The sequence below is a fragment of the Clostridium sp. genome, from assembly GCF_050717515.1.
In the GTDB taxonomy this organism is placed as follows: Bacteria; Bacillota; Clostridia; order Clostridiales; family Clostridiaceae; genus Clostridium_AD.
Genome location: NZ_JBOITL010000024.1, coordinates 115,344 through 173,014, shown reverse-complemented (window position 1 = coordinate 173,014; position 57,671 = coordinate 115,344). Strand labels below are relative to the sequence as shown.

51 protein-coding genes and 1 riboswitch (2 of these 52 cut by a window edge) are annotated in these 57,671 nt (G+C 31.1%); of the genes, 22 read left to right on the top strand and 29 right to left on the bottom strand.

The genetic code is table 11. From position 1 onward, the window contains the following. A protein-coding gene (locus ACREV6_RS09500; protein WP_431577775.1) for an NAD(+) synthase crosses the window boundary here: on the top strand, positions 1-482 show its end. It extends 1,429 nt beyond the left edge of the window; the window shows 482 of its 1,911 coding nt (coding positions 1,430-1,911); the start codon falls outside the window, past its left edge; the stop codon is at positions 480-482. Between the two features lie 103 nt (positions 483-585). On the opposite strand, the gene ACREV6_RS09495 is transcribed toward ACREV6_RS09500, so the two are convergent. Continuing rightward, on the bottom strand, positions 586-1,008 hold the full coding sequence (locus tag ACREV6_RS09495) for a YaaR family protein (RefSeq protein WP_431577774.1): 423 nt from the start codon (positions 1,006-1,008) through the stop codon (positions 586-588). Between the two features lie 276 nt (positions 1,009-1,284). Here ACREV6_RS09495 and ACREV6_RS09490 point away from each other — a divergent pair, with 276 nt between their 5' ends. The 3 genes from ACREV6_RS09490 (at position 1,285) to ACREV6_RS09480 (ending at position 5,121) form a co-directional block, all read left to right on the top strand. Beyond that, positions 1,285-1,821, top strand: a complete 537-nt coding sequence (locus ACREV6_RS09490; protein ID WP_431577773.1) for a chromate transporter — start codon at positions 1,285-1,287, stop codon at positions 1,819-1,821. Further along, positions 1,822-2,358, top strand: coding sequence for a chromate transporter (locus tag ACREV6_RS09485; protein ID WP_431577772.1), 537 nt, complete (start codon positions 1,822-1,824; stop codon positions 2,356-2,358). Positions 2,359-2,457: 99 nt separating this feature from the next. Then, on the top strand, positions 2,458-5,121 hold the full coding sequence (locus tag ACREV6_RS09480; RefSeq protein WP_431577771.1) for a cation-translocating P-type ATPase: 2,664 nt from the start codon (positions 2,458-2,460) through the stop codon (positions 5,119-5,121). Positions 5,122-5,206: 85 nt separating this feature from the next. Here ACREV6_RS09480 and ACREV6_RS09475 read toward each other — a convergent pair whose 3' ends face one another. From ACREV6_RS09475 to ACREV6_RS09460, 4 genes are all read right to left on the bottom strand, one after another. Further along, positions 5,207-6,046 carry a CvfB family protein gene (locus ACREV6_RS09475; RefSeq protein ID WP_431577770.1) on the bottom strand — a complete coding sequence of 280 codons (840 nt, stop codon included), beginning with the start codon at positions 6,044-6,046 and terminating at the stop codon, positions 5,207-5,209. A 21-nt stretch (positions 6,047-6,067) separates the two neighbouring features. After that, a complete protein-coding gene (gene msrC, locus ACREV6_RS09470) occupies positions 6,068-6,565 on the bottom strand; it encodes a free L-methionine (R)-S-oxide reductase MsrC (protein WP_431577769.1) in 498 nt (165 codons plus the stop codon). A gap of 228 nt (positions 6,566-6,793) precedes the next feature. Then, complete coding sequence (locus ACREV6_RS09465) at positions 6,794-9,199, bottom strand: phosphodiester glycosidase family protein (RefSeq protein ID WP_431577768.1); 2,406 nt, start codon at positions 9,197-9,199, stop codon at positions 6,794-6,796. A 109-nt stretch (positions 9,200-9,308) separates the two neighbouring features. Continuing rightward, a complete protein-coding gene (locus tag ACREV6_RS09460; protein WP_431577767.1) occupies positions 9,309-9,815 on the bottom strand; it encodes a gamma carbonic anhydrase family protein in 507 nt (168 codons plus the stop codon). Positions 9,816-10,191: 376 nt separating this feature from the next. Here ACREV6_RS09460 and ACREV6_RS09455 point away from each other — a divergent pair, with 376 nt between their 5' ends. Next, a complete protein-coding gene (locus ACREV6_RS09455) occupies positions 10,192-13,218 on the top strand; it encodes a vitamin B12-dependent ribonucleotide reductase (protein ID WP_431577766.1) in 3,027 nt (1,008 codons plus the stop codon). A 114-nt stretch (positions 13,219-13,332) separates the two neighbouring features. On the opposite strand, the gene ACREV6_RS09450 is transcribed toward ACREV6_RS09455, so the two are convergent. Next, on the bottom strand, positions 13,333-13,704 hold the full coding sequence (locus ACREV6_RS09450) for a hypothetical protein (protein WP_431577765.1): 372 nt from the start codon (positions 13,702-13,704) through the stop codon (positions 13,333-13,335). Positions 13,705-14,008: 304 nt separating this feature from the next. On the opposite strand from ACREV6_RS09450, the gene ACREV6_RS09445 reads away from it, so the two are divergent. From ACREV6_RS09445 to ACREV6_RS09425, 5 genes are all read left to right on the top strand, one after another. Further along, positions 14,009-14,863, top strand: a complete 855-nt coding sequence (locus ACREV6_RS09445; protein ID WP_431577764.1) for a Rossmann-like and DUF2520 domain-containing protein — start codon at positions 14,009-14,011, stop codon at positions 14,861-14,863. Further along, entirely contained in the window at positions 14,864-15,691 is an 828-nt protein-coding gene (gene panB, locus ACREV6_RS09440; RefSeq protein WP_431577763.1) for a 3-methyl-2-oxobutanoate hydroxymethyltransferase, read from the top strand. It begins immediately after the preceding gene. Between the two features lie 71 nt (positions 15,692-15,762). Next, positions 15,763-16,611, top strand: a complete 849-nt coding sequence (gene panC, locus ACREV6_RS09435) for a pantoate--beta-alanine ligase (protein ID WP_431577762.1) — start codon at positions 15,763-15,765, stop codon at positions 16,609-16,611. A gap of 46 nt (positions 16,612-16,657) precedes the next feature. Beyond that, positions 16,658-17,041 carry an aspartate 1-decarboxylase gene (panD, locus tag ACREV6_RS09430; protein WP_431577761.1) on the top strand — a complete coding sequence of 128 codons (384 nt, stop codon included), beginning with the start codon at positions 16,658-16,660 and terminating at the stop codon, positions 17,039-17,041. Between the two features lie 80 nt (positions 17,042-17,121). After that, positions 17,122-17,343, top strand: coding sequence for a DUF378 domain-containing protein (locus ACREV6_RS09425; RefSeq protein ID WP_431577760.1), 222 nt, complete (start codon positions 17,122-17,124; stop codon positions 17,341-17,343). A gap of 112 nt (positions 17,344-17,455) precedes the next feature. Here ACREV6_RS09425 and ACREV6_RS09420 read toward each other — a convergent pair whose 3' ends face one another. Then, the gene (locus tag ACREV6_RS09420) at positions 17,456-17,896 is read right to left on the bottom strand and encodes a hypothetical protein (protein WP_431577759.1); all 441 of its coding nucleotides are present in this window, start codon (positions 17,894-17,896) and stop codon (positions 17,456-17,458) included. Between the two features lie 59 nt (positions 17,897-17,955). Between ACREV6_RS09420 and ACREV6_RS09415 the strand changes: the two genes are divergently transcribed. After that, positions 17,956-18,264 carry a hypothetical protein gene (locus tag ACREV6_RS09415; protein ID WP_431577758.1) on the top strand — a complete coding sequence of 103 codons (309 nt, stop codon included), beginning with the start codon at positions 17,956-17,958 and terminating at the stop codon, positions 18,262-18,264. 164 nt (positions 18,265-18,428) lie between these two features. Then, positions 18,429-19,877 (top strand): NADP-dependent glyceraldehyde-3-phosphate dehydrogenase, encoded by a 1,449-nt coding sequence (locus ACREV6_RS09410; protein ID WP_431577757.1) that lies wholly within the window; start codon positions 18,429-18,431, stop codon positions 19,875-19,877. Between the two features lie 57 nt (positions 19,878-19,934). On the opposite strand, the gene ACREV6_RS09405 is transcribed toward ACREV6_RS09410, so the two are convergent. After that, positions 19,935-20,663, bottom strand: coding sequence for a lysophospholipid acyltransferase family protein (locus ACREV6_RS09405; protein WP_431577756.1), 729 nt, complete (start codon positions 20,661-20,663; stop codon positions 19,935-19,937). Between the two features lie 194 nt (positions 20,664-20,857). Between ACREV6_RS09405 and ACREV6_RS09400 the strand changes: the two genes are divergently transcribed. Next, entirely contained in the window at positions 20,858-21,730 is an 873-nt protein-coding gene (locus ACREV6_RS09400) for a ComEC/Rec2 family competence protein (RefSeq protein ID WP_431577755.1), read from the top strand. Positions 21,731-21,764: 34 nt separating this feature from the next. Here ACREV6_RS09400 and ACREV6_RS09395 read toward each other — a convergent pair whose 3' ends face one another. The 7 genes from ACREV6_RS09395 to ACREV6_RS09365 form a co-directional block, all read right to left on the bottom strand. Next, positions 21,765-24,215, bottom strand: coding sequence for an ABC transporter substrate-binding protein (locus ACREV6_RS09395; RefSeq protein WP_431577754.1), 2,451 nt, complete (start codon positions 24,213-24,215; stop codon positions 21,765-21,767). 824 nt (positions 24,216-25,039) lie between these two features. After that, positions 25,040-25,822 (bottom strand): serine hydrolase, encoded by a 783-nt coding sequence (locus ACREV6_RS09390; RefSeq protein ID WP_431577753.1) that lies wholly within the window; start codon positions 25,820-25,822, stop codon positions 25,040-25,042. Between the two features lie 79 nt (positions 25,823-25,901). Next, on the bottom strand, positions 25,902-26,999 hold the full coding sequence (locus ACREV6_RS09385; RefSeq protein ID WP_431577752.1) for a 6-phosphofructokinase: 1,098 nt from the start codon (positions 26,997-26,999) through the stop codon (positions 25,902-25,904). Positions 27,000-27,282: 283 nt separating this feature from the next. Beyond that, complete coding sequence (locus tag ACREV6_RS09380) at positions 27,283-28,104, bottom strand: undecaprenyl-diphosphate phosphatase (RefSeq protein ID WP_431577751.1); 822 nt, start codon at positions 28,102-28,104, stop codon at positions 27,283-27,285. A gap of 100 nt (positions 28,105-28,204) precedes the next feature. Continuing rightward, positions 28,205-29,317, bottom strand: a complete 1,113-nt coding sequence (locus ACREV6_RS09375; protein WP_431577750.1) for a transglutaminase domain-containing protein — start codon at positions 29,315-29,317, stop codon at positions 28,205-28,207. 160 nt (positions 29,318-29,477) lie between these two features. Then, a complete protein-coding gene (pckA, locus tag ACREV6_RS09370; protein ID WP_431577749.1) occupies positions 29,478-31,055 on the bottom strand; it encodes a phosphoenolpyruvate carboxykinase (ATP) in 1,578 nt (525 codons plus the stop codon). A 475-nt stretch (positions 31,056-31,530) separates the two neighbouring features. Then, positions 31,531-33,234 carry a tetratricopeptide repeat protein gene (locus ACREV6_RS09365; RefSeq protein ID WP_431577748.1) on the bottom strand — a complete coding sequence of 568 codons (1,704 nt, stop codon included), beginning with the start codon at positions 33,232-33,234 and terminating at the stop codon, positions 31,531-31,533. A gap of 266 nt (positions 33,235-33,500) precedes the next feature. Here ACREV6_RS09365 and ACREV6_RS09360 point away from each other — a divergent pair, with 266 nt between their 5' ends. From ACREV6_RS09360 to ACREV6_RS09350, 3 genes are all read left to right on the top strand, one after another. After that, entirely contained in the window at positions 33,501-34,694 is a 1,194-nt protein-coding gene (locus ACREV6_RS09360; RefSeq protein ID WP_431577747.1) for a CapA family protein, read from the top strand. A 66-nt stretch (positions 34,695-34,760) separates the two neighbouring features. Further along, complete coding sequence (locus ACREV6_RS09355) at positions 34,761-36,119, top strand: DUF1727 domain-containing protein (RefSeq protein ID WP_431577746.1); 1,359 nt, start codon at positions 34,761-34,763, stop codon at positions 36,117-36,119. A 47-nt stretch (positions 36,120-36,166) separates the two neighbouring features. After that, complete coding sequence (locus ACREV6_RS09350; protein WP_431577745.1) at positions 36,167-36,895, top strand: type 1 glutamine amidotransferase; 729 nt, start codon at positions 36,167-36,169, stop codon at positions 36,893-36,895. Between the two features lie 91 nt (positions 36,896-36,986). On the opposite strand, the gene ACREV6_RS09345 is transcribed toward ACREV6_RS09350, so the two are convergent. From ACREV6_RS09345 to ACREV6_RS09330, 4 genes are all read right to left on the bottom strand, one after another. Further along, positions 36,987-38,264 carry a helix-turn-helix domain-containing protein gene (locus ACREV6_RS09345; RefSeq protein WP_431577744.1) on the bottom strand — a complete coding sequence of 426 codons (1,278 nt, stop codon included), beginning with the start codon at positions 38,262-38,264 and terminating at the stop codon, positions 36,987-36,989. A 67-nt stretch (positions 38,265-38,331) separates the two neighbouring features. Beyond that, a complete protein-coding gene (locus ACREV6_RS09340) occupies positions 38,332-39,630 on the bottom strand; it encodes a helix-turn-helix domain-containing protein (protein WP_431577743.1) in 1,299 nt (432 codons plus the stop codon). Between the two features lie 198 nt (positions 39,631-39,828). Then, positions 39,829-40,005 (bottom strand): YtxH domain-containing protein, encoded by a 177-nt coding sequence (locus ACREV6_RS09335; RefSeq protein WP_431577742.1) that lies wholly within the window; start codon positions 40,003-40,005, stop codon positions 39,829-39,831. Positions 40,006-40,065: 60 nt separating this feature from the next. After that, positions 40,066-40,986 carry a ribonuclease H1 domain-containing protein gene (locus tag ACREV6_RS09330; protein WP_431577741.1) on the bottom strand — a complete coding sequence of 307 codons (921 nt, stop codon included), beginning with the start codon at positions 40,984-40,986 and terminating at the stop codon, positions 40,066-40,068. 297 nt (positions 40,987-41,283) lie between these two features. Here ACREV6_RS09330 and ACREV6_RS09325 point away from each other — a divergent pair, with 297 nt between their 5' ends. Then, positions 41,284-43,047 carry an ATP-dependent metallopeptidase FtsH/Yme1/Tma family protein gene (locus ACREV6_RS09325; protein ID WP_431577740.1) on the top strand — a complete coding sequence of 588 codons (1,764 nt, stop codon included), beginning with the start codon at positions 41,284-41,286 and terminating at the stop codon, positions 43,045-43,047. A gap of 49 nt (positions 43,048-43,096) precedes the next feature. Here ACREV6_RS09325 and ACREV6_RS09320 read toward each other — a convergent pair whose 3' ends face one another. From ACREV6_RS09320 to ACREV6_RS09295, 6 genes are all read right to left on the bottom strand, one after another. Next, the gene (locus ACREV6_RS09320; RefSeq protein WP_431577739.1) at positions 43,097-44,101 is read right to left on the bottom strand and encodes a rhomboid family intramembrane serine protease; all 1,005 of its coding nucleotides are present in this window, start codon (positions 44,099-44,101) and stop codon (positions 43,097-43,099) included. A gap of 50 nt (positions 44,102-44,151) precedes the next feature. Next, on the bottom strand, positions 44,152-45,210 hold the full coding sequence (locus ACREV6_RS09315) for an HD-GYP domain-containing protein (RefSeq protein ID WP_431577738.1): 1,059 nt from the start codon (positions 45,208-45,210) through the stop codon (positions 44,152-44,154). A gap of 15 nt (positions 45,211-45,225) precedes the next feature. After that, positions 45,226-45,624 (bottom strand): DUF6762 family protein, encoded by a 399-nt coding sequence (locus ACREV6_RS09310; protein ID WP_431577737.1) that lies wholly within the window; start codon positions 45,622-45,624, stop codon positions 45,226-45,228. A gap of 15 nt (positions 45,625-45,639) precedes the next feature. Continuing rightward, positions 45,640-46,065 carry a Fur family transcriptional regulator gene (locus ACREV6_RS09305; RefSeq protein WP_431577736.1) on the bottom strand — a complete coding sequence of 142 codons (426 nt, stop codon included), beginning with the start codon at positions 46,063-46,065 and terminating at the stop codon, positions 45,640-45,642. A gap of 245 nt (positions 46,066-46,310) precedes the next feature. Continuing rightward, on the bottom strand, positions 46,311-47,771 hold the full coding sequence (locus tag ACREV6_RS09300) for an aminoacyl-histidine dipeptidase (protein WP_431577735.1): 1,461 nt from the start codon (positions 47,769-47,771) through the stop codon (positions 46,311-46,313). A gap of 17 nt (positions 47,772-47,788) precedes the next feature. Beyond that, positions 47,789-48,337, bottom strand: a complete 549-nt coding sequence (locus tag ACREV6_RS09295; RefSeq protein WP_431577734.1) for a manganese efflux pump MntP — start codon at positions 48,335-48,337, stop codon at positions 47,789-47,791. 233 nt (positions 48,338-48,570) lie between these two features. Between ACREV6_RS09295 and ACREV6_RS09290 the strand changes: the two genes are divergently transcribed. Together ACREV6_RS09290 and ACREV6_RS09285 are read left to right on the top strand one after the other, a co-directional pair. Continuing rightward, entirely contained in the window at positions 48,571-49,506 is a 936-nt protein-coding gene (locus ACREV6_RS09290) for a magnesium transporter CorA family protein (protein WP_431577733.1), read from the top strand. Between the two features lie 120 nt (positions 49,507-49,626). Continuing rightward, positions 49,627-50,001, top strand: a complete 375-nt coding sequence (locus ACREV6_RS09285; protein ID WP_431577732.1) for a hypothetical protein — start codon at positions 49,627-49,629, stop codon at positions 49,999-50,001. Positions 50,002-50,106: 105 nt separating this feature from the next. Here ACREV6_RS09285 and ACREV6_RS09280 read toward each other — a convergent pair whose 3' ends face one another. The 4 genes from ACREV6_RS09280 to ACREV6_RS09265 all read right to left on the bottom strand — a co-directional run bounded on the left by ACREV6_RS09280 (position 50,107) and on the right by ACREV6_RS09265 (position 54,080). Next, complete coding sequence (locus ACREV6_RS09280) at positions 50,107-50,529, bottom strand: hypothetical protein (RefSeq protein WP_431577731.1); 423 nt, start codon at positions 50,527-50,529, stop codon at positions 50,107-50,109. 38 nt (positions 50,530-50,567) lie between these two features. After that, positions 50,568-51,161 (bottom strand): hypothetical protein, encoded by a 594-nt coding sequence (locus ACREV6_RS09275; protein WP_431577730.1) that lies wholly within the window; start codon positions 51,159-51,161, stop codon positions 50,568-50,570. A gap of 16 nt (positions 51,162-51,177) precedes the next feature. Then, positions 51,178-52,008, bottom strand: coding sequence for an SLAP domain-containing protein (locus ACREV6_RS09270; RefSeq protein ID WP_431577729.1), 831 nt, complete (start codon positions 52,006-52,008; stop codon positions 51,178-51,180). 215 nt (positions 52,009-52,223) lie between these two features. Beyond that, positions 52,224-54,080 (bottom strand): DL-endopeptidase inhibitor IseA family protein, encoded by a 1,857-nt coding sequence (locus tag ACREV6_RS09265; protein ID WP_431577728.1) that lies wholly within the window; start codon positions 54,078-54,080, stop codon positions 52,224-52,226. A 246-nt stretch (positions 54,081-54,326) separates the two neighbouring features. Between ACREV6_RS09265 and ACREV6_RS09260 the strand changes: the two genes are divergently transcribed. The 3 genes from ACREV6_RS09260 to ACREV6_RS09250 form a co-directional block, all read left to right on the top strand. Further along, positions 54,327-55,211: a zinc ribbon domain-containing protein gene (locus ACREV6_RS09260; RefSeq protein ID WP_431577727.1), complete on the top strand. Its 885-nt coding sequence runs from the start codon at positions 54,327-54,329 to the stop codon at positions 55,209-55,211. A 46-nt stretch (positions 55,212-55,257) separates the two neighbouring features. Continuing rightward, positions 55,258-56,667 carry a zinc ribbon domain-containing protein gene (locus ACREV6_RS09255; RefSeq protein WP_431577726.1) on the top strand — a complete coding sequence of 470 codons (1,410 nt, stop codon included), beginning with the start codon at positions 55,258-55,260 and terminating at the stop codon, positions 56,665-56,667. A 219-nt stretch (positions 56,668-56,886) separates the two neighbouring features. Next, positions 56,887-56,969: riboswitch (cyclic di-GMP riboswitch) on the top strand. Positions 56,970-57,136: 167 nt separating this feature from the next. Then, positions 57,137-57,671 carry the 5' portion of a TasA family protein gene (locus ACREV6_RS09250; RefSeq protein WP_431577725.1) on the top strand. Its footprint extends 62 nt past the window's final position, so 535 of the gene's 597 nt are visible here — the first part of the coding sequence; it begins with the start codon at positions 57,137-57,139; its stop codon lies off the right edge, out of view.

Genomic DNA, 57,671 nt, shown 5'->3' with positions numbered 1-57,671 from the left:
CATATAATGGAGACCATATGTCCATGTATTCCGTAAACTGCTCGATTCCTAAGACACTGGTTCGATATTTAGTTAAGTATGTGGCCGATAAAGAGGCCTCAAAGGAAGCTTCCGATATACTTTTAGATATCCTTGACACTCCTGTAAGTCCAGAACTTCTACCTAAAGATGTGAATGGTGAAATCACTCAAAAAACTGAAGACATAGTAGGACCTTATGAACTACATGACTTTTTCCTTTACTATTTTATGAAGCAAGGAGCCACCAAAAGTAAAATATTATTCTTAGCTAAAGAGGCCTTCAAAGCCGATTATGACGAAGATGAAATTATCAAATGGTTAGATAAATTTTTAAAAAGATTCTTTACTCAACAATTTAAACGTTCAGCCTTGCCAGATGGTCCAAAAGTAGGAACTATAAGTTTATCCCCAAGAGGAGATCTTCGAATGCCATCTGATGCTAGTTTTAATTCTTTCCTTTAAATCATAATTTGCTATGCTACAATATTAGCTCAAAAAAGTACATATATTGCATTATGTTGTGTAGAGTTTATTTATCAAGCTTTACGCAATATGTGTACTTTTTCTACTTATAAACATCCACAATAAGTCCCGCAATTTCATCAATAGTGTTTGCTACATCAAGATTTTCTTTTTCTCCACTCAATAGCATTTGTGTAAGTTCTTCTAGTTTCAAATCCACAGTCTCCACTGTTATAAAATATTGCGTTTGCCAAAAACTAATATCCTTTTTAACCTCGTACATATGTTTTAAAACAGAGTCTAAGTATTCTCTAATTAAATTTTTATATGCCCTCACATCTGCAAAGCATTTTGTAATACTTAATCTATTCCCTTTCTTTTTTATGTCATCCATCATATCTTTAAGTTGTTGTTCTGATTTCTGCTGCCTAGCAAAACTAAAATTCTGAGAAAAATCTTTTTTACTAGATACAGTTTTCTTATCTGGTACAACAGATGAATTTCTTCTAGCTCTTGATATTTCCATGTTTTCCCACCTCCTGTTTTTCAAAATTAGTTGTTCTTAATGTTCTCATACCATTATATACATTATATCTAATTTTCCAAAAAAAAATATACACAATATGAAATTAATTCTTGCCATAATGTAAAATTAATTCTTTACTCATAAATTTGCCAATTATTTTTTATATTAGTATAATAATATGGTAAATACTATAGATTATAGATATAGGTTTTTGCTTTTAACTTACGCTAGAACACTATTTTTATCCATAAAATTAAAATTCTTAGGGGTGGACAAATGAAAAAATTACTGAATATGTTTTGGACTTTCTTTAAAATAGGAGCTTTTACCTTTGGTGGAGGGTATGCCATGATACCGCTAATAGAAATTGAAGTTGTCAACAAAAAAAAGTGGATATCTAAAGAAGATTTCTTAGATATAATTGTTATTTCTCAAACTTTTCCTGGAGCCTTAGCCGTTAATAGTAGCGTATTTATAGGCTATAGAATTAGTGGACTAACTGGAGCTATCATTGGGCTGCTAGGCGTTGTTTTACCCTCCTTTTTTATAATACTACTAATTGCAGTTTTTTTTATGAAATTCAGGGATTATTATTATGTGGATTTGGTTTTCAAGGGTATTTCTGCTGCAGTACCAATGCTTATACTCATAGCCGTAGTAAGTTTATCCAAATCTTTAAAGAAAAGCTATGCAAATCTTATTATAATTTTACTTTCCATGGGGAGTATATTATTCTTAAACATACACCCTGTTATAGTTATACTTTTATCTGGTTTATATGGGGTTATATTTCTCGGAAAGAAGGTGAAGTAATTGTCAATTTTAATAAAAATTTATCTCTCCTTCTTAAAAATAGGTGCTTTTAGCTTTGGTGGAGGCTATGCTATGATTCCCCTTATCAAAAGGGAAATTGTAAATAACAATAACTGGATTACCTCCAAAGAGCTTATTGATATTATAGGTATATCCCAGATGACTCCAGGACCTATAGCCATTAATTCAGCAACTTTTGTAGGTTTTAAAGTTGCTGGTATATTAGGTAGCATTTCTGCAACTCTAGGTGTGATTTCCTTTTCATTTATCTTAGTTTCTATAGCTAATCACTATATTGTTAAATTTAAAGAATCCTACATAATGAAGTCTGCACTTGAAGGTATGAGGCCTGCGCTAATTGGTCTTATAATCTCTGTATTCTTATCCATGGGAAGCGACTCTTATAAAGACATTAAAAGTATAGTAATTGGAATCATAATTTTAGGACTGCTGATTAAAAGTAAACTTCATCCAATTTTAATAATTGTGATTTCAGGGATACTCGGTATTGTGTTTTATGGCTTAATACCTATTTGATTGTTTCTCTTTATTTGAAATATATTTTAGTATAATAATTTTCTTGTTTTAAATAAATTAAGTTATAATAACAAATACTAAAAAGACGAGGTGATATTAATGTTCTTCAACAAAACTATTGAGGAAGTTTTAAAAGAATTTGGTTCTAATCCAATAACAGGACTTTCTCAAAATCAAACTGAGCTAAAAAGAGAAAAATTCGGACTAAACCAATTAACAACTAAAAAACCCAAAACTCTAATAGCAATGTTTTTTGCTCAACTAAATGATATTTTAATTTACATTTTACTTGCAGCCGCGGTGATTTCTGCCCTCCTTGGTGAAACAAGTGATGCAATAATAATTGCTATTGTAATTATTATTAATGCTACAGTGGGAATTATTCAAGAGTCTAAAGCAGAAAAAGCTCTTGATGCACTAAAAAAATTATCTACGCCAAAGGCTGTAGTTAAAAGAGATGGAGAGTTAAAAGAAATTCCATCAGAGGAAGTTGTACCTGGAGATATTATTATTATTGATGCGGGGAGATATGTGCCTTGCGATTTGAGACTTATTGAAGCTGCAAATTTAAAAATAGAAGAATCTACACTTACTGGAGAATCTGTGCCTGTGGATAAAGATGCTTCTCTAGTTCTTCCGGGCGAGGATATACCCCTGGGGGATCAAAAAAACATGCTCTTCATGTCTACCTTGGCAACCTATGGTAGAGGTGTGGGCATAGCTGTATCCACTGGAATGGATACTCAAATAGGTAAGATTGCTAAAATGTTAGATGAAAAAGTAGATGATGAGACCCCGCTACAAAAGAAACTAGCACAACTTGGTAAGTATCTGGGAATAGGTGCTCTATTCATATGTGCTCTTATGTTTATAGTAGGTGTTCTTCAAAAGAGAGATCTTTTTGAAATGCTACTTGTTTCTATAAGTTTGGCTGTTGCCGCTATTCCTGAAGGTCTTCCTGCTATAGTAACTATAGTGCTTGCTATGGGAGTTCAAAAGATGATAAAGGAAAATGCTATTGTAAGAAAATTACCTGCTGTTGAAACTTTAGGTTCTGTAAATATTATTTGTTCAGATAAGACAGGTACTTTAACTCAAAATAAAATGACAGTAACAAAATTCTATGCTGATGGTCACTTAGGAGCTATAGACAGTCTAAATATCGATCATAATGAACATAAGCTCTTACTAGAAAATCTTATTCTATGCAATGATGCAACTTACTCCGAAAATTCAAAAACTGGGGACCCCACAGAAATCGCTTTATTACAAGCTGGAGTAAACTATGGCATATTTAAAGACGACTTAGAAAAAATTCATAAAAGAATCGATGAAATTCCTTTTGATTCAGATAGAAAATTAATGACTACTGTAAATAAATACGATAATGACTATTATGTAATGACAAAAGGTGCTATTGATAATCTATTAAATCTATGCACAAAGGCATATATTAAAGGCAATATAATAGAAATCACGCAAGATATAAAAAAAGACATATTAGCTGCCTCAAATAATATGTCTGACAATGCACTAAGAGTTCTAGGTGCCGCTTATAAAATTCTTCCCAGCTCTCATGTAGAGATTGATTCACTAGAAAATGATTTAATACTTATTGGCCTGGTAGGTATGATAGATCCCCCAAGGCTTGAGGTTAAGGATTCTATTTCCCTATGCATGAAGTCTGGAATAAAAACTGTAATGATAACAGGCGACCACCAAAACACGGCTTTTGCTATAGCCAAAGATTTAAATATTACTAATGATTCTTCTGAGGTTATATCTGGCACGGAGCTTGATAAAATGTCTGATGAGGAACTAAATAATAGAATTGATAATATAAGGGTATTTGCAAGAGTATCCCCCGAACATAAAGTGAAGATTGTACGCGCTCTTAAAGCAAAAGGAAACATTGTATCCATGACTGGCGACGGAGTAAATGACGCTCCCTCTCTTAAAATGGCAGACATAGGTGTCGCCATGGGTATAACTGGTACTGACGTGGCTAAAGGTGCTGCTGATATGATACTCATAGATGATAACTTTTCAACTATTGTTGCTGCTATAAAAGAAGGAAGAAACATCTTCACAAATATTAAGAAAACTATAATATTCCTTCTATCTTGTAATATCGGAGAAATTATAGCACTATTTCTTGCAATACTTTTAGGCTGGGCTACTCCCCTTCGACCTATCCATATATTATGGGTCAACCTAATCACCGATACATTACCAGCTCTAGCTTTAGGTGTAGATCCTGGCGATCCTGATGTAATGAAGTATAAACCTCGAAATCCAAAAGATAGTTTATTTAAGGGTGAATCCGCAAATTTACTTCTTAACGGATTTCTAATCGGTATATTAACCCTAGCTGCATTTATAATAGGTGCAAAATATTATAGTGGAGACACTAGTTTATTTCCACTATTCCCGAAGAATCTTTCAGAGGATGCACTAAAACATGCACAAACCATGGCCTTTGTAGTACTTAGTGTATCTCAACTAGTACATTCTTTAAATATGAGAAATGAGAAGAAATCCATATTCCAAATAGGTTTATTTTCAAATAAATATTTAATTGGAGCTATAGTTTTTGGCATACTACTACAAGATTTTATAATCACTGTGCCATTTCTAGCAAATGTTTTTAGTGTTCATTCCTTAAGTTTAATGGATTGGGGTTTTGTTACTATTCTATCCCTTATGCCACTGCTTTTGAATGAAATTGTAAAAATATTCAAACGCAGTTCTTCCATAATATAAGGAAATAGATAACAAAAAAAAGTAAGAGTCTGATGACACTAAATCATCAGACTCTTACTTTTTTTAAAAATGTGAATATAATAAATTATTTTATTTTAGTACCCTCTTCATCTTGAAAAATTAAATCACTCTTCATAAGGCCACCTAATGCTCTTTTAAAAGCGTTTTTGCTAGTTTTGAAGACTTTCTTTATATCATCTGGAGAACTCTTATCATTGTATGGCATAGACCCATCAGAGCTTTTTAAATATTCTAATATTTGTTCTTCAACTACATCTCTTTCTTCTAGTCTTGGTTTTCTTACTGTTAAGTCCATTTTACCATCTTCGTAATATTTTTTTACTCTTGCTTTTAATCTATCTCCAGGCGTTATATTCATATAATTCTCATTTCTTAGAATAACCCCTCTATAAATATCATCAATAGCTATCATTACAGTACCATTAGTCTGTATTCCATATACTGTACCTTCCACTTCATCATCAATTTTATATGAATCTGTCTCATATAAATATTTATCAACAAAAGTAGTGGCTGCAATTCTTCCAGTCTTGTCTAAATATATATAAAAAAGATATTTTCTACCTGTTTCTAATTTGTAATTTTCCTCCTTAAAAGGAACCAATACATCTCTTTCTAAACCAATTTCTACAAAAGATCCTATTGCAGTCATATCAATTACCTTAAGGTAAGCTAAGTCTCCAACCTTTGCAAGTGGTTTTTTAAAAGTTGCAATTAACCTGTCACTCGAGTCTCTGTATATAAAGGCTTCAACTTCCTCATCAATGGCAAGTGCTCTACCTAAAGTACTTTTCATTGGAAGCAGTATGTCATCACTGGTATTATCTGTCCCAGCGCCTAAATAGTACCCAAATTCCGCGCGCCTTACTACTGTTAAATTATTTAAATCTCCTATGTTTATCATTTATTATCTCCTACCTTCTATTTAAACTTTTGACCAATCTATATATTTGTTAAGTTTACAAACAAATTCAACTAAATATTTTTCTTCAAGCTCTGTAAACCTCCCTACCTCTGGGCTATCTAAATCCAAAACTCCATAAACTACATCCTCTTTTATTATAGGTATAACAATTTCTGAATTTGTTGCAGTGTCACAAGCAATATGTCCTGGAAATTCATTTACATTTTCTATGCGCTGAAGTTTTTTTGTCGCAACTGCCCTGCCACATACGCCTTTACCTATTTGTATTCTGTTACAAGCGGGCATTCCTTGGAACATTCCAAGCACCAATACATTTTCACGTACAATGTAAAACCCTGCCCAATTTAATCTATCCATAACTGCTTTAATAATTGCAGCAGCATTTGATAAATTTGCTAGGTCATTTTTTTCTGAGCTGAGCTGTCCTTCTAAAAGAATAAGCATATATTTATATTTTTGCTCATTTGTCATCTTTTCTATTCCATTTAATTTTATCATTTTTTTCACTCCTTAAAAAAACAATAATTCCCTACCTTCTATTGTAGTTAAAAATCGGTGAAAATAAAAGCTATTTTGTCTATAATCTTATTTTTTTTTTTAAATAAGGCAAAATCAAAGCAAATTCAAAGCAAACCCAAAGCAAACCCAAGGGGACGGTTAACAACTATTTGTACAAATACAAATAGTTGTTAACCGTCCCCGCACTTTTTCACTTTTTTAGTTTAATTAGTTGTTAACCGTCCCCACACTTTTCTCCTTGTCAACGTACATAAATCTTATATAATCAAAATAAATATTACCTTTATAATGTAAAGTCTTATCAGTTTCTACCATATATATTTTTTTAAGAGTTATTGGTAGTGGCAGATTTTCTGGAATTTCTGCATAAACATTTTTCCATTCATCTTTCCAATTTACTGATTTTGCAAAATCTACAATGGTTTCCTTCCCATTTCCATCTATTATGCTAGCCCTAAGCCATGGAGCTATGCCATTACCATATACTTGCATGCCTATTTTCACAGGTCTTGTTTTAGATATATACCTACTAGTAATATCCTCGCCCTTGCTATTAACCCCTGTAGGAATGAAATCTATTGTTCCATTATATTTTCTTGCCCACTTTTCATCATAATTGTATGATATTTTATAGCTTTTATTACCATTTGATGACTTCTCAGAGGATATTTTTGAAGTTCCACCTACAAAGCCACCTACCCTGTACATGGCTTCATCATTGTGCTCAAAGTCTTCTATAAGTACAATAGACTTTGCCCCTTCTATCTTAACAGAAGCTTTTTTACCTCCCGCTTCTACTATTACATCACCTATCACCTCTTTAGCTTTGGCTTTAACTTTCAATAACCCATTTTTATCAATTTCCAAAGCATTGCCTGTCACAGACCATTTTGCCGCTTTATTATCAATTAAAACATTTTCACCTTTTTCATTGGTAGCTTTTACAGAAAATTGATAAGTGTCCCCCGGGTTTAATAAAATAGTATCTTTATCCGTTATACTTAAGGAAGCTAATGAATCTACCACAGTAACCTTTGTACTTCCTGTGATTCCATCTAAAGAAGCTTTTACTTCTCCAATTGATGATTTACTCCCAGCTAGAAACTCACCCTTAGAGGTAACTTGTCCAACTTTTCCTTGAGTAGACCATATAACCTTTTTGTCTAAAAAATTCATTGGATGTAAATTAGTATCAACTCCTTTGATACTAAAATTGTAAGCTGAATTTATATATATAAGTATATTTTCTTTCAAACTAATATCACTTGTTGTATTAGTTACAGGAGCTTTGTTAGTAAATAAAATAGCATTAGTTACCGCTCTTTCCGAATAATCAGATGGAGTATTTACTATGGTACTCGTATTATCTGCATAATGTTGTACATTCATCTGGGCCGACCCACCACCATCAAAATTCAAAGCAGTTGTTACACCTAATTGCAACATTAAACTCGCCATTTCTGGTAAAGTAGCACCATCACTAAATGTGGATGAGGCTCCTCCACCTCCAACTGTTAATGCAACAACCTTATTATCCTCAGTTATTCCAATAGCTGTTCTAGCTTTTCTAGAGGTTACAAGGTATTTGTCTACAACATCACTTACCATGGTTTCCTCTGATATTGTTTTCCCATCTTTAACCAGATAATTATATCCTCCCATGGCACTTACTATATCTTTTTTGCTAAATCCTAAGTTAAACTTCACCTTATTTCCTATTTTCAAATTATCTTTTACCCAATTTGCTTTTGTACCATTTGATGCAATAACTATGCCATCTCTCGGAATAGTTACTTCTTTGCTACCAACTTCTATGCTCTCAATTACTCCTGTGAACTGCTTGTCCAATAAAATAGGTCCCTGTATTCCTCTAATGATTGTGAACACTTCACTTGGAGCATAATCTGACTGTTTTATTTTTCGCTCTAGACTATAATCAGGTGTAAGTAACATTAGACTGTTTTTCGCGCTGTACTTATTTACTTGAAATTCATCAAATCTATTAAAACTATCTATAAGCACACTTTGTTGCTCTATATTATTTAATCCAGGTTCATCCAATGCAAGCCTACCATTAAAGCTCATGTTTTCTATAAAGACCTTATTATTTTTATCTATACCGAATATTGGATATCTACTTTCATCTGACTTGCAAGTATATCCTACCAAAGGTTTACCATCTTTAATTTGAGGTCCTACACTTGCGCCTATAATCATATTGAAAAAATCACCATTGATTCCTCCTACCACACTGTTATTTTTAGATTTTTCTTGTCCAATTTGTTTTGATACCGTATCTTTTGCTAGCACTACATCCTTTGCTTTAGAAAATATAAGACCCACATCAGGGTTATTCAGATCTGCCTTAATAATATTTAGAGTCTGCTTTAGTTGTATATCATTTTTATCTTTATCATAATAGTTTATCTTTTGCTCTATATAATGTACCCCATTGGCAATTTTTTCTTCCATAATAATTAAATCATCCTTCTGTGTTGTAGCATAAGCATTCGCAGCAGAAAAAATGCAAATGTTCCACACTAAACCAAAAGACATTAACAAGGAAATTAATCTTTTTTTCTTCTTTTCATTTCCAACTCTTATAAACTTCAAAATTTACGCCCCCCATATACCTTAATTTACCTTATAGTATTCTACAAAAAAATACAGTAACCTTCTAGTAAATAAAACTTTACAGAATGGTTACCATATTTTACTGCATTTATTCTATAATATATTTCTTTGACATCTCTACATAATGCTCCGCAGATTTTTTTAAACTTTCTTTTTCTTCTATGGTTAGTTCTCGAATTACCCTTGCCGGTACTCCCATACAAAGAACACCAGAAGGTATTTTCTTCCCTTGAGTAACTAAGCTGCCAGCACCGATTATAGTATATTCTCCTATTTCAGCTCCATTTAATATAGTACTTCCCATGCCAATTAAAGTATTACTTGAAATTTTACAACCATGTATTATAGCATTATGTCCTATAGTTACATAATCTCCAATATTAACTGATAAATCTTCATCAGTATGCACCGTACAATTGTCTTGAACATTTGTATAAGCACCTATAGATATATAATCCATATCTCCTCTTAATACAGCTCCAAACCAAATATTACTGTACTGTCCTATAAATACATTTCCTATTATATCTGCACTGCTCGCAATAAAAGAATTCTTGTGTACAGTAGGTATTTGTCCATCAAATTGATGTATCATAAGTTTCTAATCACCTCTTCTAAAATAATAAATTCATTTCTATTATACTCGATATTATATGAATTTATCTATTATTGATCATATTGTTGGTTAATAGTTCATGTTGATTTATATACTTTTTTATTATATAATAGCATTTGATTTTCATATTATTTTAATATATAATACCATATATGGTGATGAGTTTCTTTGTCCTCACTACATATTGTATATTATACTGTTTTAGCACATAATATCAAGTTAAACAATTAAGAGTGCTTTCTAGCTTAGCAACATCAAGCATAGGTGAATGCATTTTACATAATTTAAATTTATTTTTAAATTTAAATAAAATAATAGGAGGTGAATATACTAGCTTTTTTAGGCTAGTATACTTATGGCGGAAATAAAAAGTTTAATTAAAAGATTTTATACAAGTGCATTAGAAAAAGATAAAAATGTTACTGTTTATGATTTATTTCAGTGGAAAAAGGTAGATGTTTTTCTAAAGGATCATAAAACAAACAAAGTACTTTTAGATATGAAGGATTTAGAATTTCCAGAGCATTACTCGCAAAACTCTTGCGATATTATAGCTTCAAAATATTTTAGAAAATCTGGTGTTCCTACTAAGCAAGGCTATGAGAATAGTATGAAAATGGTAGCTCATAGACTTGTTAATTTTTGGTGTGAATCCTTAGCCGACGGAACAATTATTAAAACTGACGATGAAAAAAGCATTCTTTATGATGAATTAGTATATGCTTTTTTAAATCAAATGTTTGCTCCAAATTCTCCTCAATGGTTTAATACCGGACTTAACCTATCTTATGGTATAAAGGGTGGAACCTTAGATAATTTTTATTATGATGAAAGTAAAAAAATGATTGTTAAAAGCGAGGATGCTTATACAAGGACTCAAGCTTCAGCCTGTTTCATTCTCTCAATTGAAGATAAATTACTTGGCAAGCACTCAATATCTGAGCAGTATGTAACAGAAACAAAATTATTTAAAGGTGGTTCTGGTACCGGAACTAACTTCTCTAGCATAAGAGGTCGCGGTGAAAGATTATCTAGTGGTGGAGTTTCTTCAGGCCTAATGAGTTTTTTAAAAGGCCTTGATAGAAATGCAGGAGCAATAAAATCTGGTGGAACTACAAGACGTGCTGCTAAAATGCTATGTCTTGATATTGACCATCCGGAAATAATGGAATTTATGACTTGGAAAGCTAAAGAAGAAGATAAGGTACGTGCCCTTACCAAAATGGGTTATGACGGCAGCTTTGAAGGAGAGGCTTATGAGACTGTCTCTGGCCAAAACGGAAACAATTCCATAAGATTCTCAGATGAATTCATGATGAAGGTGGATGACCTTTCAAAAAATCCTAAGCAGACTATTACTCTTAAAGGAAGAGCTGACAGCTCAGTTAATAAAGATATAAGGGTTAAAGAACTATGGGATACCTTTAATAAAGCTGCTTGGCTATGTGCAGATCCAGCTCCTCAGTTTGATGATACCTTTAATGCATGGCACACTTGTCCAGCTGGAGAAGATGGATCAGTTAATGCAAAGCATAATAGAATTAATTCAACTAATCCTTGTGGAGAATATGCATTTTTAGATGATACTTCCTGTAATTTAGCCTCTATTAATATTTATAAATTCTATGACAGCAAAACTAAAAAATTAGATATAGATGGCTATGTTCATTTAATAGGACTTACTCAATTAATTCTTGAAGCTTCCATACATTGGGGTCAATTTCCTACAGAAGATATAGCAAGGAAAACACACTTGTTTAGAAGCACAGGACTTGGAATTGCAAACCTAGCTTCACTACTTATGGTAATGGGATACGCCTATGACTCAGAAGATGCTAGAAATTTAGCTTCCTCGCTAACTGGAATAATGACAGCGCAGTCTTATTATGTTTCATCCCTTATGGCAAAAGAACTAGCTCCTTTTGAAAAATATGAAATTAACAAAACATATATGCAACTAGTTATAAGGAATCACGCTAGAGCAGCTGGAGCTCTAGATACTAAATTTGAAAATTTAAATTATGAGCCTGTAAAAGTTAATCACTCTCTTTTAAAAGGAAATTCTCTTGGGTATATAAGTGAAACCTTAAAAAGTTGCTTCACAAAAGCATTACTTAGTGGTGAAAAATATGGTTTTAGAAATGCTCAAGTTACAGTTATAGCTCCTACTGGTACTATTTCCTTTGCAATGGATTGTGGTGCAACATCCATAGAACCATATTTCAGCCATTTTATTTATAAAAAATTATCTGGTGGCGGTTATATGACCATGGTTAACCCAGTAATTAAAGCTTCCTTAACTAACCTGGGATATTCTCAAATCCAAACAAATGATATTTTAGACTATATTCTAAGAAAAGAAAAAGTTGATGAAAACGGCTTTAAGTATGAAAAAATTATTGATGGAAAAATAGAGGGTGCTCCACATTTAAAACCTGAACATTTACCTATTTTTGATACAGCAAACAAGTGTGGTAGTGGAAAGAGATATATCCCATTTATGGGACATGTTCTCATGATGGCAGCAATAACTCCAATGATATCAGGTTCTATATCAAAGACTGTAAACTTACCTAAAAATGCCACTATTGAAGATTTTAAAGAAGTAATACTTAATTCTTGGAAATTAGGTGTAAAAGGCATAGCTTTATATAGAGATGGTTCAAAGGCAAGTCAGCCTTTAAACACTACCTTATCTCAAGATAAAGAACTATCCCTTGAAGATTTATCCTATGCGGATCTTTTAAAGAAAGCAAAGGCGCAAGAGGAGATTTCCAATCATTCTACAAGAGAAAAACCAATTGGAATCCGTTATGGCACTACTCATCCTGCTCAAATTGATGATGTAAAAATCTATACTACAGTAAATAGGCGTTCAGATGGAGAAATCTCTGAAATATATATAACTACAGATAGAGAAGGTACTATTATTACCGGACTACTAAATTCTCTTTCAAAGTCAATTTCAGTAATGCTTCAGTATCACGTACCTGCAGAAGATATTTCTAAAATGCTTCGGGGACAAAAATTCGAACCTTATGGTTTTGTACAAAAACATCCTTATATTAAATCTGTTTCTTCTATATCTGATTTAATTAGCAAAATAATTGATATAGAACTAGGTGACTATACAAGATGTCAAATTAAACCTGAAAATTACGGAAACGCTGATATACCTAAAAACCCACTAATGCCAGATGAAAATGAAATTTCAGCTAGCTTAGTAGAATCTGAAAATGTACCTAGTTTCAAAAATACTGAAAAACCTAAAGGGGAAAGGTTATACTCTGAAACCTGCTCTCATTGTTCAAGTACTAAACTTGTTAAAAGCGGTACTTGCAAGGTTTGCCTCGATTGCGGAACAACTACAGGGTGTAGCTAAACAGTAGAAACCCCGGGGAAAACCTAGTAAAAACAACGGGGACAGTTAACAACTAATTCACCTAACACAAAAAAGGAGTATAAATTTCAATGTGAAATTTATACTCCTTTTTTACTATTTTTTATTGTTTTTAACTCTATTTGGTTTAGCCTTAGGCCTCATTATAATGTCATCCTTCTTGTCTTTTTTAGTATTACTACCTGTATAATTTGTTGGAGTAGCAGTTCTCTTTTTAATAAAGCCTGACAAATCCATAAACCATAAAAATAAAAATACAAACAATCCTGGTATTACATAGTTAGCTACATATTTGGGCATAGCAGGCCATATTAGCATAGGCACCACAAATAATGTTATAGCTAATCCAAGTATTACCCACTTGTTAACTTTTATCTTATATAGTACATAAGCTTTTAAAAGACTATATACCACAAGAACAACAATTGAAAATGCCACGATGCTAAGTATTGTCATAAAGGTACTCATTTTATCCCCTCTTTTCTATAATTTACATAAAAATAAACGTATACTATACATTATCAAACATTTTTCAATATATATCAATAGCTTATGCATTATTTTATATATTTATATTTGTATTCAGAAAAAAATTATGATAAAATATTTGTGGGTAGTATCGGACACGAACTGCACCTAATTGTTTAACATATTATTAAAATAGTTTAGTTTGTTTATTCTGCTCATATCTTTATGAATGAGACAGCTATACAGGAGTCTCCCATCCTCAATCTGAGGTACTTTTATACTGTATTACATTGGAGGCGATATTATGGTTATCGGCTTTATTGGTTGTGGAAAGGTAGGTTTTTCCCTTGGAAAATATTTTTCTTTAAAAGGAATAACACTATCTGGATACTATAGTAAATTTTATAAAGATGCTATAGAAGCATCTGAGTTTACTAGCTCAAAAGCTTATGAAAACATTAATGATTTGGTCCAGGATAGTTCAATGATTTTTATTACTACTCCTGATGATTCCATTCATGAAGTTTTGCAGAAATTATCAACTTTAAACTTAACAAATAAAATAATATGTCATACTAGTGGTTCTTTAACCTCTAGCATTTTTTTAGATATAAACAATTCAGATGCATTCGCATATTCAATTCACCCTATTTTCCCATTTTCCGATAAATATAATTCCTATAAAAACTTACAAAATGCTCATTTTTCAATAGAAGGACCAGAGTATTATATACATGAACTTAAAGATTTTATTCGGTCTTTAGGTAATAAATCTTTTACTATTAATAAAGAGGATAAGGCACTTTACCACTTAGCTAACGTCACAGTATCAAATTTAGTATTATCTTTAATTAATACCGGGTGCAGTTACCTAAGCCAATGTGGTATTAGTGAAAATGATGCGCTACAGGCATTATTGCCCTTGATCCAAAATAATATTGATAATATAAAAACCAAAGGCTTTATAAGTGCTTTAACTGGTCCTATTGAAAGAAATGATTTAAACACAGTAAAACAACATATGGGGGCCGCGCCCATAGGGGATATTCAAATTTATAAAAATCTATCATTAAAGCTACTAGCCTTATCAGAAAAAAAACATATTGATAAAGACTATAATAAGCTTAAAGAATATTTAATAATGCAGGAGGATAATTAAGTGAAAAATTCTGTTTCAACATTTATATCCGCAAAAAAATCTGGTGAAAAATTAACAATGCTCACAGCTTATGATTATTCCATGGCGAAACTAATTGACCAATGTGGTGTTAATGGAATTTTAGTAGGGGATTCCTTAGGCATGGTTTGTCTTGGCTACAAGGACACCTTAAGCGTAACTATGGAAGACATGTTACATCATACTAAGGCTGTCACTCGAGGCACCACAAATGCCCTTGTAGTTTCAGATATGCCTTTTATGTCCTATCAAACTTCACTATATGATGCAGTTAAAAATGCAGGAAGATTTGTTCAAGAAGCTGGAGCTGAGGCCATAAAACTGGAAGGTGGCGCTATAGTTTGCCCACAAATTCAAGCTATAGTGAATGCTCAGATTCCTGTTATGGGTCATATAGGGCTAACTCCTCAATCTGTTAATATGTTTGGAGGCTTTAAAGTCCAAGGTAAAAATATTGTTGATGCGAAAAAGCTTATAGAAGATGCAAAAAAAATAGAGGCTGCAGGCGCCTTTGCTATTGTACTTGAATGTATACCCTCAAAACTCGCAGATATAATATCAAAGGAAATATCCATACCAACTATTGGAATAGGTGCTGGTGGTGGCTGTGACGGTCAAATTTTAGTATATCAAGATATGCTTAATATGTTCTCAGATTTCAAACCTAAGTTTGTAAAAACCTTTGCTAATGTTGGAGATATCATGAGAGATGGATTTAAATCATATATTAAAGAGGTTAGTGAAGGAACTTTCCCTAGCCAAGAACACTGTTTTAAAATAGATGATGAAATTTTAAAAAAATTATACTAATTAACATTAGAAAGGAAGTGAAATGGACAAAGTAAGCTGCATTTAATCACAACTTGTTTTGTCCCCCAAAAATGAATACTGTAAAAACTATTATAGAAGTTAGAAGTCAAGTGAAAGCTTGGAAAAAAGAAGGCTACAGCATTGCCTTAGTTCCTACCATGGGATATTTACATGAGGGGCATGCAAGTCTTATAAAACGCGCTGCAAGTGAAAATGAAAAAATTGTAGTAAGTATATTTGTAAATCCTATTCAGTTTGGTCCTAAAGAAGATCTGGCTTCTTACCCAAAGGATTTAGCTAGAGATACAATTCTATGTGAAGATGCTGGAGCACATTTAATCTTTGCTCCAGAAGTTTCAGAAATGTATTACGGGGACGGTTTAACAAATGTCTCAGTAAATGGCCTTACAAATGGCTTATGTGGAGCTAAAAGGCCTGGCCATTTCGACGGCGTATGCACTGTAGTTTCAAAGCTCTTTAATATAGTTTCACCTGATAAAGCTTATTTTGGTGAAAAAGATGCTCAGCAGTTAGCTGTAATAAAAAGAATGGTTCACGACTTGAATTTCCCTATAGAAATTATTGGGTGCCCTATTGTACGTGAAAAAGATGGCCTTGCAAAAAGCTCTCGTAATAATTATTTATCCTCAAAAGAAAGACAAGCAGCTTTGATTTTAAACAAAAGCTTAACTAAAGGTAAAGAGCTGTTATCAACCGGTGAAAACTCTGCTAAGCTTTTAAAAGAAATCATAAAAAATGGACTTAAAAGCGAAGTTTTAGCTAAAATAGATTATATAGAAGTTGTAGATGCTCTGTCCCTTACTACTATAGAAATCATTGATAAACCTATTCTTGTTGCCATAGCTGTATATATTGGAAAAACAAGATTAATAGATAATTTTATATGGCAAGCAGAATAAAAAAGACTAATAAGAAAATCAGGAATCATAACAGGGGGGGTAACAATTGATAATAACTATGTTAAAATCCAAAATACACAGAGCTGTTATTACAGAAGCTAAATTAAACTATGTTGGAAGTATAACTATAGATAAATTACTAATGGACAATGCAAATATTCTAGAATATGAAAAAGTTCAAATCGTTGATATCGATAATGGAGAAAGATTTGAAACTTATGCTATTGCTGGAGAGCCTGGCAGTGGAGTTATGTGTATAAATGGCGCAGCTGCAAGATGTGTTCAGCCTGGAGACAAAATAATAATTATGACTTATTGCCTAATAAGCGAAGAAAAAGCTAGAAAATTCAAACCTATAGTAGTCTTTGTTGAAGGCGACAATGTGATAAAAGAAGTCACCCACTATGAAATCCATGGTGAAATAAAATAATTTTTTTTATAATGCAGTAATAATTTTTAAAAAATTGTAAACACTAGTACTGAAAACTTATTAAAAAGGAGATGTATACGTTGAAAGCATTAGATACTACTGCACTCGTATTGGTTATTATAGGAGCTGTAAATTGGGGACTAATTGGATTTTTCCGATTTGACCTAGTATCAAGCTTATTTGGTACTGGTACAGCATTTACTAGAATTATATTTGCTCTAGTAGGTATAGCTGGTCTTTATTCTTTATCCTTATTAGGAAGAGACAGAGATACAGACAGAGATAGAACTGAAGTTAAATAACTATTCTAACATAATAAAAAAGAAGTTGAAGTTTAAAATTCAACTTCTTTTTTATTAAAATAAATTCTATAAACCTACTTTAAATCATCATCTGAAATATCGTTAAAACTTTTCAAATAAATCTTAACTGAACCAAAGCAGTTTTATCCCAAACTCTTATTACAATTAAGCTATAGGAATCTTTTTTGTCTATATCTTGTATAATCTTTAAAAATTTTTCATCTACCATCATTAATCTAATACCTGTTTTGCTCTGAAATTCATAACCCTTTGAACCTTTTACTATAAATAGATTATCCCAAGGCTGAGGCATATATTCACTAAAACATATCTCGAAAATCAACCCTTCTTTTTGTAGTAATCTTATTAGACTATTATATTCATCATGTAACACATCATTGCTACACTTTAATTTCTGTATATCAGACTTACTATGATCTAGTAAATTATTTTGCTGCATTATTTCTAATTCATATTGGACTTTTTTAAGGTCTAGCTTCTTAGTTTTATTTTTAATTATCTCTAAATAATAGTTGTTGCTATTTTTATCCATTAATTTTACCTTGCCTTTCCTAGTATTCTTTAGGTAGAATATAATTGAGGTGATTATATATGAATAAATTTATAGATTGGATTATTTCCAATTTAAAATATATACATGATAAAAATAAATTATTCCTAATTCAATTTTATAATAAAATAAACCTTTTAATCAATAATAATTTTACTTTAAACAAAATGTATAAACCAATTATTAGTGAGAAAATGGACACAAACAAGAAACTACAAAACACATTAAAGGTTTTAAATAATGAAAATAATGAAGCTCAAAATAATATATTAAAACTTAAAAATCAAAATGCATTACTACAATCTAAAATATCTATAATCCAAGACCTCATAACTAAACGGCACAACTAATCATCACTCTGTTGTTGTAATATCATTACAGTGCTCTAAAATAATAATATACTTATCTTTGGTTAATACTATAATGGAACACAAACAAACAAATTGCAAGCAAGTATTCTTGTTATTTGTTTGTTTCTGCCTAACATAACAATTTTAAAGCGGGGTGATTCATATTGTTCCATAGTATGTGCCAAGATAAAAATTATAAAAATTTATTTAATGGTGAATGGGTTACGTCTAATAATACCATAGATATTTTCTCTCCTGTTGACAATAGTTTAGTAGGTAAAATCCCAGCTATGAGCAAAGAGGAAGCTAATCTAGTTATTGCAAATTCAAAAGTTTCTCAAAAAATTTGGGCTAATATGGCCCTTAGCTCTCGCGGGGAAGTTTTGCATAAAGCGGCTACTTTAATCCAAGAAAATGTTGATTATCTGTCTCACATCATGCAAGTGGAAATTGCTAAAGACAAGCATTCCTGCATTGCTGAGATAAAAAGGACTGCGGATTTCATTAGATTTACTGCTGATGCTGGTAAACATTTAGAAGGGGAAACCATAGGTGCAGATAATTTCCCTGGTTTTAAGAAAAATAAAATATCCTTTGTCACTAAAGTACCAGTTGGCGTTGTGCTTGCAATCTCCCCTTTTAATTATCCTATTAATCTTTCTGCATCTAAAATCGCCCCAGCCCTCATTGGTGGAAATAGTGTAATTTTAAAGCCTTCCACACAAGGATCTATAAGTGCACTCCATCTGGCTGCAATTTTTCATGAAGCCGGTGTTCCACATGGAGTTTTAAACACAATAACAGGAAGAGGCTCCGAAATAGGTGATTATTTAGTAACCCACAAGGATATTAATTTTATAAACTTTACTGGAAGTACGCAGGTAGGAAAACATATAGCTGTAATTGCTGGCATGGTACCTATGATTATGGAACTTGGTGGCAAAGATGCTGCTATAATACTTTGCGATGCTGATATTGAAAGTGCTGGAAAAGATATCGTTGCTGGAGCCTTTAGCTATTCTGGCCAAAGATGCACCGCAGTTAAAAGAGTTTTAGTTTTAAATGATGTTGCCGATAACCTCACACGCGAATTAATGAAAAATATCAAATTGCTAAAAGTTGGAAATCCTGAAGATGATTGTGATATAACTCCACTCATAGATAATAAAGCTGCAGACTACGTTCAAGAACTTATAGATGATGCAATAAGTCATGGGGCTACACTATTATGTGGAAATAAACGAAATAATAATTTAGTTTACCCAACCTTATTTGATAATGTAACTACGGATATGAGGCTCGCTTGGGAGGAACCCTTTGGCCCAGTGCTCCCAGTTATTAGAGTTAAAAATATTGAGGAAGCTATAAATATAGCTAACAGATCTGAATATGGTCTTCAAACTTCTGTTTATACTAAAAATATAGATGATGCCTTTAATATTGCAAATCGCCTGGAGGTAGGTACCGTTCAAATTAATAATAAACCTGAAAGAGGCCCTGACCATTTCCCTTTCACAGGAACAAAATCCTCCGGCATGGGTACTCAAGGCATAAAATATAGTATTGAGGCTATGACCAGATCAAAAGCTACAGTTTTACTCATAAATCCATAGAATAATTTAAAGAAGCAGCTAAGCCGCACCGAGGTGATGACTAAACTGCTTCTTTTCTTATTTTTTTTCATTTTCCATATTTATATTTGCCTGGATTATATTTTTTACGATTTCTGACATTTCAGCTTTTTCTTCCTTTGACATTTTATCCATATATATAGGTTTATCTATAATAAGCTTAGCATTTGCTTTTTTAATTTTTCCATTATTACCTTCCATGGCTTTATAAGTATCATAAAAGGTTATAGGAACAATTGGTACCCCAGCCTTTATTGCAAGCCTCATACTACCTTTCTTAAATTCACCTACATTATTACTTCTACTTCTAGTGCCTTCCGGAAAAATAATCATAGAATATCCATTCTTTAAATTTTCTACCCCTTCTGAAATCGCCTTCAAAGCCTCTCTTGGATTTTCTCTATCCATAAATACAGAATGGATTTGCTTCATCCAGTAGCTCATTACTGGTATTTTTTCCATTTCTTTTTTGGCAACTGCGCCTGTGAGTCTATTCATGTTAGATAATATTACTGGTGTATCAAAATTACTTTGATGATTTCCCACAAAAACACAAGGTTCATTTGGTATATTCTCTTTTCCTATAACAGTTAAATGCAAACCTGCAATCTTAAGTACAAAATTAGACCACTCATCAACCACCTTAGCTAAATAAGCATCCACCTCTTCTGTAGTTTTATGCTTTTTTATGCTATTAAGTTTTATTTTCTTAAAAGCTTTCCCAATAAAATCAATAATAAAGCGTAAATAAAAATATACCGTTCTCATATGCTTATTCCTTTCATTTTAAGATTAAATTACAATTACATTTATAATTATACTATTTAATAGGCCTTATTTCAAATTTTTCCACAGGATAATAGTTAATAAGAAATCAATGATTTTTTTAGATATTGATATTTTTTTATTTAAATGGGTAAAATTCTTTATGTACTTTAAATATTATATAGGAGATTAATTATATGCCAAAGAAGCCTTGGTTAAAATACACCTTAATTTGCACTTTATTAGTTTTTGTAACTATAGCTATTGCTGCAGTTTATAAATACAATATAAAAACTAACATAAACTTAGAAAACAATATGGTCACTCATTTTATTGATGTAGGACAGGGTGATTGTATCCTTATTCAAGTAAACAATAAAAACTTATTAATTGATAGTGGTACCTGCGATTCAACTAAAAAAATAATTAGGTATCTAAAAAATAATAACATTACTAAACTAGACTACGTAATTGCAACTCATCCCCATGATGATCACATAGGGGGTATGGCTAGTGTAATTAAATCTTTTAAAGTTGGTGAATTTTATGCTCCTAAAGTTACCTCTTCCTCAGAATCCTTTGAAGATATGATTAGAGCTTTAAAAAGTAAAGGTCTTAAAATAAAAATAGCTAAGCCTAATATAACCTTAGATTTAGGTCCCAGTGTCACCTGCCTTATGCTATCACCAAATAAAACCACCTACAAAGATACTAATAATTACTCCTGCGTGCTAAAAATATCTTATAAAAATTCGACTTATTTGTTTACAGGTGATATGGAAAGTCTAAGTGAAGATGAGATTTTAAATAAAGGTTACGATTTAAAGGCTGAGGTTCTCAAAGTAGCTCATCATGGTAGTAAATCATCAACCACCCAAGAATTTTTAAATAGAGTTTCTCCAAAAATTGCAGTAATAAGCTGTGGAACCTATAATAATTATGGTCATCCAAATAAGGAAACCCTAGATAAACTTAAAAATTTAAATTGTATTATCTATAGAACTGATTTAGAGCAAAATATTGTACTCATAAGTGACGGTATATCCACAAGTAGATTGGTTGGAAAGTGAGCCTGTTTTAGGCCCCCTATCCTCCACAACATTCCTAATCCTCTTTCCATATATTTTCTAAATTTATCATATTTAACGAATGCACTTTCAATCCTTTAATTTTGCTACTATGAGCATAGGAAACACATATGTGTGATAAGAAAATATATGGTGCATCTTCAACCATTTCTTTTTCTATATTGCACATAAGCTCTCTATATTTATAAGGATTTCTACTTTTTTTTGCTGCATCTAGCATTTCCATTAATCTAGGATTATTGTAGGTATTCTTAATAGAAGAATTATTTATATCAATTAAGGGTTCTATGAAATTATCTGCTGTGCCTGAATCTCCTAGCCATCCATATAATTGCATATCATAATTCCCACTTTTTTTATTGTAAGCTTCAGCATCTAATTCTATTACATTTAAGGTTATTCCAATTTCTTTGAGGTTAATTCCAATTATATTTGCTAAAGTATATTGTAGTCCCTTTTTATTTTCATTAACACTTATTGGAAAGGTTAGTGTACCAGAACTAATGTTACTTTTTTTCATAAGTTCCTTTGCCTTTTTTAAATCTCTCCTATAACCCACTAATGTATTATTTTCAATAATACTTGTAGGAAATATACCCTTTGCAACTATTTCTGTATTGGCTAGCCCCTCCTTTATAATTTTTTCTTTATCTATACAATAATTAATAGCTTGTCTTAAATTCTTATTCCTTATTAACACATTGTTGCTATTAAAATTAAATAATATAAATCTAGATCCTATACATTCTGTTCTTTTAATTTCATAACCTGCATTTGCTACCTCACTTATATTGTTAGCGCTTACCTCAACATAGTCTAACTCATTCTTTAAAAAGTCATCAATACTATTGTCAATTCCTTCTCTAACAATAATTTCATCCATTAGTGCGTCGCCTAGTGCAAAGTCTTTAACTTTTTTTAAAATTAATTGTTTATTTTCTGTATCATGCTTGAAAAATTTATAAGGACCTGCACCTACTGGATTAGAACTCAAATTATTTATTTCTTCTTTGCACAATATTGAACATGAACAGTGTGCTAAATTATTTACAAAGGAACTATATGGATACTCAAGTACTATCTTTAGGTTATAATCATCCTTAATAATTATACCTTCTACTTCAGACTTTTTCCCTAAATAAAAATCTTCTGCGCCCTTAATAAAAGATAGAAACCATCTGTTGGGCGAATTCAATTTTTTGCTTAATAATCTCTCATAAGAATATTTAATATCTTTTGAAGTTATATTCCTTCCATTGTGAAATTTCATATTTTTTCTCAAACTGAAATTCCATGTAATATCATCATCCTCCACATGCCAATTTTTAGCTAGTGCCCCAATAACCTCAGTACCTATTCCAAATTGAACCAGTCCAATATTTATGGGCCATAGTACTTTTGTAGTGTCTACCTCTATTGCCATAGCTGGATCAAAACCCTTTACCCCTTGTGAATACATAGTAAAAGTAGATTTTGTAGCTAACTCCTCATTGCTGCTAAACTGACTAAGTTCATTTAAATTTTTTATAGTGTCTTTAAGAGTGTTCAAGGAGCCCTTTTGCCTATCTACATTAACTGATATATTTTCATTAAAATTTTTCACCCTATCAGACGCTATTACCATATCATTTATTACAGATGCCATATATTCATTTTTATTCGATTGTTCTTTAACTGCATATGCAATTTTCTGCGATATAGTTTTAGTATCCTCCACAGATTTCATCATATAATCTATAGCTTTTCCAGCATCCTTAGCTGTATTAGTACTATCTATAACTTTTGTAATACCTTGCATAATTATATCTAGAGTCTCATCAGTTACTTTACTAATATCTAAAATAATATTATCTATTTCATTTGCTGAAATAGAGCTGTTCTCTGCTAATTTCTTAACCTCGCCAGCAACTACTGCAAATCCTCTCCCTGAATCCCCTGCCCTTGCTGCCTCAATATTTGCATTTAGAGATAGTAGATGTGTAGTTTTAGCAATCCCTTTTATGGTACCCACAATACCTTTAATCTTATTTGATTTTTCTACAAGCTCCAGCATAATAGCTCTCATATTCTCTACTGTTCCTTGAACATTCAGTATACTCTCCATAACATTTATTACTGATTGTTGTCCAAAGGCTGCTTTTTCTAATGTACTATCTATAATCTTTATTGTTTCATCTACTTTAGCATTCACTTCTTTAGAAAACTCACTAACTTCAAAAGAAGCTCGAACTGTTTTTTCTATATGATTATTTTGCCTATCCATTTCCATATTAATATCTTCTACAGATTTAAGTAGGATCCCAGTTACATCTAAAGACTCTTCCACATCCTTATCAGCCTTCAGAGTTATAAGTTTTTGATATTTCTGATGGTTTACAATATTTATTAATTGTTTCCTATCAATTAACTCCATTTCATTTTGCTCTAGTTCCTTATAATTTAACTGTTGTTTTTTAAAAAGCATCATAGTCCCCCCCACAATTTTTCCTAATATTCAATCCTGAATTGTTACATTTATCCATATAATAACATATTCTTCAAACTAATTCCAGTTTTCTTTATGTTATATGTAAAAATATATAAGTTAATGAACTCTTTTGTATTTTTAGGCATAAAAAAAATAACCAGCTGAGTAGCTAATTATTTTTTACCTTGTCAACACTTTTCTATATTTTCTTCCAATTCATCGTTTGTAGCACTTAAAACATGGCTGAGCTTGATTACATTAACTTCTCATACTCTGTATCTCCGTCATTTACTGGCATATTTCTTCCTCAACTTCTTGAAAACTTCCTCACCATCTATCGGCGATAGTAGAAGATAACAGGTACCAGTGGAGACTAGTTTAATCATAGCACTCTCACTATTTCTTAAGGGCTACGCCCTCAGAGAAGGTGGCGTTGAACGTAAAAGCATATATTGCGTAGAATGCTCTATTAAAACAACAAGTATGAAATTACTCCGACGTGACTTGCAATAAAGAAACGACAAAACTATTGAAATTTCTTAGCTTATAGAACCTAAAATAATACCTCTTCTCAACTTACATATTTTTTCTTGTATTATGCTAACAAAAGTATATATTGCGTAGAATGCTTCTGAACAAGCCTTAGTAATTCTTAATTTATTTTATTTATAGATGCGTAAAGAAAATCACATGTTTGAGCGTTAGCGAGTTTGTGATTTTTAGCATCTATAAATAAAATAAATTTTAGAATTACTTGGCGCCGTGAAAGCATTCTAGCAATATATACTTTTTGTTATAGCATAGTATAAGAAAAAACTCGTAACCTATTTCCAGTCTTTATCTATAATATCCCACATCATCTTCCCAACCCTAGATATAGTAGTTATTCCATAAACATTGTTAGGTAAGTTGTTAGCCATTACTGTAAAAAGGAAATTCCCTTTTTCAATCATCATTAATGTTGTATCATTTTCAACAGTTTCAAGGCTACCCCCTTTATTTGCAACATTCACTTGAACATGCTTTGGTATGTAAAAAGGTAATTTATTTGTAACTTGTTGTTTTTTTAATATTCTTAAAAGCAAATCACTATTTTCTTGATTTAAGTATTGCTTTAGATATAACAATTTAAAACACTTACTTAAGTCAAAACTACTACTTGTATTCTCCAAATCCTCCTGATCCAACTTAATATCCGTTGTAATCCTTTTCAATTTTGTGTTTTTAAGCCCCATCTCTTTAAACAATTCCTCTATACGCTCGATGCTCAAAATTTCAATTATTTTATTTGCTGCGGTATTATCACTTTGTATAAGCATTGCTATTAATAAGTCAAATACTGAATAGTCTTTCCCTGAAAATTCATGTATAATTCCATTTGAGCCATGAATTTTATCCCCTGCTTCTATTTTAATTTTGGATTGTAAATCTATTTTCCCATCTTCCACTTCTTTAAGCAAAATCATAGCTAGTGGTAACTTTATGCACCCAGCTGATACCATTTCTTTATTTTCATTAAGCCCATAGAGATATCCACTATTTATTTCTTCAAAATAAAAACTATAATTACCTTCTCTTGTTTCTAAATATTTTTTTATTACTTTCATAATATCCTCCTGGTTTTTATCTAGAGTACAACAATAAGCTTATTGTTGTACTCCATATTTTAATTCAATACTTGGCCTATTAATCGCCAAAGGAAATTCCAATGCTTCTAGCGACTTTAACTAATTCTCCACTAGGTTCAACATTTTTGGTATCTCCTATAACGTTTTCTAAATGTGCATAAGATATTTTGTTTCCTGTAAGACAAACCATATTCCCAAATTTCCCAGCGTTGACTAAATCCACAGCCGCCACACCATACCTAGTAGCTAGCATTCTATCAAAAGATGATGTTATGCCGCCTCTTTGTATATGACCAAGTACTGTACATCTAATTTCGTGATTTTTTACTAGTTGTTCTAACTGGTAAGCTAATTTGTTACCTATTCCACCTAGTCTTATTGGGTCTGGACTATCTTCAACTATTTTACTAACTACAACGTTTCCACCTTTTTCCTTTGCACCCTCTGCAACAACAATAATACTAAATAATTTCCCTTCTTTTTCACGTTCTTCTATCTTTTCAACAATTTTAAAAATATCGAAATCTATTTCAGGTATTAAAATTACATCGGCTGATCCTGAAACTCCAGACTCTAGTGCAATCCACCCTGCATTTCTTCCCATTACTTCCAGTATCATTATCCTATGATGTGATTCAGCTGTAGTGTGGAGTCTATCAAGAGCTTCTGTTGCCACACCTACTGCGGTATTAAATCCAAAAGTAAAATCTGTAGAGGCTAAATCGTTGTCTATAGTTTTAGGAACTCCTATTACCTTAACACCTCTTCTGCCAAAATCCCTTGCACTTGTAAGCGTACCGTCTCCTCCGATAACTATTAGAGCATCCACGCCTTCTTTTCTCATATTTTCAATTGCTACATCTGATACATCTTTCTTAACCTCAATACCATTTTCTTCAACAGTATAATTGAACAAATTATCCTTATTAGAACAATATAGTATAGTTCCACCTTTATGTTGAATTCCTGACACTGTTTCTAGTGTTAATGGCATGGTTTCATTCTTATATAGCCCTCTATATCCAAATCTATAACCAATTACTTCATAGCCATAATTTAAAATAGCGTTACGAGTAACTGCCCTAATTACTGCATTGAGTCCTGGACAATCCCCTCCACCAGTTAATACACCTATTTTCTTTATTTTCTGCGCCATATACATTCCCCCAAACTCTATTTGACTTATTATACACCTTATAGTGAAAAATATAAATGATAGGCGGCTATTAGTGAAATATTCTCAACTTTTCACAAATAGCATAGCTTAATAAAGAAAAACATCATAATATAGAATATTATAGGCTGCAATATACGCAAATTTAAATATTACTAGAATATTATGTAGCACATTAAACATTAAACCAACATATGAGCTAATTAATAGCTAAAGCTAACGAAATTTTTCGCTAGCTTTACTCATAAAATATTATTATTTATATTTAAATATTAGTAAATTTAATTAAAAACAGCAATGTTATCCCCACAACTATTCTATAAATAGCAAAAATCTTCATAGGTTTATTTTTTAAATAAGAAACAAATTTTTCAACCACAACTAATGCGACTAAAAATGCCGTTATAAATCCAATAACCAAAGTAATAATTTCTCCATTACTAAAATTCATTCCACTTTTATATAGTGTTAATCCTGCGGCTCCAACCATAGTTGGTATGGCTAAAAAGAATGAAAATTCAGTTGCAGCAACCGTAGAAACACCACTAATCCAACCACCCATTATAGTAGATGCTGACCTAGACATTCCTGGCCATAGTGCAAAACATTGAAAACATCCTATTTTTATTGATTGTTTAATACTTATTTGTTCTATATTCTTTATTTTATCCAAATGCCTGAATTTATTTTCTATAATGATCATAAGAATTCCACCAACCACTAAAGCCAAAGCTACCGTGGTTGGATTAAAGAGATATTCATCTATTTTATCATTTAGAAGAAACCCTAAGACTCCAGCTGGTATAACTGCCACTATAATATTAGTCCAAAACTTAATACCTGAGGGTTTTGCCTGAAAAAAATCTACAACTGAGTTCCATATTTTATTCCAATATAATACTATAATTGCAAGAATAGCTCCGAGTTGTATTACTACCTCAAATGAATTTGCAAATGCGCCTTTAAAATTTATAATATTTCCCACAATAATCATATGTCCAGTGGAGGAAACAGGAATAAATTCTGTTATTCCTTCTACTATAGCTATTATTACAGCTTTTAGCACTAATATAATGTTTAAATCCATGTATTATCCGCTCCTTATAACAATAATTTATAAAATCTTTTTTATTATACTATATTTAGGCAATGAACATAGTTAGATTTATATTTTATTGTTTAAATGTTTATTTTTCTATTAGCACTTCCCTCTCTAGCGTCTTACCATCTTGTGATAATTTAATAGAATTTACTCCTTTGACAATTTGTAAATCAAAAAAAGTATCTACCTTTATATAATCACCGCCATTAACGCTTAAGAAATAATTTTTAAGCATATAACTATTCATAAAGGCTCCTACAGTAAAGTTCTGTCCTTCTTCTGTGTCATTTTTTAAATCTCTCTTTGCAAATATTAAAGTTGGGATTTTCTCCACACCTTTATTCACATATTCTTTTTTGGGAGATATTTTAAAAACTTTCGGATTATTAACAAATATAGTAGGTTGAATAAACCCCTCCTTTGTTTCTATCTTAGGGAGCAGTCCTTGTTTCAAAAAAGTAAGTTTAGAATTGCTCTTCAGCTCTCCATATTTATTATTATCCACAGATATACTATAACTTTCATAATAGTTCTTCATATTTTTAACATATTTATTAGTATCTTTTAAAACGGCGATTTTAACCTTGTCTATTCCCTTGCTTATTATTTCAATAGCACTTAGTGGAATCTCTGCATCTGTCATATAAGTTCCATTGACACCATCTATCATTATCCATTTATTGTATTTAACGCTCCATATTTCACATACATTAAAATATGATTTTCCACTATTTTTTTTATCAGTACTTCTTAATACTCCAGAGCGCACATTAATCCCAACAGAAGCTAAACACTCCTCATAAATAGTTGCATAATCACTATCTGATATTTTATTTCCTTCATCAGCTGCTTGCATTATTTCTAAAGCGTTTTTATCACTGGTCATAGAGTTACTTTGAGCTTTTACTTTTCCATTAATAAATTCCATAATTTTTATAGAGTTATCAAATTGATCCTTCTTTCCATCTATAAGTTTATCTAATGAATAGGTTTTTTTAAGTTTTAATAAATTCTCATTTTGGGGATTTAAGTAGTAAAAATGAATATTATCTCCAGTATAAAAATTTTCCCATTTAGTAATTTTCAATCCCTCTTCCCCACTATTTAAATCAGCTTTAAATTTAAAACTCAAAAAAATTATAGCCGCTGTTATAATAACAAAAAATGAAATCCTATAAATAATACTATTTTTTTTCATAATTCCTCCTTGCATTCTTAAAGTTAAACAATAAATTATAAAGTGTTATTTACACAAAAGTAGCTTGACATTTATTTAATGAGTATATCATATTTATAGCAAAATTTACATAAAAAAACCCCAGGTTATCTATTGCAATCTTTAACCTGGGATTCTTGTATTATATACTTATAGGACCAGCTTGTTTTATATTTTCTGAAACTCCCTTAAATTTACTAAAGTTCACAGTAAATTTAGAGGCAAGCTCTCGAGCTTTTAAATTATACGCTTTTTTATCTCCCCACGTATTTTCTGGATTTAGTATTTCAGAGGGAACATTTGGTACCGCCACCGGCACTGCCACTTTAAATATCGGATGCTGCGTATACTTTACTTCCTTAAGTGTGCCTTCAAGAGCTGCTTTTACCATGGCTCTTGTATAAGACAGTTTCATTCTTGAACCTACACCATATCCTCCACCACTCCAACCTGTGTTTATCAAAAATACCTCAGTGTCATGTTTATCTATTCTCTCACCCAAAAGTTTTGCATAAACTGCTGGTTTCATTAACATAAAAGGTTCTCCAAAGCAAGATGAAAAAGTGGCTTTTGGCTGCGTAATTCCACGTTCTGTACCTGCAAGCTTGCTTGTATATCCTGAAATAAAATGATACATTGCAGCTTCCTTGGAAAGCTTTGAAATTGGTGGAATTACTCCGAAAGCATCTGCTGTTAAAAATATTATGGTACTAGGATGTCCACCAATTCCGCTAAGCTGCGCATTTGGTATATATTCTAGTGGATATGCTCCTCTGGTGTTCTCTGTTAAACTACCATCATCATAATCAGGCATCTTATCATTATCAAGCACAACATTTTCAAGCAATGCACCAAATTTTAATGCGCCGTAAATTTCGCTTTCTTTATCTTTATCCAGCTTTATAGTTTTAGCATAGCATCCACCTTCAAAGTTAAACACTCCACTATCGCACCAACCATGTTCATCATCCCCAATAAGCTTTCTTTCTGGATCTGCTGACAATGTAGTTTTTCCTGTACCAGACAAGCCAAAAAATACTGCTGTCTCGCCATTTTCACCAATATTTGCAGAACAATGCATTGGGAATACACCTCTTAGTGGCAATAAAAAATTCATTATTGAAAAAATAGACTTTTTAATTTCTCCTGCATATTGCGTTCCACCAATTAACACAATCTTCTTATCAAAATTAACTATAATAAAAGCTTCAGAGTTTATTCCGTCAATTGCTCCTTTTGCCTTAAATCCAGGCGCTGCAATAACTGTGAATTCAGCCTTGTGGTGCTCAAGCATTGCTTTATCAGGTCTTCTAAATAGTTGATTAGAAAGTAAAGCCTCTGATGCAAGCTCATTTACTACTCTAATAGGTAGTTTATATTCTTCCATAGCACCAACATAACCATCAAACACAAATAATTCTTTATCGCTTAAATATTTACTCACTTGCTTGTACAACTCATCAAAAATATTTTCTTCTATAGGTAAATTTACCTCTCCCCAATTTATTAATTTCGCAACACTTTCTTGTGAAACTATAAATCTATCCTTAGGTGATCTCCCTGTATATTTCCCTGTGTTTACAGCCAATGCACCTGTTTCTGTTAAAGTACCTTCTTCTCTTAGCAATGCAAAATTTACTAAGTCAGATACCGGTAAATTCCTAAATATTTTTTTTGATGTCACTATGCTTAAATAATCTAAGTTTTCTAAATAATCCACAATATTACCCCCAATTACTATATTCACATGCTTATTAATTTAGTTATATACTAATATATTACAACACTTTAATTAAAATGCAAGAAAAAAATTATTATAATATTAATTTAACGTTTTTATGAATACGTTCCTTCATTATGATAATTTATCGTTGTTGTAGCATATTCTTTTTATATTTTATGATGCACTAATATATTTTATGCTTATATTTCCACTATTGTTGCTATACTTAAGCTCATCCTACATATAAGAATAGAAAATCTAAAGAGACTCACTTTTATTTTGCTGCTTCTAGGTTGTTTTCTAGATTAAATAGATTATTTAATCTTTATCAAAATGAATGATATTGGTTTTTAAAAATCACGCAATTAAAAAAGTATATATTAAATCAAATAAGTTTGATTTAATATATACTTAACGCAAGAGATGATTTAATTCTATCCTATATTTTTTTCTTATACTATATACTGCAGTGTTAATAAAATAGTGTAAACTCAGGAATTTTTAATTCTTGGTTATCTTTGCCCTTGGCATAACTTTCTTTTAGTTTCAAGACCTTGTCATAATTCTCCACAATGATTTTTTTAGTGTAGTCATCATATGAGTCATTCAACCCCTCATAAGCTTTCTTTATATTATTAAATCCTTTTTCTAAATCTTGCTGAAAAGATATATAATAGCAACCAGTATTATTTAAAGTCAAAATATCTTTTTCGTCTCCTTGATACGCACTATCAATTTCCACTTTTGCTTCCACTGCCTTATTCTGAGTCATGTATATAGTTGCTAAGGTTCTATGATACTTCGGCACTAATTCATTTAATTTACTACATATCTTTAAAATTTTTATTGCATCATCCATCTTTTTATCAGCCAACTTAATTAGTGCCATATTGTATTTTATCTCTGCATCCTGAGGTTTTATAATTGATGCTAAATTAAAATATTCTAGAGCTTTTCCACTATTATCAGCCTTGTACCAATAATAGTTTGCTAAATTAAGCATTATATTATAATTATAAGGCTCTTTAGTTAACGCAGTTCTAAAATAAGGCTCCGCTGCGAGTTTTGTGGACTCCTCTTTCAATATTTGCGGCATTAAAAATCCATAATTATCTGGGTACTCGCCATTAAGCTGAATAGATTTATTACAATATTCTTTAGCCTTCTTATAATCTTTCTTGTAAAGATAATACCAACCTGCGCTATGATAAGCTCTGTAATCATCTGGATGCAGCGAAATTACATTTCGAATTAATTTATCAGACTTTTCTAGCTCATTCATGTTTTTGCACACATTAGCTTTTATTAATTCAATTTGCATATTACCTACATTTTTATTAGAAAGTTCATTAATTAATTTGTTTGCCTCATCTACAGTATCTATGCTAAGGGAATATATCTTAGCTAACCACATTTTATATGATAAATCATTAGGGTGCTTTTTTGAAAGGGCGGTTATATTTTGCAATAGAGAATCCTTATTATAGAGTGCTGCTTGGGCTAAAACATCGTATATCTTGTATTCATCCTTATTTAATTCCCATGCGTTTTTTAATTCAGTATATCCCTCTTCCCATTTCCCCACAAGCATTAACATTCTAGAGTATTCCGCTATATCATAGGAAGACCTTATATCCACAGGATAGTTTGCCATTAGTTCGTTTGCAACCTCAAGCTTTTTATTTCCCATATAAACAGTAAACATTGTTTTTATTAAATTTTTATCTTTAGGGTATTTGCGCAATGCAAGCTCTCCGTCTTTTAGTGCAGCAGCCTTCTCTCCATTTATAAATTCCGTAAAAACCATAGAATTATAGCTCTGCGCATCTATTGATTTATATTTTTTTGAGATATCAATATATTTTAATGAGTTCTTTAAATCATTTTTAACAGAATAAACCTCAGCTATTTTAATATTCCATTTTGGTGAAAGCGAATCCTTCTTTGAAAGTTCACTATATTTTTCCACAGCTAAATCATATTCCTGTGCGAAAAAATGTGTTTCAGCCTCTGCAACTAATTTACTTAACTCTGACCTTTTATGTGTTATAGTTATAAATGTAATGCTAATAACTGTAACACACAAAACAACTAAATAAAGCGCTATTTTTTTAACTCCTAATTCTTTTAGCTTACTGCTATTTAATATAGGCTTTAGTTTATCTAATTTTACCATAGCTGCTTACCCCCTTATAAATTTGGTAGGATTTAAATATATTTCTAACACCGCTTCTAATTTCGTATATAAGCAATTAATTTTTCTTTAAATATACACTATAGTCATATTCTAACAAATACATAAATAAAAAGCTAGACTATTTAATAAATCATTACATTAATAGATTAGACAAATAAACAATAATGTTATAAAATTGTATTGACTTAAATATATAATTATTTATTGAAAAGCAAAGTACACTTATATAAAATGGGGGTGTTGTTTTGAAAAAGTCACGAAAAAGAATAATCAACAAAAAAAAAGCAATAAGAAATATATCCTTATTAATATTTATTTCTGTAATTTTAACCACCGCTGTAGTTAAAACTATTTCTTTTTCTTTGAAGAAGTTTAGTGCAAGCCATACTATTTCTAAGGAGGAAAAAAAGAAACCTACTGATAAAGCTACCTCTAATAATGATAAACCTGTGAACTCTGTGGAAAAAACTCCTGTGGCGAAAAATACTGAAGTACTCCTCTCAGCTGTTGGAGATTGCACTATAGGAACTGATAGTAAATTCGATTACGCTACTAGTCTTCCTGCTATGGTAACAAATTCTAATAATGATTTTTCCTATTATTTCAAAAATGTGCATAGTATTTTTAGCCGGGACGATGTTACCATTGCTAATTTAGAAACAACCTTTACAGGTTCAAATGATAAGGAAGAAAAGCAGTTTAACTTCAAAGCCACCAGTGATTTTGCTAAAAGCTTAACTCTAGGTTCTATTGAAGGAGTGAATCTCTCTAACAACCATATTTATGATTATAAAGAAAAGGGATTTCAAGATACAAAACTTTCTCTAAAAAAAGAAAAGGTTAACTTTTTCGGAGAAGGTTCGAAGTGGATTACCAAAATAAAAGAGCAACCTTTTGGTTTTTTAGGTTATAGAGGTTGGTCACTGGAACAAAGTTTTCTTGATAAATTAAAGAAAGATATACTAGAATTAAAAAAGACTAACTCAGTTATAGTTATAAACTTTCACTGGGGAAACGAAAAAGAGTATTATCCAATAGATGAACAAAAGAAGCTTGCTCGCTTTGCTATTGATAACGGTGCAGATATAATCCTAGGTCACCACCCTCATGTAATTCAAGGCATTGAACAATATAAGAATAGAATAATCGCCTATAGCCTTGGAAATTTTTGCTTTGGTGGCAACTCTAACCCTAGTGATAAGAGAACCTTTATTTTTCAAAGTAACCTAAAGTTCACGAATAATAAGTTAACAGCTATAGGTGTAAGGGTTATCCCTTGCAGTATATCTTCCGTAGATTATAAGAATGACTATTGCCCAACGCCACTCAAAGGTGATGCTAAGCTAAATCTCTTAAGCTACTTAAATAAGCTCTCACAAAATTCAGGTTTTAAAATAAGTGATGAGTTTTTCTATATTAATGTCAATAATAATAACTGATTGAATAATATGTAATTGAATAATTACATATTATTCTACTTAAGTTAATAAGTACAATTAAAGGATGTGTTGGAAATTAAAATTCAGTCATTTGTCAGTATAATAACTTCAAAGTTTATTATGAAATTATCAAAAATTTTATTTAAAGGTGGAACAAATTTTCCTGGCAAAATCGCCTTAAAGCTTGATCGTGATATTATGAAAATCATAGCGGCGAATTATGAGGTTATTCTCATAACCGGTACAAATGGAAAAACCACCACCACTAGTATGATTTATAACATAATAAAAAATAGCAATAAACCAGTAATTACTAACAATACTGGTGCAAATATGTATACAGGAATAGTTGCTTGTTTTATTTCTAATTATTCTTTTAAAAAATCTCCAGAGAAAAAAATTGCTGTTATAGAAGTAGATGAAGCCAATGTTAAATTTATAACTGATTATATATCTCCAAAAATTATTACTATTACAAATCTATTTAGAGATCAATTAGACAGATATGGAGAGGTATATACAACTCTTAAGAAGATACTAGAGGGCGTAGAAAAAACTCCTACTTCCACTCTTATTTTTAATGGGGATGAATCGCTACTTGGTAACTTAAACCTTAAAAACCCTATAGTTTACTATGGTTTTGGTACCAAGGTTAATGAGAACAAACTTGTAGATATAAATGCGGATGCTAAGTTTTGTACCATCTGCAAAGCTCCTTATGAATATAACTTTATTACCTATAACCATCTAGGTGATTTCTATTGCAGCAAATGCGGATATAAGCGCCCTGCACTTACATATTCCATAGATAAAATTATTGAACTTTCCACCAGTGGTTCTACTGTCCATATAAATAATAAAGAATACTACATAAACCAACCAGGTACTTATAATATTTATAATGCCCTGTGTGCATATTCCGTAGCTAATGTACTAGGCATTCCTGATAACACTATAGAGCGTTCTCTTAAAACTGTAGCCAGTAGCTTTGGTAGACAAGAAACCTTAAATATTGAAGGCACTGAAGTTAAAATAATTTTGGTCAAAAATCCTGCAGGCTATGATGAAGCTGTAAATACTATTAACCTAGACACACGAAAAATAAATTTAGCTCTTCTACTAAATGACAATTATGCAGATGGAAAAGATGTTTCTTGGATTTGGGATGTTAATTTTGAACGTTTAACTTCACTTAACATTAATAAAATTATGATATCTGGCATACGCCTGTACGATATGGCAATTAGACTTAAAGTTGCAGGTTTTGAAGCAGAATCATTCCTCTTATGCAACCATGATGAAGACGTTCTAAATCAGATTAAATCTTGTGATGGCGAAATAGTTTATATACTAGCTACCTATACTGCCATGATAGACCTGCGAAAATTTTTACACGCTAAAGGTTACATAGATAAGATTTGGTAATAACTCAATATTCAAAGATTTAAAAATTCAAATAGAAGGTGAATAATATGGAAATTAACATTTGTCATTTATATCCTGATCTATTAAATGTATATGGGGATGTAGGAAACATTTTAATATTGAAGCACAGAGCGGAAAAACGAGATATAAAAGTAAGTATTGTTAATGTATCAATGGGTGATATTTTCAGCGCAGAGGATTATGATATTGTATTTTTCGGCGGAGGACAAGATTATGAACAAGCCATAGTTTCCCCAGACTTAATAGAATTTAAAAAATCTGCTATTGATGACTATATCCAAAGTGGAAAAGTTTTTTTAGCCATTTGTGGAGGATATCAATTGCTTGGGAAATATTATACTACTCCTGACGGCGAAAAGCTTGATGGTCTTGGTATTCTGGATATTTATACCGAAGGCGGAGATAAACGTTTCATAGGAAACACTGTTATTCATAATGAAGCTTTTGATGAAACCTATGTAGGTTTTGAAAATCATTCTGGAAGAACTTATATTAATGACTTAAAGCCACTTGGCAAAGTTCTAGTTGGATATGGTAACAATGGAGAAGATGGTTACGAGGGTTGTGTTTATAAGAACACCTATTGTACTTATTTTCATGGCTCGCTTTTATCTAAAAATCCTGAACTTGCGGACAGGATACTTGCACTAGCACTAAACAATAAGTATAACGAGGTAGCTCTAACAACCCTTGACGATAGTTTAGAACTTAAAGCTAAAGAATTTATAATAAATAGAGAAACTTCAAATAAATAGAAAATTTTTCAATAAATTATATATTGGTATTGAAAATAAAATAAAGATGTAGGTTTAGGAAAATCCCTAACCCACATCTTTATTTCTATATCTACATCTTTTTTTCTAATTGCAATGCTAAACTAAAATACTTTATAGACTCAGCTACACTACCAAGTTTATGGTACATACTTCCCATTTCTAAGTAACGCCCATATATCTCTTGCTTTCCACCAAATTTTAATAGGGAATCTAAAGATAAATTCATATACATCTCTGCACTAGATGACTGCTCCTGTCTATTAAGAATAACAGCTTTGTAATAATAGCCTTTTTCGATGAATTTAATATCATCTAAATTAATTGCATAATTTAGAACTTCATCAGAAATAGTCTTTGCCAGCTCCAATACGTCATTTTCGATAAGCTCATTAACGCAATCAAGCATAAAGCTAACTAGTCCTATCATATTATCCCTAGGATAGCAGGCGAGTCCCTTCTTTATATATTCAACCCCTCTATCTTTCATATTACAGTCAAGCATTGTGGACCCATAATTATAAATAGCGCCTGCTTTACTAGAATCTCTATCTTTATATAACTCATAGGATTTTTTTTCATATTCCTCAAACTTACCATTTTTCATTCTTATAGATAGCATGGCCAGCATATGATATATCTCAGCTGCTTTAAAATCCGTATCCACATACTCTAGCAAATCTAATAAAGTTATTCCTACTTCATAAGCCATTACATAATTTTTCAACATAATATCACAAGCCGCTTCATTATAAGTGACTACAATTAATTTTTTATTATTAGGAACCTCACATTCACTTAACCTTCTTCGAACATTACAATAGTAGCTAGACGCTTGAAGATATTCTTCTTTTATATATAAATGCCTTGCCATGTCCATATAGTAAGTCAACTGACTATCATCTACAGATGTTTTTAAATATAAATCATAATACTCTGCAGTAATTGATTGAGTCTTCTCAAAGTCTCTTTTATCTAAGTAAAAATTAAACAACATGTGCATTAGCTCAATAGCTAATTCATAGTAATTATACTTCTGAGCAAACTCCAAATTGTAGGATGCTTTAGATTCAAAATCATCATCCTTAGAATCCAGACCATTTTTGACCTGCTCTCTTAATGCCTTAATATTTACCTCAACTTGCTGCCTTACATCTTCATTTAAATATGCAATATCTATGTCCAATTTTTTGCTGATAAGTTCTATTACCCAAGGTTCTGCCATAACCTTGTTGTTTTCTATACAACTCATCTTAGATACTGATATTTTGTCATCGCACATCTCTCTCAATGTATACCCTTTATATATTCTAGTTCTTTTTATTTTTTCTCCCGTTGATAATATTTCCATTCTCATCACCTATCTACAGATTAAATAACTATTCTATGAATCGCTCCATAAAATAGTTTCATTAAAATTATTTAATTATTCCCAGTTTGTTAAATAATTCCACGCCTTCATTTAGATATTTAGCTGCATCCTTATCTCTGCCACCATCAATATAGAACTTTCCAAGCATTATAGATATCTCAGCTGCTTCTTTTTCTTGCTCTTGTCGTTTCACAAAATTTAGCGCTAATAATAAAGTGTTTTCTGCTTCATTCATATTGCCTTCCAATAGATCAATTCTATATTTCAATAAATAATATTGGTTTAATACTATATGATTACCATCTTCTATATATTCTAAAATTTGCTGCAAGGCATCCTTAGCTTTACTTACATCCTTAAGCTTAATATGATTTTCACATATATAAGCTAAGGTATCTATTAACTTTGAGTCATTATTTTTTCGTCTAATTTCCTTGGCCTTATTTAAGTGTATAAAGGATTGTTCCATGTTTTCAAACTCATAAAATAACCTTCCTAAATTGTTCTCAATTTCAGAAATATAGTTTAAATTATCAATTTCATAAAATACTTTTAAAGTAATCTTTGAATACTTTATGGCATTTTTAATATCGCCTTTTTCATTATATTCATTTGCGAGTAATAAAAGTGAATTAGCGTATTCTTTCTTATTATCTATTTGTTTAAACTTTTCTTGAGCTAAATATGAATATTTTATAGCATTGTCCACATTTTCTAATTTAAAATAAGTGTAACCTATATAGTAATATATTTCACCGAGTAGAAAATCATTTCCCATTTCGTTGTCTACAAAAACTTTTTCTGCTTGTTGAAAATAGCTTGAAGCCGACTGATAACCCTTAAGTTCAAGTGTTATCTTCCCTAGTTTTAGAAAAGTCTTAATTATTTCTTCATAGGCGTTATTTTTGATAAAAATAACATTCGAGGAAAGGAAAACTTGTTGAGCTGCCGCAATTTCTTCCCTAGCTATGTATATATCTCCTCTTAATGACAAATTCCTTGCTTTTCTATATTCTAATTTATATTTTTCAGAATAATATAGTGATTTCTCAATATTTTGCTCTGCTTGCACTAAATCACTATTTAGAATAAGTGATTCTGCAATATTTTCATAATACAAACATATTTTTTCTGCTTGAGTTTCTTCTGACTCCATTAGATATTCCACAGTTGTATTTAGTGTATTCGCTAAATATTCTAATAGATCCATGCTAGGATTAGATTTGCTAGACTCTACAAGACTAATTTGTCCTGGAGTTATTCTTTCTCCTGCAAGATCCTTTAATGTCATATTAAGCTCTTTTCTTTTCCGCTTTATCTTTTCACCTAAAGACAATATTTCCATAATCACTCTTCCTTTACTGGATGGTAATATATATATACTATTAATATTTAAAACAACCTTAGACAATTTTAATTCAATTATAACATAGTTTTCGTTTAAACTGCAAAATATTTGAAAATAAAATGGAATTTTTAGTTATAAAAATAAAAACTCCAAACCACATATTCTATAATATGGTTTGGAGAATTTTAGTGATATTTATAATATATAATCCTTCACGCTATCATACATATCTTCTGCCATGTTTTTTACCATTTTGCCAGTTTTCCTAACTCTTCTTTTTGTGTTTCTATCCATATTAGGAACTAACATTGATGCTGCAACTACTCCAATTATAGCCCCTGTTGTAATTGTTGATACAAATTTACCACGCATAAGTAACACATCCTTTCTTTATTTATTCTTTATAGCATGTGCATTTTTCAAATATTTAGTCTATTTATTACCTTCTAATAAAAAAATAATAAAATCCATTTTTTCTTTATCCGTAAAATTATTTATTATACTCTTAGTTGCTTCTGGACTTATGTTATAATCACTAACAATTTCATCATACACATTTGCTTTAATTTCTTGCTTATTATTTTCATAATAATCAGCATTTATAACAATTATATTTTTTTCTCCCCCAGCAGCTATTTTAAGAATTTCTTCCTTTACGACCTTACTTGCTACTTTTATAATATTTTTTGTTAACCACTTTTCTACAGTCTTATCTGAATTTATCCCTAATTTTTCTTTACATTTTTCATCAACAAGCTCATTAAATAAATCTCCCGTGTGACTATCTACTTTAACAAATATAATTTCTAGTCCACTTTTCATGAACTCTTGCATTTTCTTGTAATATTCCTTTGAAGATTCTTCGCGCCGCACCCAGAAACCTGTAGCATGATAACAAATACCTACATAATCATGGAATATTACTACCTTTTTTTCACCAATGGACAGGGCATACTGAGCCCCTTTTACTGCTCCTTCTAGTTCCCCTGCTATTTGTCTTATATTTTTTTCTGAACCACTTATCAAAGATTCACTCTCTATATGTAAAACTACCTCATTCTTCACAACCACCATTCCATAGGAATACTCCTGGGTGGAAGCATTATAGCTACCATCAACATAAACATGAAGGCAATCTTTCGGATAAGTGTTATCTTCTTTCTTCAGTGAGTTTCCTGCATCATTTAAAAACTTTTCAGCTTCATTTATATCCTCAAAGCTTTTATATTTAGCGCCTTTTACGCCTTTTACATATTTTAAGCACTCTGCCCAAGTGTTGACTATTTTATTTTCTATTTTTTCATTAGTACTTGAATTAAAGCCTTCTTTTATTGCATAAACTTTTTTTCCCATTTTATCAATTCTCCTTATTCTATATCTATCATAAATAAAGTATACAACAAATATTGAATTTATCAATTGTAATTTTTACAATATTTACATTTCCAAATTCTATGATTATCGTTGGACAAGTCTTTATAAAAATATTATAATAGCCCTTGTAGTCCCTATTACATTAATAAAATTCTAATATAGACTATGTCCCTTTAAATTCGAAAAAATAATAAAAGATATATTATGCGAAAGGATGGTGAATGAAGCGACTTTGCGACTATATCAAAGATATAGTGGTTTAATAGCTTCTAGCTTATGAATAAAATTAAAAACAAGTATATTTTGCTTCCTGCTATCACTGCAATTTTTTCGTTAGTATTTCTCATATTCGTGAGCAATACCTTTAAAATATCTAAAGATAAATTATATGTTGATTTTCTTAAAGATACCACCTCAAGTAATATCTCCACCGTATATGTAACAACTTCTCCTAAAATTCAAGTTAAACTTAAAGATGGCACTATTTATCAAACTGATAACCCACGAACAAATAATTTCAAAGAAAACTTATTAAAAAGTGGTATAAATGTTTCTGAGCAAACTCTAACAAATCCTGCTGAAATAGCTTCTATTGCAGGTTTTGTTATATCACTTATAGTTCTTGGGATTATGGCCTTCAAATCTTCAAAGATAAAAACTAAAAGCATGTTCTCAGCTACAAATCTTGATGTCAGCGCAGTAGAAGATATAGGTTTTAACTTTGAAAATGTAGCAGGCAATGAAGAAGCTAAAGATAGTGTACAGGATGTAGTAGATTTTCTTAAAAACCCCGAAAAATATTCTGCCTATGGCGCTAGAATGCCAAAAGGAATAATTTTATATGGAGATCCAGGAACCGGCAAAACCCTACTTGCAAAAGCTGTAGCTGGAGAAGCAAATGTGCCTTTTTATGCAGTCTCGGGTTCTGATTTCGTACAGATATATGTAGGGGTAGGTGCAGGCAGAATTAGAAGCTTATTTAAAAAAGCAAGAGGTCACGGCCGTGCAGTTATATTTATTGATGAGATTGATGCTATTGGTAAAAAAAGAGATAATGGAAGTGGTAGTGGTGGTTCTGACGAAAAAGATCAGACCCTTAACGCTCTACTAACAGAAATGTCTGGTTTTAATGAAACAGAGGGCATAGTTATAATTGCAGCAACTAACAGACTTGATATGCTAGATCCGGCTCTACTTAGGCCTGGCCGTTTTGATAGACATATTGAAGTTACCTTACCTGATGTATCTGCCAGAGAGAAAATTTTAAAACTTCATCTTAAAAATAAACCTATTAAGGATATAGATTATGGTGAATGGGCACACAAAACTTCATATTTTTCAGGTGCAAAGCTAGAAAACTTAACCAATGAAGCTGCCATTATAGCTTGCAAGGAGAATGCTTCATTTATTCAAAACCAGCACTTGGACAAAGCATATTCAATAATGCTAGCGGGTTACGAAAAAGTTGATAGGGGTTATATTAAAGCTGAAGACAGAAAAATCACTGCCTTCCACGAAGCAGGACATGCTTTAATTTCACTTAAAATGCTACCAAAGGATAAAGTATCTAAAGTTACTATAATTCCAACTACCAAAGGTGCAGGCGGTTATACTTTAAGTATTCCTGAAGATAAATTATATCAGAACAAGGAACATTTAAAGAAAAAAATAATGGTACTTTTAGGTGGTAGAGCTGCTGAAGAGATTATTTTCGGACAGGACTCTGTAACCACAGGTGCTTGCAATGACCTGCAAAGAAGTACCCAGCTTGTAACAAACATGGTAACAGAATACGGTATGGGTGAAGCTCTAGGGCTCCTTACTATGGACAAACTAAGTGATTCAGGTCTTACAAATCAAGAAGCAGTATTTTCAGAATGTAAAAACTTAATCTCAGAATTATATGAAGAGGTTAAAAATATCCTAAGGGATGGAAAAGAATCACTAGAGGCTGTGACAGATTTATTAATCCAGAAAGAAACTATATATTACGAAGATTTAATTAATATTATTGGAGACAAAAACAATAATGTTGCATAAACTATTTCAGGCCCCCCAAGGTAAATCCCTGGAGGGCCTTTTTATTTCATTACTCTTCTGCTTTAAAACTAACTAAAAAGGCTATAAGCATTCCACCAATAAGTCCACCTATATGAGCAAAATTATCAATGTTTGGCAATGCTACTCCTATAAATATATTTATAAATATAACTGATAAAATACTTCTTATAAAAACTTTTCCGGTTTTACCTTTAGATTTAATTGCAAAAACAAGTACTGCCCCTAGTAATCCAAAGATTGCACCGGATGCTCCAATGGAAACACTTGTTGAGAAAATATAACTAAATATTGAGGCGCATATGCCGGAAATAAAATAAATAGCAATATACTTTGCCTTCCCATAAATCTTTTCAATCATTGGCCCCATAGAATAAAGTGAATACATGTTCACACCTAAATGCACAATTCCACCATGTAAAAACATACAAGAAACAAACCTATAATATTCACCCTTTTGGATTAACTCATTAACCTTAGCACCAAGTAAAACTAAAACATTAATATCACTATCAATTATGCTCCCATTTGCATAAACATAGCTCAAATAAGCTGTAACTAAGTACATTATAACATTTATAGCTATAATCCCTATAGTAATCCAGGGTTTATCCGCTAGACTTATTTTTTCACTATTGCTTTGCAAATTGTTATTACTCATGACGCTGGCTAGTTCTTGTACCACCTGTAAATTTACATTTTCGGAGTAGTTTACTTTTTTATCTTTTAGCTCTACTCTAATCATAGGTTTTTCTGCTAAATTAAGTATAGAAAGCGCTTTTGTATCACTTTCCATACTTAATTCATCCTCAGAGAATAATATATATATATTATTTTTGTCCTCTGGAATATCATATTGTTTTAATCCATCTAAGTTTTCACAGCTAATAAATATTAATCGATACGAGTCCCCATTAATATCTTTGCTCACTGTCCAAAGCTCAGATTTACCATCCACACTTCTAATGTCCTCTAATAAATACCCATATTGCTGGGTAATACCCTTTATAACAATTTTTATATTCTTTTCTTTCATATTTTACTCCCATAGGGTGCCACCCACGTGGCAAGTGGGTGGCACCCGTATCATATTATTGACTGCACTATTACGTTTTGGTATAGTAGCAAATCTAGTTCATAAAATTTAATAGGTTTCCTAGTTTCAGCTTCATAAAGCACCCTTATTATAGGCCTATCAGGAAAATTTTTATTTTGCCTAATTACATACCCTTCAACTCCGTTGGATAGCTTTAAACAAACACCTAATGGAAATACTGAAAAGGTTTCTTTGAACTTTTGTACTATTTCTTCATCAAAAGCATTTCCACAGCCTGCTAAAATTAGTTCATAAGCATCACTAGGATTAAATTTTTCTCTATAAGTTCTATCATTACTTATAGCATCATAAACGTCACAAACACAAATTATTTTTGCATACTTAGAAATTTCATTGCTGATAAGTCCAAAGGGATATCCCTTTCCATCAACTCTTTCATGGTGCTGTTCCACTGCTTTTAAAACTTCGCTAGATATAGAAAGATTTTTTTTTAAAATACTCCTTCCATAAGTAGGATGCTTCTTAACTTCTTCAAACTCTTCAGCTGTTAGCTTTCCCGTTTTTGTTATTATCTCTTTGGGAACTTTAGTTTTACCTATGTCATGAAGGATTGCTCCTATGCTCAACTCTTTTAATTCACTTTCCTTAAGATTCATTGCCATTCCAAGATAAATTGCCATAATTCCAGTATCTATAGAGTGAAGATAGGTGTAATTGTCATAGGTTTGAACGTCGAATAAACTTTTATTTACATCACCCAGCTCAATAATATAATTAACTAAGTCTTCCACTACTGCTAAGGATTCCTTAGTGCCTTTTTTATCTCCACCAGTTACATTTTTCATTATTTTAGACATATTTTTCATGGTTACTGCTTTTAAATTACTTAATTTTTCATCTTCTATTGATATGTCATCTAACCTTGCATCTTCTACATATATATAAAAAACACCTAACTCTTTAAGTTTTTCGATATATTGCTGCGTCAACTTAACTCCTGTTCGTAGCAGGATACTTCCGTCATTTGTAAGTATATTCCGCCCTAGAATTTCATCAACCTTTACACTATTAATAAATTCAAGTTTCATGGCCACTCCTATATCCTATTTATATTCTTCTTTTTTTCCTTTGATTTTTTCAAAAACTTCCCTGAGTTCTTGCTTTATTAATTCACATATTTCAATTATAGCGTCATTCACCACCATATGATCTTTTGAATACTTGAACCTAACTACCCAAGCTGGATTATACTCATCATCCACAGCCTCAATAGAATATCCTTTATCCCTAAAGGCTTCTTCATTGAAATAATCATAAATTGCTGTAAATTGCCATTCTTCCACATCATCATGAGTATCGAAAAACAAGTTTACGAGTTCTCCATAATAATTTAATTTTGTAACAAACTCCGCACCTTCAGAAGCTTCATAGCTTCCAAGTTCCTTAACAAATTGATTAGTCTCTTTATCTATTTCCATTAAAACTAATGAAGAAAATTGCATAAAACTCACCCTCTCTTATTTTTTACATTTATCACATTCTTTGCATTCCCTGCAAATTCCTTTTAAATAAACATGACTTTCTGTAAGCGTTATTCCTGTTTTTGCTTTTATTTGTTCTTCAATTTGAGGTATTGGGCAATCTATAACCATTTCCTTATGACATAAATCACATTGAATTATATGTTTATGAGCATTTGTAATTAGGGTATAGTTATACATATTGTTTCCCAAGTCAAATTTATTTAAGATTTTTTTACTTTCTAGCAAATCCAAGGTCCTATATACCGTAGACAAATCTATTTTTATGTTGTCCTTTGTAAGTATAGAATATATGAGATTTGCATTTATAGCCTCTTTACTAGAAAGTATAATTTCTAATATATTTTTTCTTGGCTGCGTAACCTTAATATTATTGTCTTTTAAATATGAAATTACATTCATTTTCATCACCTTACTACATTATTATAAAACAATTATAACAATTACAATATACCTCAATCCGCTCTCCAATACAAGCGGTGCTTTAAATATTGCATCAAAAATTTATTTTTAACGCAATATGGCCCCTTAATTTTATAAAAAGACTCCTACAAAAGTAGAAGCCTTTCTAAATCAACTAAAGTGGGCTAACCCACAATAGTTGGTTAACCCACTTTAGCGGGTTTATCCACAACAGCAGATTTTGATTATTTAATTTCCGCAAGTATTGCTACTAAAAAACTCCACATTCTATCTGTTGAAGAGATACTTAGGTGTTCTTTAGGAGTGTGTACATCGTATATATTAGGTCCGAAAGATATTTGATCAATCTTACCTCCAAATTTTTCACTAATTAATCCACACTCAAGACCTGCATGTATAGCTGCTATTTCAGGCTTGTTACCATTTATATCATTATATACTTTTTCTAGTATAGTCCTTATCTGAGATTTTGGATTATATTGCCATTCTGGGTAATCAGATTGAAATTCTATAGTTGCTCCTGTCATTTCTGCAAGTACTATAGTTTCATCACATATTGCCTTCTTTAATGACCTTACAGAACTTCTTACTGCAGAGTCAAATACTATCTCTTTATCAGAAGTTGTAAGAACTCCTATATTAGTTGAACTTTGTACGAGTCCTTCAATTGCCATACTCATATTTTTAACTCCATTTGGAATTAAGAAAAGTATTTGAAGTGCTTTTGTTGCAGTATCCTCTGCAAAAGTTCTTTTAACTTTATCTCCTAATATTTCCATAGCTAAATTAACTTCTGGGTCAGTTACAGTTAGTTCGTTTTTCAATATAGTATTCCACTGTGCTATTTTTTCAATAACTATTGCTTTATCATTTTCTCTAAACAATATAATAGCATCAGCTTCACGTGGAATTGCGTTATTTTTAGCTCCTCCATTTATAGCATTAATTTTGAAATCAATAGCTGATTTTAGATCCATTAAGAAACGTCCCATAAGTTTTACAGCATTCCCTCGTTCTTTATTGATTTCCATTCCAGAGTGGCCGCCATTTAACCCTATTAATTTTATTTCACAACTTATAAAACTTTTATCTGCTTCTTCCCAAATTATTGGAAGCACTATTTTTTCTCTTACTCCACCTGCACAACTTACTAAAAGCTTGCCTTCTTCTTCTGAATCTATATTTATCAATATTCTTCCATCTAAATTTTTAGGGTCTATAGCCTGAGCTCCACCCATACCTGTTTCTTCTTCAGTAGTTACTAGCAGTTCAATTGGTGGATGAGGTATATCTGTAGAGGCAAGCACTGCAAGACCAAATGCCACTGCAATACCATTATCAGCACCTAGTGTAGTTCCATTCGCTCTTAAAAAATCTTCTTCTACAATAAACTCAATAGGATCTTTTTCAAAATCGTGCACTACTCCTGTGTTTTTTTCACAAACCATGTCCATATGACCTTGAAGTATTATAACTGGTGCTTTCTCATAGCCTTTTGTAGCCGGTTTTTTAATTATTACATTTAATGCACTATCTTGTATTACATTTAATTTATGCTTTTTAGCAAAACTTACTAACCAATCGCTTATTGCTTTCTCATTACCAGAACCTCTTGGAACCTCATTCATCTCTTTGAAATATTTAAATGCCTCATATGAATTTAAACCTTTTAATTTTTCTAACATTTTTATCATCCTTTCTTTTAAAAAAACATCATTTTTAGCCCGAAAAATATTAAGATTATTCCCCCAATATAGTCCGCATACTTGCCTACAACTTCTATCTTTTTTAAATATTTAGAAACTATAAAGGCCAATGTAGACATTATAAGAGTTATTCCCCCAATAAACAATGTATCTTTAAATAATACAACCTTTGTTATATTATTTAATACTGTAAAACCTACCACCATTGCATCTATACTTACTGACGCTCCTAAAATAAAATACATCTTAGGTTTAAGTAATGGACACTTCCCGGCCTTTTCAAAGCCTTCTTTAATCATAACCACTCCAACCAAAGATATAATCATACCGCCAATTATTCTTGGCATGGTCGCTACATATGTGTTGAAAAGGAATCCTGCATAAGCCCCTATGTATGAAAATAGAAATTGAAATAACCCAAAGGAAATAATAAAGCCTATCTTATTTACTAATTTAGTTTGATTATTTAAGCCTATACATAAAGCTACTCCAAAAGCATCTAAAGATAGCGCTAAAGCAATTGTAAATAATGGGTATAAATCCATTGAATTCTCCTCCCAAAATAATACTCTACAATATATTTAGTCTAATTACACTTTTATTATTCCAATTTTCTGATTCATCATGTATAGCTTTTCATATACCATTATCGATTATTAAGGCTTTCTTGTCAACCATGGTTTAATCTTCTAATAATAATATATTAATTAATTATTAGTTGTGTATATTCCCTCTTATGGATTATAATATAACAGTACTTACACTTGGAGGTGCTAATATGATTTCAATATATAGCAGTGCAGAAAATAGACAATTATCAAAGCTGGAAAATGTAGAGCCTGGTTGTTGGATTAACATGATAGACCCGTCGGATGAGGAATTAATATTCGTATCTAAGAAGACCAATGTCCCTATGGATTTTTTAAAGGCTGCCTTAGATGAAGAGGAAACCTCCCGAATTGACATAGAAGATTGTACATTAATTATCCTGGATATTCCCTTTACTGATATGGATGATAATTCACTAACTTATGATACTTACCCCTTAGCTATGATACATACCGATAAAGTTATAATTACAGTATGTTTAAAGAATAGCAAAATATTATCAGATTTCACTGAACGAAAAGTGGGTTCCTTCTTTACTTTTAAGCGTTCACGATTTATGCTTCAGATTTTATATAGAATTGCTAATTATTATTTAATATACTTAAGACAAATTGATAAGAAAAGCTATATGGTAGAAAAACAATTACATAAATCTTTAAAGAATAAAGAGCTTCTCCAATTATTAGCCCTGGAAAAATCTCTTGTGTATTTTTCTAATTCTTTAAAAGCAAATGAACTTACCTTAGAAAAAATGCTTAAACTGGATATTCTTGAAAAGTTTGAAGACGATAATGACGTCCTGGAGGATGTTATTATTGAAAACAGACAGGCTATAGAGATGTGTACTATATATAGTAATATTTTAAGTGGCACTATGGGTGCCTACGCTTCTGTTATATCAAATAATCTTAATATAGTAATGAAATTACTAGCTGCCATTACTATTGTTATGGCTATACCTAATATGGTTTCTGGATTATATGGTATGAATGTAGCCGGGCTACCCTTCGCTACAAATCCTTTAGGCTTTTGGTATGTAGTTGCACTAATTGGCGTTATTGGTGCATTTTCCATTTATTACTTGAATAAAAAAGATATGTTTTAAAAAAATGAAACTAAATTAGATTTTAAATCGTAATATACTATGGTATGATTAACTTACATATGAATTTACATTAAAAACATTAATGAATTTTAACTTTACAAACGAAAGGGGTATAAACTTATGAAAAAGAAAAAAGTTCTATGTGCTGCTCTAGTTATAGCAGGACTTTCTACTATATTTGCAATGAAAACTTATGCAGCTCCAGCCTCAATGCCTGATGGTACTGTAATTATTGGAACAAAAGCCTTTGCTTTAAGCTATGCTAATGATCCTAAAAATTCAACTGAGATTAATGCATTAATCGTAGCTGGCGGTGGAATATATGTAAAAGGTTTTAATTCAGTTTGGATTGATAATACAGACTCTAAAACTATCAGTCCTAGCAGTATTCCTAGTGTAACTTATAAAGATACTACTGGCGGTGAAACCAAGTTTGCAGCCGGAGACACAATTGATAATGCTACAACAGCATTAGAAGTAATTAGTATAGAGTAATACTCCACGCAATGAGTAATATCTTATAAATAGAAGAGGAGAGATAGTTTTAAAACTATCTCTCCTCTTCTATTTATAAAGGTGTTTTTCAACCTTCATTTTATTTTATTTAACAGGGGCTCCCTTTTGAAGTTTTAACTCCACTGAATATGCCTCTTTACCATCTGCTTTTATAAACTTTATTACTACTTTGTCATCTTTTTTTCTGGCTGGAAAAGCTGTAGTACCTTTACCTAGGACTTCTTTTCCTGTTACAGGTTTTTTCTCATAATATACCTGATATTTCACAGCACCCTTATACTGTTTTTTACCTGCATCCGTAAGAGTTACATTTACTACAGAGCTAAAAGATGCCTCTCTTACTGTGGCAGTTATAAGTGAACTTACCTCTGCTTTGTTTTTCTCAGTGGCTGTAATGGGTGTTTTGGTTTGTGATTTGTTTTTTATGTAAAATACACCTGCTATAACTACTATTGTTACTATAATAACTGCTATACTAATTGCTTTTTTATTAATATTTTTTTTCATAATGTTTTTCACTCCTATTTTGCTGTAATTGATTGTCTTTATTTTTTATCGCTTAGTTTTATATCTAATTTTTTAAGGACCTTCTTATTTTCACCCATTAATTTTATAACTACTTCACTTCCAGCCTTTTGAGCAGGAAATATAGTTGTTTGTTTTTTTGTAATACTCTCAACTTTTGATATTGGTTCATTTCCCAGGAAAAACTGATAGTATTTATAACTACTGCTAAACGCACTGCCATCTACAATGATTTCTGCTTCAGAGCCAAAATTTGCAGCTTTAACAGCGACTGAAAGTCCCTCTTTGCTATTTACAGCTTTTGCACTTTCATCTTTGCCTTGCTGCGTAACATCTTTATTATCAGCACTTGTGACCTTTTCTGTTGATTTGTCTAAAGCAACTTTGGATTCCCCAGAAGAAGTTTTCCCATTATTCTTTTCTAACTCTTTCTTCTTTAAGGCTTCCTTCTTTAAGGCTTCCTTCTTTAACTCTTCAGTTCTTATAGTATTTTTATTGTCCTTATTAATTTTATTCTCCTTAGCTTTGTTAAAAAAGAAAAATAAGGCTATGATTAATGTAATTACTGCCAATAAAATCACTATTTTTTTAGAATTTTTTTTGCTGATTTTCATCCTTTGTCCTCCTATACTATGCTTTAAAATATACTTTACAGTTACTTATATCATAATCCTTATTAACAATATAATCTTCTGTTATGGTAAAATCATAAACTTTCGCTTTATGAGGATTTACATTTACATTCTCAATATCAAATATTCCCTTAGCAACTACTTCACCTTGTTCATCCTCAATTAATATTGGAAGACGCTCTAATTTTACAATTTTATCGCAACCATTAAGAATCATGAAAACTATAGAAATAGAATTATCCATGCACTTTAAAGTTTTAAACACCTCAATATTAACATCACCAGATCTTATTAAAGGTAACTTATTTAAAAATTTTGTAAAGCTATTTTTTAAATCACGATCCATATCTTCCGGCATTTCTTCCATTTCAACCTTTACAGTATTTATAGCGCTAATAGATTTTTCGAATTGTATTTTCCAATCATCCATTGGAATTGTATCAACAAATACATTAACCTTATCAAAATAAATTTTATATGGTCTTGCAGTAAAAGGAGGTAATATGCCAAAGTCATGCATGTCCATCATCTGCTTTGCTAGTATATCGCCCTTTTGGTTTATAATTACTAGTGGAACCTTGTGAAAATTAATTTGCTTTGACAATCCATTTCTTAAATAGACGCTAACCTCAATTTTATCTCCCATATCAAAGGTGTATACACCATTAATGGATACTTGTCCATCTTCTAATGTTGGTAGCTCAGCTAACTCTTCACTTAAAAATTCCTTTTGAAAATCAGACATAACCCCTTTATCATATTCATTAAGGTGCAGCTCTATTTTTACTGCTTCTTTTTCTGATATTATTACAGTATCATCTTTTTTCATATTAACTTCCTCCTAATAGGTTCAATCCTAATATTTATCGTCACGAATTACAATTTATTATATCATATATACTTAAATTAAATAATAAGTTTTCATTTAAATTGCCCACTATAAACTACGTTAAAGCTTGTAAATAGTTGCACTTTATTAATAATGAGATGATTTTCCACCCTGGGAATCACTTGCATTTGTACAAAAAAGTCAGTTTTGCAATATTACTGAAGTACGCTATGAAAACTATCTATTTTCCATTTTCCTTCTTCCAGCTTAAGTTTTATATCTGCATTATCCGCAGAAGAGTTTTCATCTGCATAATTTGCATAGGCTGCAGCCTGAATAGAACTTCCTTTATTGTTTCTACTTTTTATAGAAGTATAAGTATAACTTGCACCTACGCCTGAATCTCCAACTGCATAATATAGCTTTCCATCTTTTTCAATAAAGGTTTGACCTCCCATAAATTTCCCCACATATACTTCAGTGAAATATTTAGAGAGTGCATTCTTTATTTTTTCTTTGCTTGAATATGGCTCATATAGCCCAACATAAAATATAGAACCTTTTTGAAATTGATCTGAATTTCTTTTAGATTGAATGTCTAAAAACAGTTTATTAGCATCATTACAAAATTTAATTATATCTTGGTTTTTCAGGTCAGGGATATTTGCATTTGAAGTAGTTTCTTGTTTTTGTTTTTCCACTATTTTGATTTCATCAGAATAAACATACATCTTATTTGCAATATTATACAATGATATTTTATTGGCTTCTTCTCCAATGTCCATAAGCCTTACCTCATTTGTTCCGTCAATAGTAGCCATAAATATTCCATCATCATTAACATAATAAATGTCTTTGCCAATACAATTAAAACTAGTTACATTTTCTATAGTTACATTTTGTGTGTTATTTTCAATATCTAATTTTCCAAAACCAGTTTTCTCTACCCTAGCATTAACTGTGTTTCCATATATTTCGCCTTTATAAATTTCTGCAGAACCTAAATATTTATAATTGTTATTGTTACCCCAAGTAGGCTTACTTTTCCCTGATGATATAAACGAACCATGTTTATTGGTTGAACAAATATATTTACTGTTCATAACGTTAGTATATCCACTATTTATGCTGATATTTTTTTCCACGTCTTTGTTGTTAAAATTCATTTTATTTAAGGAAACTACAGGCCATCCATTATTTTCACTGGTGGTTTGTGTGTAGTATATACTATCTCCAACTATGTACACATAACCAGTGTTCTGCCTTATAACTTGCTTATTTTTACCTTCTAAGTCTGTTTTAACTAATGAACCATATTGACCACTTTTAGTATCTATAAAATATATGCTATTATCCACAATATTAATAAAGTAAGGTTCTACCTTTTCATCTAATTTTGTTTTTTGGCTTAAGTCTTCCTTCATTTTATATAGACCACTACCACTAGGCTCTCTAAAGTATATCCATCCATTTTTAAATGCCATTTTGCCACCAATAAGGTTATTCCCCATAGTATTGCCAGTAAACTCCAAAACTTCAATACCAAGGTTTACAACAAAACCTGTATATTTTTCTTTACATTGTATCTGAGTAAATCCTTCCTTTGAAGTATTTATCTTACTAGTATCTATATTTAATTTTAGGGAAACACTACTTCCCTCATTTATTGCTACGGGAATCATATCACTATTAGCAATTGGACTACCTTTAGTAACTTTTAAATACCCTTCTTTCACTTTTACATTTTTTATATTTAATGCCAATGCCTCAATAAGTAATTTGTTATCCTTATTTTTGTCCAGACCTAGGTATAATGCATCAATAGCCTTATTAAATTTATCTTTACTTACATAATAAGAGCTTAAATATGAATAAACTTTACTATTATCCTTATATTTAGACAATAGATTAGTATAATCATTTACAACCTCACTCTCTTTTTTTTGATTTTGTACATTTAATACTTTTTTAATATCTTGATTCAATTTATAATCAGTATACTTACCATATCCTCCAACACCTATTACTAATACAACTAAAATAGAACCTACAATTATTGCAATTTTTTTCATATGCCACTTCTCCTCGTCATAAACTTTAAATAAATTTACAGAATAGCTCAAATCATACCATTAAAGTTTATATTATACTATACTAAAACTTCACACACTAAAATTATGGAATTTTCTACATATATATTTATACTATACATTATATTTTGACAAATTAAAAAGGACTATTTGATTTTACATCGAATATATGTTAAGTGCATTAATAGCACTAATTATAAATTATAAAGTCGACTTAGGGGGGATACTATGACATATTGTAGCAACTGCGGTTGTAAAATTGAAGAAAACGTCTTGTTTTGTCCAGATTGTGGTACAAAAGTTAATCAAACCAGAAATGAAAATCTAAACAGCGAAAGGGTTAAACAAACATTTGAAAATGTTAAATCACTCACAAATCAAATTGACTTTGCTGAAATAATTAACACTTTTAAAACTTCAGCATTAAATCCAGTTTCCGGTGGCAAGCAATTCGTAAACGAATCTGGAAAAAACCATGTTATTATTATTGCTATTATTTTAACATTTCTACAAGGTATACTTGGCACTTGGAGAATTAGTCAAATTTTTGCCACCTTACAAACTATTGTCTCAAACTTGCTCCAAAATTTCTCTTCACTAGGAAGTTTATTTGGGCGAAATTCACCTTTTGATTTCACTTCTGGTGACTTAAAATATTTTAACCAATCTATAAATGAATTTAAGTCTTTAATTACTATACCCTACCCTAAAATATTCTTTGGAAATTGTGCCATGTACCTAATATGTGTATTTGTAATATTTATTTTCATATATTTAGGAATGAATATATTAGCAAAAATAAAATGTACCCCCTTCACATTATTTAAGGTTGTATTAATTTCTACCTTGCCTATTTTAACTTGTGAAATTATTTCAATTATATTTTCTTATTTTTCTTTAACCTTAGGAATAGGCTTTATTATTTTGGGTGCGTTAATTTCCATTACTACCTTAGTTATTATAAGCAAAGAAATCTTGCAAATAAAAGAAAACCTGTGTGTTTTAATTGTATCTATATCATTTTTATTTGCTTTAGCTGCATTTTTTATAGGATTACAAAATTTTATATCTTCTGATCTATCAGATATAGTTAGAACAGCAATAAACTCTTAATAACACTTCCTATTTAATAAAAAAAAATAGCATTGGGGGACTTAGATTGAAATTTTGCACTAAATGTGGCCATGAGGTTAAAGAAGAAAAACTTTTTTGCACTTTCTGTGGTAATAACTTAAGTAAAGAAAATATAAATGAAGATATTAATGAAACTTTGAATAAAATTGAACCAGAGTACGATAACAATTCAACTACTATTACATCTGAGAAAAGTCCTGTATCTAATTTTAAGGTTTCAAAAAAATCAAAAATAGCAATGGTACTAATAGCAATTTTAATAATAACAGTAATTGCTGTTGTTAAAGTTGGGAATTCTCTATCTGACCCCAATAGGCTTGTAACAAGATTTGAAAAAGCTGTTGCCTCAAATAATGTTTCTGATTTAGCAACCATTATGTACTCTACTGATTCTAGACTTAAAATAGATAGCAAAAGCATTACACCTTTACTCTCTTATTTTAAAAGCAATCCTTCATATTTTAATGATGTTATTCAGAAATTAAAAGAAGATGCCCTTACTCCTAAAGATATTAATAGCCTTAGCATAGCGTCAAGCAATACGTTAACTTTAGCTAGTAAAGGAAAAACCTTTTTTATTTTTCCTAATTATAAAATAAGTATTAAGCCCTCATTCATTGATATAACAACTACGGTTAAAGATGTTACCTTTTCAATTAACAATACTCAAATAGGTAAAAGCGATACTGACAAATCCACCAAGCAATTCGGTCCCTACATTCCTGGGACTTATTCAGTGTTAGCTAATTATAAAGGGAAATATATTACTTTAAGTAAGCCTTACCCAGTGGATCTTGTATCTACTAGCAATGGCATCTCAAAATTAAATGTATTTGATGATATGACTTATTTAAATATCTCCTCTGATTATTCCGATGCTCAAATTTTCGTTGACGGGAAAAATGTTAATGTCAAGGTTAAAGATGCTAATGCCTTTGGACCTATAGACAGTTCTACAAAAATATATGCTACCTACGTAAACGCAGGTAAAACACTTAAAAGCGAGGAATATTCAGCTTCAAATGGCACTGTGGACCTTCATTTAAGTTTTCAACATTCTAAGGATGCTCAAAGTAATGTTGAAAATCAATTAAAAGATCTTTTAAGATACTATACTTCTTATTTTACGGAGGCTGTTAATACTAATAATGTTTCATTAATTAATCCTTACGTAGCTTCTGGAAGTTCCCTATATAAAGAACAACAATTATATATACCAAAAACATTTGCAGCTGGAATAAAAGAGAGCATTATTTCTGCGGATATTACAGATTATAGCATTAGTGATGATAGTAAATCCGGCAGTGTAACTGCCTCCGAAGTTTATACCATAGTCGCTAAAGATGGGACTTCTTCTAATAAATCTTTTAAATATGTTTATAAATTTTTATATAATGATTCTACTTCTAGCTATCAATTCACAAGCATAAAGTAAAATTAATTAAAGATGGAGTAACAAGCAGTCGGAAATATATTTCCGGCTGCTTTTTTATGCTGCTTTATCTACTGAAGTTCAATTTCCCTCCTTTCGACACCATTAGTCTTACCCCTAGAGGTTTTTGACACAAAATGTAACATTTAAATTATTGACATTTTATTTAACATTATTTACAATAAATGTATAGATAATACATAAATGTAATAAATTTAATATATAGTAATGAGAGGCAATGAAATATATTCTATATGTGGGCACCTAGAATATACTAGCCAGTGGTGCAACCGACTCACTTTTAATATTATATTTGAGGTGATTTTTTTATGTATAATTTTGGACAACCTACATATATTTATAGTAATAATTCATGTATTTCAAGCTTTTGTCTTTGAAATAGCAATAAAAACTCAGCTCATAAACTTAAGTTTTATTACTAACTAATGATTTCAAAATAGGAGGGATAAATATGAAATTGAACAAGAAAATATTAATTGCTTTTTTACTTGGTGGAGCTATAGTAATAGCTGCCGAATCCGGAGTAGGATCCTATGCATATTTTACAGCTAAAGCTGAGAGCAACAAAAATGTTATTACTGCTGGGACTTTTAAGTTTGGCGAAAAAGAAATTGATCAAGCTGTAGGGCAGATGATTGATTTTAAAAACGCTTCACCAGGAGTAATAGAAAATATGAAGAATTTTGAAGTTAAAAATAATGGTAGCTTAGATATGGGGGTTAAAGTAACCATAAATGTTAAAGCAGTGGATGGAAATGGTAAAGAATTTAACATTAAGGATAATAAGTTAAAAATTAAATCAAATGTTTTATTAGGAGAAATTAATTATTTCCCCACTAATCCTGATTTTATAAGCATTGCTGAGTTTAAGCAATGGATAGAAAAAACAATAGATAGTCATACTCTAAAGGTAAATGAAACATTTAAAATAGCAGGTTCTGTAAAGCTTGATGAGACTGCTGGAAATGAATATCAAAATGCAAAAA

Excerpts from the sequence above, each read along its gene's own strand:
- ACREV6_RS09445 (WP_431577764.1), top strand. The coding sequence starts at position 14,009 with ATGGTTATCGGCTTTATTGGTTGTGGAAAGGTAGGTTTTTCCCTTGGA.
- ACREV6_RS09330 (WP_431577741.1), bottom strand. The coding sequence starts at position 40,986 with ATGGGAAAAAAAGTTTATGCAATAAAAGAAGGCTTTAATTCAAGTACT.
- ACREV6_RS09495 (WP_431577774.1), bottom strand. The coding sequence starts at position 1,008 with ATGGAAATATCAAGAGCTAGAAGAAATTCATCTGTTGTACCAGATAAG.
- ACREV6_RS09380 (WP_431577751.1), bottom strand. The coding sequence starts at position 28,104 with ATGGATTTAAACATTATATTAGTGCTAAAAGCTGTAATAATAGCTATA.
- ACREV6_RS09345 (WP_431577744.1), bottom strand. The coding sequence starts at position 38,264 with ATGGAAATATTATCAACGGGAGAAAAAATAAAAAGAACTAGAATATAT.
- ACREV6_RS09480 (WP_431577771.1), top strand. The coding sequence starts at position 2,458 with ATGTTCTTCAACAAAACTATTGAGGAAGTTTTAAAAGAATTTGGTTCT.
- ACREV6_RS09320 (WP_431577739.1), bottom strand. The coding sequence starts at position 44,101 with ATGAAAGAAAAGAATATAAAAATTGTTATAAAGGGTATTACCCAGCAA.
- ACREV6_RS09405 (WP_431577756.1), bottom strand. The coding sequence starts at position 20,663 with ATGAGAACGGTATATTTTTATTTACGCTTTATTATTGATTTTATTGGG.
- ACREV6_RS09475 (WP_431577770.1), bottom strand. The coding sequence starts at position 6,046 with ATGATAAACATAGGAGATTTAAATAATTTAACAGTAGTAAGGCGCGCG.
- ACREV6_RS09270 (WP_431577729.1), bottom strand. The coding sequence starts at position 52,008 with ATGAAAAAAGATGATACTGTAATAATATCAGAAAAAGAAGCAGTAAAA.
- ACREV6_RS09375 (WP_431577750.1), bottom strand. The coding sequence starts at position 29,317 with ATGAAAAAAAATAGTATTATTTATAGGATTTCATTTTTTGTTATTATA.
- ACREV6_RS09335 (WP_431577742.1), bottom strand. The coding sequence starts at position 40,005 with ATGCGTGGTAAATTTGTATCAACAATTACAACAGGGGCTATAATTGGA.
- ACREV6_RS09305 (WP_431577736.1), bottom strand. The coding sequence starts at position 46,065 with ATGAATGTAATTTCATATTTAAAAGACAATAATATTAAGGTTACGCAG.
- ACREV6_RS09455 (WP_431577766.1), top strand. The coding sequence starts at position 10,192 with ATGGCGGAAATAAAAAGTTTAATTAAAAGATTTTATACAAGTGCATTA.
- ACREV6_RS09340 (WP_431577743.1), bottom strand. The coding sequence starts at position 39,630 with ATGGAAATATTGTCTTTAGGTGAAAAGATAAAGCGGAAAAGAAAAGAG.
- ACREV6_RS09460 (WP_431577767.1), bottom strand. The coding sequence starts at position 9,815 with ATGATACATCAATTTGATGGACAAATACCTACTGTACACAAGAATTCT.
- ACREV6_RS09280 (WP_431577731.1), bottom strand. The coding sequence starts at position 50,529 with ATGAAAAAAAATATTAATAAAAAAGCAATTAGTATAGCAGTTATTATA.
- ACREV6_RS09365 (WP_431577748.1), bottom strand. The coding sequence starts at position 33,234 with ATGGTAAAATTAGATAAACTAAAGCCTATATTAAATAGCAGTAAGCTA.
- ACREV6_RS09265 (WP_431577728.1), bottom strand. The coding sequence starts at position 54,080 with ATGAAAAAAATTGCAATAATTGTAGGTTCTATTTTAGTTGTATTAGTA.
- ACREV6_RS09310 (WP_431577737.1), bottom strand. The coding sequence starts at position 45,624 with ATGCAATTTTCTTCATTAGTTTTAATGGAAATAGATAAAGAGACTAAT.
- ACREV6_RS09290 (WP_431577733.1), top strand. The coding sequence starts at position 48,571 with ATGATTTCAATATATAGCAGTGCAGAAAATAGACAATTATCAAAGCTG.
- ACREV6_RS09390 (WP_431577753.1), bottom strand. The coding sequence starts at position 25,822 with ATGAAAGTAATAAAAAAATATTTAGAAACAAGAGAAGGTAATTATAGT.
- msrC (WP_431577769.1), bottom strand. The coding sequence starts at position 6,565 with ATGATAAAATTAAATGGAATAGAAAAGATGACAAATGAGCAAAAATAT.
- ACREV6_RS09260 (WP_431577727.1), top strand. The coding sequence starts at position 54,327 with ATGACATATTGTAGCAACTGCGGTTGTAAAATTGAAGAAAACGTCTTG.
- panC (WP_431577762.1), top strand. The coding sequence starts at position 15,763 with ATGAATACTGTAAAAACTATTATAGAAGTTAGAAGTCAAGTGAAAGCT.
- ACREV6_RS09395 (WP_431577754.1), bottom strand. The coding sequence starts at position 24,215 with ATGATGCTTTTTAAAAAACAACAGTTAAATTATAAGGAACTAGAGCAA.
- ACREV6_RS09415 (WP_431577758.1), top strand. The coding sequence starts at position 17,956 with ATGAATAAATTTATAGATTGGATTATTTCCAATTTAAAATATATACAT.
- ACREV6_RS09315 (WP_431577738.1), bottom strand. The coding sequence starts at position 45,210 with ATGAAACTTGAATTTATTAATAGTGTAAAGGTTGATGAAATTCTAGGG.
- ACREV6_RS09285 (WP_431577732.1), top strand. The coding sequence starts at position 49,627 with ATGAAAAAGAAAAAAGTTCTATGTGCTGCTCTAGTTATAGCAGGACTT.
- ACREV6_RS09385 (WP_431577752.1), bottom strand. The coding sequence starts at position 26,999 with ATGGCGCAGAAAATAAAGAAAATAGGTGTATTAACTGGTGGAGGGGAT.
- ACREV6_RS09400 (WP_431577755.1), top strand. The coding sequence starts at position 20,858 with ATGCCAAAGAAGCCTTGGTTAAAATACACCTTAATTTGCACTTTATTA.
- ACREV6_RS09420 (WP_431577759.1), bottom strand. The coding sequence starts at position 17,896 with ATGGATAAAAATAGCAACAACTATTATTTAGAGATAATTAAAAATAAA.
- ACREV6_RS09325 (WP_431577740.1), top strand. The coding sequence starts at position 41,284 with ATGAATAAAATTAAAAACAAGTATATTTTGCTTCCTGCTATCACTGCA.
- ACREV6_RS09350 (WP_431577745.1), top strand. The coding sequence starts at position 36,167 with ATGGAAATTAACATTTGTCATTTATATCCTGATCTATTAAATGTATAT.
- ACREV6_RS09300 (WP_431577735.1), bottom strand. The coding sequence starts at position 47,771 with ATGTTAGAAAAATTAAAAGGTTTAAATTCATATGAGGCATTTAAATAT.
- ACREV6_RS09450 (WP_431577765.1), bottom strand. The coding sequence starts at position 13,704 with ATGAGTACCTTTATGACAATACTTAGCATCGTGGCATTTTCAATTGTT.
- ACREV6_RS09295 (WP_431577734.1), bottom strand. The coding sequence starts at position 48,337 with ATGGATTTATACCCATTATTTACAATTGCTTTAGCGCTATCTTTAGAT.
- ACREV6_RS09275 (WP_431577730.1), bottom strand. The coding sequence starts at position 51,161 with ATGAAAATCAGCAAAAAAAATTCTAAAAAAATAGTGATTTTATTGGCA.
- ACREV6_RS09490 (WP_431577773.1), top strand. The coding sequence starts at position 1,285 with ATGAAAAAATTACTGAATATGTTTTGGACTTTCTTTAAAATAGGAGCT.